The organism is Amycolatopsis sp. NPDC001319 (assembly GCF_042896185.1).
Classification (GTDB): domain Bacteria; phylum Actinomycetota; class Actinomycetes; order Mycobacteriales; family Pseudonocardiaceae; genus Amycolatopsis.
This window is the reverse complement of the sequence record NZ_JBIAWY010000008.1, coordinates 296,037-352,642: the sequence shown is the minus strand read 5'-3', so window position 1 is coordinate 352,642 and position 56,606 is coordinate 296,037. Positions and strand designations below refer to the sequence as shown.

Genomic DNA, 56,606 nt, shown 5'->3' with positions numbered 1-56,606 from the left:
ACCGATCTCGTCTACCCGGCCTCGCTGACGTTCGCCCCCGGCGAGACCCGGACGTTCACCGAGACCGGGACGGTTCCCGCCGTCGCGAACCAGTACGGCGGATTCGGCGTGGCGTGCGACTTCGGGCCCGAGACCGGTGGCCCGGACGGCTATCCGTCCTTCGACCTGTGGGCGCGAGTGCCCGGGGCAACGGCGACGTCGAGTGGCTGGATCTACCACGACGACAACAAGAACTTCACCCAAGATCCCGGCGAGGCCATCGCCGACACCGACGTGAGCCTGGTGGACGTGATTTCCGGCAGCACCACCGCGACGGGAACCACCGACGCAGACGGGTACGTGACCTTCACGTCGGTGCCCGCGGGGCGGTACGAACTGAAGGCCGACGGCTGGGTTCCCGCCGACGCGGGCAGCTTCCAGGTCCAGGCTGGAACGTGCCAGAGCTGCGGCTGGGAATGGTCGCAGGTCTACACGCGTAGCTAGCCCGCAACCGGGCCCGGGTCAGCCTTCGTGGTGGCCCGGGCCCGGTTCCGGCGTCACGTTGGCCGTGGTGATCTCGTCGCCGCAGTGGGTGCACGAGAGGCGCGGGGCGACGGGGTGGCCGCAGGAGTGGCGCAGCACGAGCGGGGGGCCGTCGGGGAGCGGGAGGTTCTCGTCGCCCCAGCGCATGAGGATGACGAGCGCCGGGAAGATCTCCTTGCCGGTCGGGGTGAGGCGGTATTCGTGGCGGTCCGGGTCGGTGGCGTAGACCACGCGGTCGAGCACGCCCTGGTCCACGAGCTGCTTGAGCCGCGCCGACAGCGTCGGGCGGGGGATGCCGAGATTGCGGGCGAACTGGGCGTAGCGGCGGACGCCGAAGAACGCTTCGCGCAGGATGAGCAGCGTCCAGCGTTCGCCGAGGACGTCGAGGGCCCGGCCGACGGACTCGCCCGGGAAGCGGTGCGACCCGGCGGTCACGGGGCCAGCTCGCGCAGCAGCGTGCGGCCGGCCGGGTCTTCCGCGGTAGCCGGGACGAGGCCGACGTGGTCCGCGCCCGCCGCGTGGTAGGCCGCGATGCGTTCGCGCACCTGGGCGGCGGACCCGATCGCGCCGACGTCGGCGACCAGCGAAGGCGGCACAACCAGCGCGGAACGCTTCGCACCGGCACGCGCCGCGGCGACGAGCTCGCCGTACCCCAGCTCGGCGAACATCTCGCCGTACCCGGGCGGGCTCAGGTAGACGCTGGCCTGCGCCGCGAGCTGCCGCAGCGTCGCCTCCCCCGGCTCCAGCGCAACGGGCACCCACACCGCCAGCCGCGGCGGCGTCCGGCCCGCGGCGTGCGCCTGGCCGTCGATCTCCTTGCGCACCCGCGAAACATGCGAAGGCGGCACGAGATTCAGCACGACCTCGTCCGCGATCTCCGCGGCCACCCGCGTCATCGCCGGCCCGAACGCGGCCACCGTGATCGGCACCGGCGCCGGCTCCCGCAGGCGGAACCCGTTGCTGCGCACGTGTTTCCCGTGGACGGACAGCCACTGTCCGTCGAGGACGGTCCGGACCGCGGCCACGGTCTCCCGCATCCGCAGGGCCGTGTGGTCCCACGGCCGATCGTGCCAGCCGGCGACGATCGCCGGGCTCGACCCACCCAGCGCCAGCCCCACGGGCCGGCGCGCCAACGTCGCCACCGACCCCACGCCCAACCCCAGCGCCACCGGCGTCCGCACCCCGAGCGGCAACGGCCCCACCTTCACGCCGATCCGCTCCGTCCGCAGACTCACGGCCGTCGCGAGCGCGAACGCGTCGAACGTCGCCATCTCCCCGACCCACAACTCCCCGAACCCGTTGCGCTCCGCCTCCACCGCGATCTCCACGGCCTCCCCCGCGGGCCGATCCAGCCAGAACGGCGTGACCACTCCCAGCGCGGTCACGGTCGCACCACTTCACTCGCCCAGCCGAGCAACACTGACCCGGTCGCCGGGCAACCCGGCGAAAACCGCTTCGCCACACCTGTCACGGTCACGGTCATCGCCGCACCACCCCCTCCACCGAACCGAGCCACACCGACCCGGAAACCATCCGAACCACCCTGATACCGGCCACCACCGCCAGGCAACCCGGCGAAAACGGCTTCGCCACGCCTGTCACGGTCATGACCATCGCCGCACCCCTCCACCGAACCGAGCCACACCGACCCGGGCACCGCGCGACCCACCCCGATACCGGCCACCGCCGCCGGGCAACCCGGCGAGAACAACCCCAGCGCGGTCACAGCTGCGCCGTTTCGGTGGGCAGGCCCAGTAGCAGGCGGCCGGTCAGCTCGAACGTCGCGGGGTTGACCTGGAAGTGCGCCGTGGCGGTGTGGGCGTCGCGGAAGCGGCGTTGCAGCGGGGACGTTTCGTAGATCGCCGAGCCGCCGCCGAGGTCGTAGAGGGAGCGGGTGACGTCGGCCGAGGTGCGGACCGCGTGGGTGCACGCGAGGCGCAAGGCGAGGCGAAGGTCTTCCGGCACAACCGAAGTCCCGGAAGCCGCCTGCCAGGCGTCGTCGATGGCGCGGTAGTAGAACTCGCGGGCGGCGCGCAGCGAGGCCTCGGCCTCGGCGACGGCGCTCTGCGTCGCCGTGCGTTCGGCGAGCGAGCGGCGCGAACCGCTGGGGTGCTTGGCGCCGGCGAGCTCCACGAACTCCGTGATCGCACCCCGGGCGTTGCCCAGGGCGGCGGCGGAGATGGACGCGGCGAAGAACCCGAACAGCGGGAACCGGTGCAGCTGCCCGGCGCCGGCGGGCGGACCGTCCACAACGGACAGCAGCCGGTGGTCCGGCACGAACACCGCGTCGGCGCTCGTGTCGTGGCTGCCGGTGCCGCGCAGGCCCGACGTGTGCCAGGTGTCGTGGATTTCCAGCTCGGCCGTGGGGATCGCGGCGACCACGAGCTTCCCGTCGAGCACAACGCCCAGGAAGATCCAGTCGGCGTGCGTCACGCCGCTGCAGAACGACCAGCGCCCCGACACCGTGACCCCGCCGTCGACGGCGACGGCCTTGCCCCGCGGCGCCCACACGCCGGCAGCCACGGCATCAGGGTCACCGAAGACCTCCTGGCCACCCTTCTCCGGCAGGTACGCGCCGAGCAGGCTGCTCGTCGCCGCGATCGACACGCACCAGCCCGCCGACGCGTCGGCCTCGGCCACGCGCTCGGCAGCGCGCAGGATCGCCGCCGCCGAAGGTTCCGCGCCGCCCAGAGAAGCCGGCAGCCCGGCGCGGAACAGGCCCGAGGCGCGAGCCGCGGAGACCACCTCGGGCGCCAGTGCGCGACGCCGTTCGGTTTCGCCGGCTTGCTCCGCGGCCGCCGCGGCCACCGGTTGCGCCTTGTCGAGCAGGTCGTCGCGAGTGCCCACTGTCGTCCTCCGACCGGTTCAGGAAACTTACCGGTTCAGAATTTTTACCGACTCGCGCACGCCTGTCAACTCAGGGCACCACGACCACGGGCCAGATCCCCGCGCGCACCAGCCGGTTGCCCACCGAGCCGACGAGCCGGTGGCCGCCCTGCTCCGACGCCCCGACCACCACCATGTCCGCACTCACCTCGAGCGCGGCCTCCTTCAGCTCCGGATACGCCTCGCCGCGCCGCACCACGAACGTCACCGGCACGCCCAGCTCGTCCGCGCGGCCGTGCAGCTCGGACCGCAGCTGCGCGATCTCCTCGGTGAACGTCTGCTGCTCGACGTCCACCACGGCCGCCGCGGCCAGCCCGGCCCACATCGACGGCGCCGCGACGTACACGACCACCAGCCGCGCCCGCTGGCGCCGGGCCAGACCCGCCGCGTACGAAGCCGCGCGCAACCCCGTCGGCGATGTGTCCGTGCCGACCAGGATCACGCGCGGTCCGTCGGTTCCCCGTTCGTACGGCCCGGATTCCCACCGCGGGCCGTACTCCTCGACCAGATCTTCCACGAGCCCCATTATGTCCGGAGCGATCAGCCTTCCCCGGCCACGTTCTCCACCGAGCGGCCCGTGGTGCGCGGGCCGAGGATCGCGATGTCCAGCGCCACCAGCACGAGCGCCGCGCCGATCACCACGAACAACGTGGTCGCGCCCGAACTGTCGAGCAGCGGCACCAGCACGAACGGCATCACGCCACTCGCCAGCCGCGAGATCGAGTACGTGCCGCTCGACGCCGTGGAGCGCAGGCCCGTCGGGAAGATCTCGGCCTGGTAGATGTGGTACGCGTTGGAGAACACGTTGCTGATCGCGGTGTAGATGAACCCGAAGACGATGGCGAGCGCGATGGAGTTCGCGAGCCCGAACGCGAGGCCGAACACCGCCATCGCGAGCACCGAGCCGATGACCAAGTGCTTGCGCTCCAGGCGTTCCACGAGCGGCAGCGACAACGCCGAGCCCACCGGGTAGCCGAGGAACGTCAGCGCGGTGAACAGCAACGACTGCGAAACCGGGTAGCCCTTCGCGGCGAGCACGAGCGGGACCATCGTGCCGAAGCCGTAGTAACCGATGGTCTGGAGCACATGGAAGAGCGTCATCATGATCGTGCGGCGGCGGTACGTCGGCCCGAACAGGTCCCGCACCGGCGCGGCCTTGCGCACGGGCTTCCCGACCGGCGCGGGCACGGGCTCGTCGGACGGCGGCTGGCCCGCCTCGGCCTCGAGGCCCCGGACCACGGTCTCCGCCTCCTGCGTGCGTCCCACCGAGTGCAGCCAGCGCGGCGACTCCGGCAGCCCGCGGCGCAGCAGGAACACGACGCCGGCGCCGAGCGCGCCGATCACGAACAGCCAGCGCCAGCCGGCGACGCCCAGGAACGACCCCTCGGTGAGCCCCTTCGCGAGGAACCCGACGACCGGCACCCCGCAGAACGCGAGCGTGTACGCCCACGCGATCAGCTTGCCGCGCTTGCGGGCCGGCAGCAGGTCGGTGAGGTAGGTGTCGGCCAGCGGCGGTTCGGCGCCGAGTCCCACGCCGGCGAAGAACCGGGTGATCAGCAGCATGATCGCGTTGCCGCTGAACGCGCCGAGCAGCGAGAAGAACGAGTACAGCGCCAGGTTCAGCAGGAACGCCCCGCGCCGGCCGAAGCGGTCGGCCAGGCGGCCGAGCAGCAGCGCGCCGAAGAACATGCCGAGGAACGTCGAGGCCAGCAGCGGCGGGAGCGCCGCCTTGCTGAGCTTGAACTCGCTGACCAGCACCGCGCTGATCGTCCCGGTCAGGAACACCTCGTAGAACTCGAAGAACAGACCGAGCCCGACGGCGACGGTCGCGCGCCGGTGGGTGCGGGTGACCGGCAGCCGGTCGAGCCGCGCCGCGACCGCGGCCGTCCCCGGCTCCGCCGTGTCGAGGGGGTTCGCCATCCGTCGTCTCCTTTGACAGTCATGGCCGCGCGGATCGAGCGCCAAGCAGGATCCACTATGTGATTCGTGCCCCCATGATGTGGCGGGATGTGCGCGGGCGTCAAGGGTGGCGGAGCGTCGTGGATCAGCCTGAGGGGTCCACCGATCGGGACGCATCCGCCCCCGTCGAGCCGCTCACCAGCACGAAGGGTGGTCAGTCGCGCGATCGGATCGGTCGACAAGAAATCTTCACCGCGCGACGAACCCGGCGAACCCGCCACAGCGGACGCCGGGACCACTCGTCCAGGCACCGGCCAGCGCGAACTGAAGGACGGATCAGGGAACCAGGTCCGTGACAGTGCCCCGCACGGACGCGACGCGGCCGGAAAGGGTCAGCCGGTGACGTCGTGCGCCATGCCCGCGCGGTAGCCCAGCCGTTCCGACGCCGCGGCCGCCGCCGCGAGCACCAGCGGCGCCAACCGCGGCACGTCCGCCGACGTCATGCGCTGGGTCGGCGCGCCGATGCCGATCACGGCGCTCAGCTCGCCCGTCAGCCCGAACACGGGGGCGCTGAGCGAGGCCGCGCCGAGGTCGCGTTCCTCGAAGCTGCTGGCGTAACCGTCGGCGCGGACCTGGGCGAGCTGCTGGTTGAGCTGGTCGATGTCGACGATCGTGTGCTCGGTGAAGCGCGCCAGGCCGTGGCCGACGGCGTCGCGCAGCGCGAGGCGGTCCCAGGCCAGGAAGACCTTCCCGGCCGAGCCGGCGTGCAGCGGCATGACCATGCCGACCACGAACAGCCGGATCACGGGGTGGCGCGACTCGGCCAGCGAAACCACCGTGCGGAAGGCGCCGTCGCGCACGTACAGGCAGGCCGTCTCGCCCGAGTCGTCGCGCAGTTTGTGCAGCACGGGACGCACGAGCCGCACCAGGTCCAGTCCGAAGGTGCCCGGTGCGGCCCAGCGCACGAGGCCGAGCCCGACGCGATAGGTGTCGTCGTAGCGGTCGAGGAAGCCTTCGCGCACCAGGTTGTGCACCAGCCGCTGGCACGTGCTCGCCGGCAGGCCGGTGGCGCGGGTGATCTGCTGCAGGGTCAGCTCGGGCTCCTCGATCGTGAACGACTCGAGGATCTGCTTGAACTTCCGCAGCACCAGCACCGGCGCGGTGCCGCCCCGCTCTTCCACCATCGCCGCCCCGCTTCTGTGACCCACCCGACTGTTTCGCCGAGTGTAGTCAGTCTCGATCGTCTTGACGGCAACACGCACGCCCGTATTCTGGGTCTGCAACTCACTATGTGGTTGGAGCGTGATCATGAGCAATCGAGGCCCCCTCACCGGGGTGCGGGTGGTCGAGCTGGGGAACTTCATCGCGGCGCCCACCGCCGGCCGGCTGCTGGCCGACTTCGGCGCCGACGTCGTGAAGGTCGAGCGCCCGGGCAGCGGCGACGAGCTGCGCCGCTGGCGCCTGCACGCCGGCGACACCTCCCTGCTCTTCCGGGCGCTGGGCCGCAACAAGCGGTCCGTCACCCTCGACCTGCGCTCCTCCGAGGGCCAGGACGTCGCGCGCAAGCTCATCGCCAAAGCCGACGTCGTCCTCGAGAACTTCCGCCCCGGCACGCTCGAACGCTGGGGCCTGGGCCCCGAAGAGCTCAAGCAGCTCAACCCCGGCCTCGTCCTCGTGCGCGTGTCCGGCTACGGCCAGACCGGCCCCTACCGCGACCGGCCCGGTTTCGGCGGCGTCGCCGAGGCCGTCGGCGGCTTGCGTGCGCTCACCGGGTACCCCGATCGCCCGCCGACGCGCGTCGGCGTGAGCCTGGCCGACTCCGTCGCCGGTCTCTACGCCGTGATCGGCGCGCTGATGGGCCTGCTGCGCCGGGAACGCGAGGGCGGCGGGGGCGAGACCGTGGACGTCGCGCTGTACGAGGCCGTCTACTCGCTGATGGAATCGCTGGTCCCGGACTTCGACGCGTTCGGCGTGGTCCGCGAGCCCGCCGGCTCCGCGCTGCCCGGCATCGCGCCGTCGAACACCTACCGCTGCGGCGACGGCAAGTACATCGTCGTGAGTGGCAACGGCGACGCCATCTTCCGCCGCCTCGCCCACGCCATCGGCCGCCCGGACCTCGCCGACGACCCGGCGCTGGCCGACAACGCCGGCCGAGTCGCCAACGCCGCCCGCCTCGACCAGGTCATCGGTGACTGGGCGCAGGGCCGGTCGCAGGAAGCCGCCGAGACGACGCTGCGCGCCGCCGACGTGCCCTGCGGCCCCATCCTCACCGCCGAGGACATCACCAAGGACCCCCACTTCGAGGCCCGCGGCATGCACCAGCGCCGGACCGTGCGCATCGACGACGAAGACGTCGAGGTCACCTTCCCCGGCGTCGTCCCCGCGCTCGGCGAGCACCCGGGCAGCGTGCGGACGCTCGGGCCGGAGCTCGGCGAGCACACCGAAGACGTGCTGGCCGAACTCGGCTTCGACGACGAGACCCGCGCGCGCCTGCGCGCCGACGGCGTCATCTGACCCCTGCACAGAGAACAAAGGAGACCCACCATGGACGAGGTCCTCATCACCGAGGTCGTGCTGCGCGACGGCCTGCAGGACGAAGCCCGCACCGTGCCCACCCCCGACAAGCTCCGCCTCGCCCGCGGCCTCGTCGACGCCGGGTTCCGCGCGCTCGAGGTCGGCTCCTTCGTCTCGAAGCGCCGCGTGCCGCAGATGGCCGACACCGACGAGCTCCTGCGCACGCTCGACCCGGCGACCAGCCCCGCCACCCTCCACACGCTCGTCTTCACCGAACGTGGCGCGCAGCAGGCCGTGGAGGCCGGCGCCCGGTCCGTGCGGCTGGTGGTCTCCGCCAGCGACGGGCACAGCACGGCCAACGCCGGCGTGCCGACCGAAGGCGCGCTCGCCCGGCTCGAGAGCTGCGCCGAGATCCTCACCGCCGCGGACGTCGCCCTCGAGGCGACCATCGCGACGGCCTTCGTCTGCCCGTTCGACGGCGACACCGACCCCGCACGCACCGCCGCCACCGCGGAACGCCTGGCCAAGCTCGGTGCCGGCGTGCTGCACCTCGCCGACACCATCGGCGCGGCCAACCCGAGCCTGCTGCGCCGCGGGATCGAAGCCGTGCGCGACGCGGTGCCCGACCTGCCGCTCGGCCTGCACCTGCACGACACCTACGGCTTCGCCGCCGCCAACGCGTGGGAGGGCCTGCGGCTCGGCATCCGCCGCTTCGACTCGTCGCTCGGCGGGATCGGCGGCTGCCCGTTCGCGCCCGGGGCCTCGGGCAACATCGCCACCGACGACCTCGTGCACCTGCTTCACCGCGAAGGCATCGCCACCGGCATCGACGTCGCGAAACTGGCCAGCCTGCGCGACGAGGTCCGGCTCGCCGTCGGCCACGAACTCGGCTCGGCGCTCTCGTCGGTTCCTGCCGTTCCCGCCGCACTCGTCTGAAAATTCCCGTCCCGTCGAATTGCTGGTGATTCGGAGTACCGGAGCCGAGCCGATTGCTGGTAGCGTGCCCGGCACCTGAACGCGCGTCCGGTACGTACCGGGGAGCGCAACGCGCGCGGCGGTGAGGCGGATCGCAATGCGAGACGATGTGGTCGAGGCGACCTCGACCGTCGGGCACCCGCCCGACGCGGTGTGGCAGATCATCGGCTCCCCCGAGCTCTACCCGAGATTCCTGCCGGCGATCAGCTGGTGCGAGGTGACCGAGGCGCCGTTGCGCGGCCGCGGCCCCCGCTGCCTGATCAGGCTGGCTCCCGACCGGGAAACGTTGGTCGAAGGCACCATCCACGCGGTGGTGTACCGGCCCGGCGAACACGTGGTGTGGTGCGGGCTGCCCGACGAGCGCAACTGGGTCTCGTTCGAGCTGCGCGCGCTCGCGGGCGGGACTGGCGTGCAGACGGAGATCGTGCTGCGCCTGATGCTCCCGTCGCTGCCGCCCGAGCACCACGACCTGCTCTCGCGCTCGGCCGTCAAGGGCATGCTGAAGGAGCTGACGCAGCGGATCGAGCTGCAGCTGTCCGGCGAAGCCGCCGAGCCGCCCGAGTACGACCGCGCCACGGCCCTGCGCACGGCCAACACGCTGGTGCGCGCGGGCGTGCTCGTCGCGGGCCGGCCGGACAAGGTCGCGAAGCAGCTCAACTCGCTTTCGCAGTGGGGCGCCACGATCGCCGGCGGCTACCTCGCGGCGACCGCGCGCGGCGCCGACGACATCGCGGTGCACGACGAGCGCAACAGCCGCTCGTTCCGCGACATCGACGAGCGCAGCAACCAGCTGGCCAACTCCCTGGCGAAGCTCGACGTCCGGCCGGGCCAGCGCGTGGCGCTGATGTGCCGCAACCACGCGGCGATGGTCGAGGCGTTCGTCGGCTGCAGCAAGCTCGGCGTCGACGTGGTGCTGCTCAACACCGGCCTCTCCCCCTCTGCGGTCGAGGACGTGCTCACCGAGCACCAGCCGGCCGCGGTGCTGGCCGACGACGAGTTCGCGCAGACCATCGCGGGCGTGCAGGGTGACTTCCCCCGCGTGAGCACGTGGGACGACGCCGAGCAGGGCTACCGCACCGTCGACGAGCTCATCCACGACGCCTCCGCCGCGCGGCCGAAGCCGGTCAAACGGCCGGGCCAGATCGTGGTGCTGACCTCCGGCACCACCGGCACGCCGAAGGGCGCGCGCCGGCCGACGCCGAAGGGCCTGAGTACAGCGGCGAGCATCCTCGCGCGGATTCCCTTGCGGGCGCGGGACAAGATCGCCGTCGCGGCGCCGCTGTTCCACAGCTGGGGCCTGGCCGCGTTGCAGGTCGGGATGTCGGTGCGGGCGGAGCTGTCGCTGATCCGCCGGTTCGACGCGGAGCAGACGCTGCGGATGATCGCCGAGCACCGCTGCGACGCGCTGTTCGCCGTGCCGATCATGTTGCAGCGCATCCACGAGCTGCCCGAGCGCGTGCGCAGCCGCTACGACCTGTCGTCGCTGCGGATCGTGGCCAGCAGCGGTTCGGCGATGTCGGGCTCGTTCGTGACGTCGTTCATGGACACCTTCGGCGACGTCCTCTACAACTTCTACGGCTCCACCGAGGTTTCCTGGGCCAGCATCGCCGACCCGGTCGACCTGCGCGCCGCGCCGACCACCGCCGGCCGCTGCCCGCCGGGCACCCGCATCGCCATCCTCGACGACGAGCGCCGCCCCGTGCCGCCCGGCGACGAGGGCCAGATCTTCGTCGGCAACGACATGCTCTTCGACGGCTACACCAACGGCTCCAGCGTGCCGCGCTCGAAGGACCTGATGGCCACCGGCGACGTCGGCTACCAGGACGCCGCGGGCCGGCTCTTCGTGACCGGCCGCGCCGACGAGATGATCGTGTCCGGCGGCGAGAACGTGTTCCCGCGCCCGGTGGAAGAGGCGCTGGTCGCACTGCCGGGCGTCTACGAGGCGGCCGTGGTGGGTGTGCCGGACGAGGAGTTCGGCCAGCGCCTGGCCGCCTACGTCGTGCTCCGCCGCGGCGCGCGCATGCACGCCGAGGACGTGCGCCACTACATCCACCAGAAGCTGGCGCGCTTCGCCGTGCCGCGTGACGTGTACTTCGTGCCGGAGCTCCCGCGCAACGCCACGGGCAAGATCCTCAAGCGGATGCTCAACGACGACCTGTGGCCGTTGCCGCAGGCGTGAATCGTCGGTGGGCTTGAGTCTCAGTCGTCGTCGCGCCCGCTGAACCGGCGGCGGGCGATGATCGGCGGGATGACGAGCAGCAGCAAGGCGTAGTAACCGAGGGCCGGGCGGACCGCGCCGATGACGAACGCGACCGCCAGCGCCACGACGGACAGCACGTTGTTGGCCAGCCAGCGATCCGTCACGCCCCCTTGGCGCAGGGCCACCTCCGGGTCCCGCCGGACGATCAGCACGAGCACCGTCTGGCACGCACTGCTGACGAGGATCGTGCCGATGTAGAAGAGCGTGGTGAAGCGGTCCGTGCCGTACTCACCGGTGAGCTCCGTCGGGAACGGCAGCACCGCGATGGTGAAGAGCCAGCAGAAGTTGGTGAGCGCGAGCGCCCCGCTGTAGGCGCGGACCTCCTCGAAGATGCGGTGGTGGCCCCACCACATCCGCGCGATCACCACAAAACTCAGCACGAAGCTGAAGAGCTGGTTCCAGTGCTCCAGAACGGCGTCGACGGCGTCCTTGTGCTCCGCCGCCAGCTCGGGCACCAGATCGGTGAGCGGCAGCACCAGCAACGTCAACGCGATGGCGACCACGGCGTCGCTGAAGAACACGAGCCGCTCGGGCGACTTCGTCCGCGGCACGCTCTGATCCGGGCTTTGATCCACTCCGAGATCCAACCACAGCGGGAAGTCCCGGGTGGCCACTTGCGCCGACGCGGGCCGCCCGGCCGGAAATCCGGCCGAGCGGGGCCGTTCATCCCACGGAGAACTCCGGGGCCACGGTGCCGATCGCTTCCTGGGAGCCGCTCACGATGCGTCGCGGGCGGAACCGTGGGCGAGGCGAGAGAGGTGGTCCCACTTCTCCCAGCCGTCGAGGCGGCGGGCGTACTCCGCGCGGACCAGGTCCAGGCCGCCGGCGCCGAACAGCACGCGCAGGGGCGGTTCTTCGGCGTCGGCGAGTGCGAGGACGGCCTGGCCGGTGGCTTCGATGTCGCCGGCGACGAAGTTCGTGGCCCGGTCGTCGTGCGCCTCGCGAATGTGGGCGTACGCGACGTCGGGCTGGGTCTGCGGGGAGTTGGCGGCCAGGCCGGTCTGGAAGACGATCGGCACGATGAGCGTCACCTTGATGTTGTAGGGCGCGACCTCCGCCGCAAGCGATTGGCTCACGCCCTCCAGCGCCCACTTCGACGCGTGGTAGAGCCCGAGCGCCGGGTAGGCGACCACACCGCCGAGCGAGGAAACCTGGAAAATCCGGCCGCCGCCGCGGGCACGCATCCCCGGCAGGACGGCCCGGGTGGTCCACATCGCCCCGAGATAGTTCGTCTCCATCTGCTCACGGACCTGATCGTCCGTGGCTTCCTCCACCGCGCCGATGAGCATGTGGCCGGCGTTGTTCACCAGCACATCGATGCCACCGAACCGCGCCTCGGCCGCAGCCACGGCTTCCCGGACGGCTGTCGCGTCCTGGACGTCGAAGCCCAGTGGCAGCACCTGGTCGCCGTACTTGTCAACCAGCGGCTTCAACGACGCCGCGTCCCGGGCCGTCGCCGCGAGCCGGTCGCCGCGCTCCAGAACGGCCCGGGCCCACGCAGCGCCCAGCCCGCGCGACGCCCCGGTCAGGAACCAGGCCTTCGGGCTGTGTTCGGTCATGACGTACTCCTTCGTGGCACCGGGGCCGGCACTTCCGGCCCCACCCACGACTTTCCGACGCACGGACCCGGGCAGGCAGAGCGAACCTCACCCTGGGACTGCCGGTCCCTGGCTGGCTCGGGCCACCGGCAGGGCACTGGACCGATGGACTCCGGACAGCTCTCCCACTTCCTGCGGGTGCGCCGCGAAGCGCTCACCCCCGAAGAGCTCGGGATCAAGTCCACCACCCGGCGCCGCACCCCCGGCCTGCGCCGCGAAGAGGTCGCCACCCGCGCCGGCATCTCCACCGACTACTACACCCGCCTCGAACAAGCCCGCGCCCCACAACCAACCCCCTCCGTCCTACGCGGCCTGACCCGCGCCTACGCCTGACACTCGACGAACGCGACCACCTCTTCCGCCTCGCCGGACACACCCCACCCGACCGCCTCCTCGCCGACGACCACGTCTCCCCCGTCCTCCTCAGCCTCCTCGACCGCCTCCACGACATGCCCGCCCAAATCATGACCGACCTCGGCGAAGTCCTCGCACAAAACACCCTCGCCACCGCCGTCTTCGGCGACCACACCCGGCTCGACGGACCCGACCGCAGCGCCGTCTACCGGTGGTTCACCTCGCCGGAGCTCCGGGCGGCCTACCCGCCCGAGGACCAGGCCCAGGAATCCCGGATGCTGGCTGCCGACTTGCGCGCGGCCCTGGTCCGCCGCAACGACCCCCGGGCCCACGCACTGGTCGACCGGCTGCTCGCGGAGAGCCCGGAGTTCGCCGAGCTGTGGGCCGCCCACGACGTCGCCGTGCTGCGCGGCCGCCGCAAACGCTTCCGGCACGCGGAAATGGGGCTGCTCGAACTCGACTGCCAGGCGCTGCTGGAGGAGAACCGGTCCCAGATCCTGGCGCTGTTCGTGCCGGCGGCCGGCACGGACACTGCGGACCGGCTGGCGTTGCTCGGGGTGCTCAGCGCGAGCCAGGAGCACTGACGTCCGACGGTCCACACGGGACACTCAGGACACTCAGCACACGCTGAACGCTCACTGCCGCAGCGCCGTGGCCGCCGCCGCGACGACCGCGGCGGCCACCGTCGCCAGGGCGGGCGAATCGAGTTTCCACTGCTGCCAGTACAGCGGCACGTCGGCGGGGTGGTCCGGGGCGAGGTCCACCAGCTCGTCGGCGCGGTGCTGCAGCTCCGGGACCATCCCCCAGCCCAGTCCGGCGGCCACGGCGTCCACGAAGGACTCCGAGGAGGGCACGAAGTGGCGCACCCCGGTCGCGCCGCGGCGGGTGAGGCCGCGCAGGAAGCGGTCCTGCAGCTCGTCCTTGCGGCCGAACAGCACGGCGGGCGCCGCCGGGAGGGCCTCGGGCAGCGGGCGGTCCATGAGCCACCGCGCGACGAACGCCGGGGACGCGACGGCGCGGTAGCGCATCCGGCCCAGGCGCGTCGAAGTGCAGCCCTGCACGGGGTTCGGCGCCGACGTGACGGCGGCCATCACCAGGCCCTCGCGCAGCAGCGTCGCGGTGTGGTCCTGGTCTTCGCTGTGGAGGTCGAACGCCACGGCCGGGGCGGAGCCGACGCCAGGCACGGCGGCCAGCGCGGGCAGGAACCAGGTGGCCAGCGAGTCGGCGTTCACGGCGATGGGCAGGGTCACCGGCCCGGCCGCGCCGACCAGGCCGAGCTCCGCGCGGGTGTCCTCCTCCAGGCGGGTGAGCTGGCGGGCGAAGCGCACGACGACCTGGCCCGAGCCGGTGAGCCGCACGGGTTTCGTCCGCAGGATCAGCACGCGCCCCAGGCGTTGTTCGAGCGCCTTCACGCGCTGGCTGACCGCCGACGGCGTCACGTGCAGCACGGCGGCCGCGCGGTCGAAGGACTGCTCGTCGACCACGGCGAGGAGCGTCCGGACCTGGTCGAGCGGGAGATCCGACATCACGAGAGCTAATGTTACGTAAGAATCTTTAGCTGGCCTAACGCCGAAACCCCGCCTTACGGTCGAAGGCGTGGTTCCCGCACTCGCCGCCGGCTTCGGCACCGGCCTCTCGCTCATCGTCGCCATCGGGGCGCAGAACACGTTCGTGCTGCAACAAGGGTTGCGCGGTGGGGCGGTCAAACGGCTGATCGTGGTGTGCGCGCTGTCGGACGTCGTGCTGATCGCCGCCGGCGTGAGCGGGATCGGCGCGGTGCTGCGGCGCTGGCCGGCGGCGATCACGGCGATCGGGGTCGTCGGCGGGGCGTTCCTGGTGACGTACGGGTTCCTCGCGGCCAGGCGCGCCCTGAAGCCCGGCGCGCTGACGACCGGCGCGCTCGAGCCCGTGTCCCCGCGGCGCACGGTGCTCACTGGGCTCGCGCTGACCTGGCTCAACCCCCACGTCTACCTCGACACGGTGCTTCTGCTCGGCTCGGTCGCGGCGGGCCAGGGCGGCGGCCGCTGGGCCTTCGGCGTCGGCGCCGCGCTGGCCAGCGCCGTCTGGTTCAGCGCGCTGGGCCTGGGCGCGCGCCGGCTCGCGGGGGTGTTCGCGCGGCCCGCGGCATGGCGAGTGCTCGACGGGCTGATCGCCGTGACGATGACTGCGCTCGGCGTTTCGATGGTCGTCGCGCAGCTGGCGTGAAACGCAAAGCCGACCAACCCGACAATCAGCGTTGCTAATAACTCTGACTCAGAGCTAATCTCGGAGGCATGATCCCACCTCCCGACCTCGCCGAGCGGCTGATGTCCGCCGTGCAGGGCATCCGGCGCGTCGTGCGGCGGCGGGTGCGCGCGGAAGTGCCCGGCCCTCCCCTGCCCGGCGCGCAGGTCGAGCTGCTGCGGGTGGTCGACCGCCTGCCCGGCATCGGTGTCGCCGCGGCGGCGCGCGAGCTGAGCCTCGCCGGCAACTCGGTGAGCACGCTCGTGAACCTCCTCGTCGAAGCCGGGTTGCTGCGCCGTGAGGTAGACCCGGCCGACCGGCGCGCCGCACAGTTGGAGGTGACCGAGGCCGCGCGCGAGCGCATGGCGATCTGGCGCAAGGCACGCACCGGGCTGGTCTCGGCCGCGCTCACGCAGCTGTCCGAAGAGGACACCGCGTCGATCACCGCGGCCCTGCCCGCGCTGGAGAAGCTGATGGACGTCCTGAAGGAGGAGGCATGACCGCCGCCGAAACCGACCGCGAGGCCGGGCCCGCCGTCCGGTGCACGGACCTGCACCACTCGTTCGGCACCACGAAGGCCGTGGACGGCGTCGACCTGGAGATCGTGCCGGGCGAAATCTTCGGCCTGCTCGGGCCGAACGGCGCCGGCAAGACCACCACCATCCGCATGATCACCACCCTGCTGCCCCTCGAAGCGGGCGCCATCTCCGTGTTCGGCGTCGACGTCACGCGCCGCCGCATGGCCGTGCGCCGGCTGATCGGCTACGTGCCCCAGCAGCTCTCGGCCGACGGCGCGCTCACCGGGCGCGAGAACGTGTCGCTGTTCGCGCGGCTGTTCGACGTCCCGCGCGCCCGCCGCGCCGACGAGGTCCACCGCGCGCTCGACCTGGTGGGCCTGCTGAACGAGGCCGAACGGCCCGTCGGCGGCTACTCCGGCGGCATGATCCGGCGCCTCGAGCTCGCGCAGGCGCTGGTGAGCTCCCCGCGGCTGCTGGTGCTCGACGAGCCGACCGTGGGCCTGGACCCGGTGGCGCGCTCGGCGGTGTGGGACCGCATCACCGAGATCCGCGAGCGCACCGGCATGACCGTGCTCGTCACCACGCACTACATGGATGAAGCAGAGCAATACTGCGACCGCGTCGCCCTCATGCACAGCGGCCGGATCCGCGCGCTCGGCACACCCGCCGAGCTGGAGGCCGACCTCGGCCCCGATTCCACTTTGGACGACGTGTTCCGGTCGATGACCGGCGACGCGCTGCAGAGCGAAACAGGAGGGATGCGCAATGTCCGCGCCACTCGCCGCACCGCCCGCCGTCTCGGCTGACCCGGGACCACTCGAACAGCTCCGCATCCTGCTCTCGCGCATCGGCGCGATGTGCCTGGTGGAGCTGCAGAAACTGCGCCGCGACCAGTCGGAGCTGATCACCCGCGCGATCCAGCCCGCCCTGTGGCTGCTGATCTTCGGCGAGACGTTCACGCGGATCCACGCGATCCCGACCGGCTCGATCCCCTACCTCGACTACCTCGCGCCCGGCATCCTCGCGCAGTCGGCGTTGTTCATCTCCATCTTCTATGGCATCCAGATCATCTGGGAACGCGACGCGGGTGTGCTCGCGAAGCTGCTCGTCACGCCGACGCCGCGGGCCGCGCTCGTGGCGGGCAAGGCGTTCGCGGCCGGGCTGCGCGCGCTGGTGCAGGCGCTGATGGTGCTGGTGCTCTCGGCGATCCTCGGCGTCGGTCTCACGGCGAACCCGCTGCGGCTGCTGGGCATGGTCGTGATCGTGATCCTCGGTTCGGCGTTCTTCTGCTGCTTCTCCATCGTGATCGCCGGCATCGTGTTGTCCCGCGACCGGCTGATGGGGATCGGGCAGGCCATCACCATGCCGTTGTTCTTCGGGTCCAACGCCCTCTACCCGGTGGACCTCATGCCCGGCTGGCTGAAGGTGCTCAGCCACATCAACCCGTTGAGCTACCAGGTCGACGCCCTTCGCGGACTTCTCATCGGCACTCCGGCCAACCTCGGGCTGGACTTCGGCGTCCTAGTGGGTGCGACCGCACTGGCGATCGGCGTCGCATCGGCTCTGCTCGGAAGGTTGGCTCGATGACAAGTTCCGCTTTACCCACCGTATTCACACGAGCCCGGTCGTAGGTTGGGGACCGTGGGAAAAGGCAAGGGGGTAGCCCCGTTCCTCGGATTGTGCGTGCTGGCAGGCGTTCTCGTCGCCGGCACGATGGCTCCGGTCGCGATCGGCGCGGGCGTTTTGTCCAATCAGGTCAGTGATTCCGTCGACGCGATCTCCGCGGACCTGGAGCACGCGGACCCGCCACTGGTGACGACAGTGACGGACCGGAATGGCAGCACGATCGCGACTTTGTACGCGCAGTACCGCATTCCGGTCACCGCGGCGCAGATCTCGCCCGCGATGAAGGCCGCGATCGTCGACATCGAGGACCGCCGCTTCTACACCGAAGGCGGCGTGGACCCGCAGGGCATGCTGCGCGCGGCCGTGAACGACAGCTCGGGCGGAGACCTGCAGGGCGCGTCGACGATCACGCAGCAGTACGTGAAGAACTACCTCATCAACGTCGTCGACCGCAACGACAAGACGGCGCAGGAGAAGGACCGCGAAGACTCGCTGGCCCGCAAGCTGCGCGAGGCCAAGATGGCCGTGCAGATCAGCCAGACCGTGCCGAAGGACGACGTGCTGGCCGACTACCTGAACGTGGTCGAGTACACCGGCACCGTCTACGGCATCGGCGCGGCGGCGGAAGCGTATTTCGGGACCACAGCGGACAAACTGACCGTGCCGCAGGCGGCGTTGCTGGCGGGCATGGTGAACAACCCCAGCGTCTACAACCCGTACACGCATCCGGACAACGCGCTCAAGCGGCGCAACACCGTCATCGACTCCATGGTCACGGCCAAGTCCATCCCCGCTTCCTTCGCCGCCACCGCGAAAGCGACGCCGCTCGGCGTGGTGGGCACCCGCCCGGCCGCGCCGTCGAGCACGTGCCTGGGCGCAGCGCCCGACGCCGGGTTCTTCTGCGCGTACGCGGTGAACTACCTCAAGCAGGCCGGGTTCACGGTCGACCAGCTCGACACCGGCGGCTACGTCGTGAAGACCACGATGGACCCGCACGTGAGCCAGGTCGTGAAGGACGCGGTGGACGCCAACGTGCCGACGACGCAGGACGGCGTGGCCAACACGTTCGCCGTGGTGCAGCCGGGCGCGAGCGGGCACCAGGTGCTCGCGATGGTCGCCAACCGCAACTACGGCACCGATCCCGCCCAGGGTGAGACGTCCACGAACATCGTGGCCGACGCGAGCAACAAGTTCGGCGCCGGTTCGTCGTTCAAGATCTTCACCTCGGCCGCCGCGATGGTGGCGGGCAAGGCGGGGCTGAACACGCCGCTGCCCAACCCGTTCAGCAACTGCTTCACGCCACCGAACGCGAACAAGTACACGCCGTGCTACTCGGTGAGCAACGACGGCACCAGCTACCCCGACCCGATCTCGCTTGCCAGCGGCCTGGCGACGTCGCCGAACGTCGCGTTCGTCGGGCTGGAGTCGCAGGTCGGCATGCCCGCCGTGCTGGACATGGCCCGCAAGCTGGGGCTGCGCAACACCCTGGCGACCAACGACGCGGGCAACCCGCCCATCACCGACCCGTCGGACTCTCGATCGAAGAATCCGCAGTACGACGAGCCACAGTCGCAGTACTTCCAGAACCTGCTCTCGTTCACCCTCGGCAACAGCCCGGTGAGCCCGCTGGAGATGGCGAACGTCTCGGCGACGCTGATGAGCGGCGGCATGTGGTGCCCGCCCGACCCGATCCTGTCGGTGACCGACCGCAACGGCCAGGCGGTGCCCGTGAAGCAGCAGGGGTGCGAGCAGGTGATCCCGACGGGCGTCGCCAACACGCTGGAGGCCGGGCTCTCTCAGGACACCACCGTGGGCACCTCGGCCGCCGCCGCGCACTCGGCCGGCTGGACGCGCCCGGACATCGGCAAGACGGGGACCACGCAGCTGTCGGAGTCCGTCGCGTTCGTCGGCGGGGTGGACAACTTCGCCGTGTCGTCCATGGTGTTCGCCGACGGACCGCACCCGGAGGAGATCTGCCCGGGCACACCCGTGCACCTCGGCCGCTGCGGCCACGGCGCGTTCGGTGGCACGGTGGCGGCCCCGCCGTACTTCCACGCGATGAGCACGCTGCTGGCGGGCATCCCCGACACCCCGATCCCGCCGCCGGACCCGCAGTACCTCGACGCACGTAACTGACCCGGCCCTGAACACCCCAATGTGGCGTTCGGTGCGCTCAACGCACCGAACGCCGCATCGGGTGCGGTGGACGGGAGTCAGCCGAAGAGCGGCGGCGGCAGTTCCTCCGCCAGCACGATCGACTTCAGCTGCGTGTACATGTCCAGCGTTTCCTTGCAGTACTCCCGGCCGAGGCCGCTGCCCTTGTAGCCGCCGAAGGGCGAGCCGTCGACGAGGTTGAAATACTGGTTGACCCACACCGAGCCGGCGTGGAGGCGGTCGGCCGTGCGCATCGCGTTCTTCAGGTTGGTCGTGTAGACGCCGGCGGCGAGGCCGTACTCGACGTCGTTGGCCTGGTCGATGAGCGCGTCGTAGTCCTTCCAGCGGATGACCGACAGCACCGGGCCGAAGATCTCCTCCTGCGCGATGCGGCTGGAGTTCTCCGTCTCGAACACGGTCGGCTCGATGAACCAGCCGTGCTCGCTGCCGGACACCGTCGCGCGGCCGCCGCCGGTGACGAGCGACGAGTCGGAGCGGCCGGAGTCGATGTAGTCCAGCACGCGCCGGCCCTGTTTCTCCGACACGAGACAGCCCAGCCGCGTGGCCGGGTCGAGCGGGGAGCCGAGGCGGACGCCCTGGAAGCTCGCGGAGAGCTTGCCCAGGAAGTCGTCGTACAGGTCGTCGTGCACGAACAGGCGGGTGCCGGCGAGGCAGGACTGGCCGTTGCAGTAGGTGGCGGCGAACGTCGCGTTGTCGATCACGCGGTCGAGGTCCTCGATGTCGGGGAACACGATGTTCGGGCTCTTGCCGCCCAGCTCCAGCGACACCGGCACGAGCCGCTCGGCGCCGGCGTGGGCGACGAGCCGGCCGACCTCCGCGGAGCCGGTGAAAGCGAGCTTGTCCACGTCCGGGTGCGCCGTGAGCGCCGCGCCGGCCTCGTCGCCGAAGCCCGGCACGACGTTCACCACGCCGGGCGGGAAGAGCTCGGCGAGCTTCGTGCACAGTTCCAAAGTGGACAGTGAAGCGTTCTCGTCCGGCTTGAGCACCACCGTGTTGCCCGCCGCGAGCGCCGGGGCGAGCTTGAACGCCGTCATGATCGCGGGCACGTTCCACGGGATGATCTGCCCGACGACGCCGATCGGCTCGCGCTTCGCGATGGCCCAGCCGCCGGCGACGGGGTGGTTCCAGCCGTCGTGCGTGACGGCGGCCGAGGCGAAGAACCGGTACTGCCCCACAGCGATCCGGTGGTCCAGCGGCGTTTCGAAGATCGTGCGGCCGATGTCCATCGTGTCGATGGCGGCCAGGCGCTCGGCGTTGGCCTCGATCCAGTCGGCGAGGCGGTGCAGCAGCAGCGACCGCTCCTCGGGCCGTGTGGCGGCCCACTTCGGGAACGCGGCGCGGGCGGCGGCCACGGCGACGTCGACGTCGGCCGCGCCGCCGCGGGTGATCGTCGCGAGCTGCGCGCCGGTCGCGGCGTCCACCGCCGGGAACGTCTCGGTGGAGATCGAGCGGAACTCACCGTTGATCAACGGTTCGTAGTGGGAAGCGAGCGCCGGTTCGAGCTGGTCGACGGTCACGGGGGTCCTCCTCCGGCAGTGACGTGGCTTACATCTCCTGCGGAGTATTCGGGAACGCGACGGGCAGTCAACGCGCCGTGCGTTCCCCGGCCCCCGCCGTGCGCGAACCGGCTTTTCCCGGACAGCGCGGCGCGGTTATCCCTTGCCGCGCAAGGTGTCCGACGGCCCACAGCCGTAGAGGCGCCGGTGCTCGGCACTGAACCGCCCCGCGTTGCCGAAGCCCCATCGCGCCGCGACGGACGCCACCGTCGTCTCCTCCGGCGACCGCTCGCGCAGCTCGGCGTGCGCCCGGCGCAACCGCGTCTCCCGCAGGTACGCCACGGGCGACGGTCGGCCCGCGCGGCTGAACGCGGCCTGCAACCCGCGCACGCTCAGCCGCGCGGCGGCCGCGATCTCGAGCAACCCGATGTCCTCGCCGGCATTCAGCTCGATGAACGCCTCGGCCCGCCGCACGGCCGCCGGCGCCGCCGGGCCGGCCGGCTCGGCCTCCGGTTCGCCGAACGTGCTCGGGTACGCCTCCAGCAGCGCGGTCGCCGCGAGCCGGAACAGCTGCGCGGCGAGCAGCGGGCTGTTCGCCATCCCGTCGTCCGACCGCGTTTCCTCGAGCAGCAGCCGGGTCACGGTGTCCCAGCGGCGCGCGGCGGCGGCCGACGCGGGCGCGCCGAGCGCGAACCGGACCGGCCGCGGTTCGTCCCACCCGCGCAGCTCGGCCGCGATCCGTTCGAGCCCGTCGCGGTCCAGCACGGTGTTGAGCACCTCGGCGCTGTCGTACCACCGCAGCTGGTACGAGCCGTACGCGTCCATCACGAGCGCGCCCGGCCCGGCGCCGACCAGCCCCTCCGCGGTCGAGCGGACGGCGAAGCGGCCTTTGAGCGGACGCGTGACGAGCACGAAGTCGTCGAAGGGCACCGGGTCCACGCGCACCTCGGGCCCGCCGTACACGAGGTCGAACAGCCGCACCTTGGCGAACCCGCGCGAGCTCTGCCGGCAGACGAACCCGCGTGCGCCGCCGACGAGGTCGAGCCGGTGCGGGCAGTAGACGTCGCTGAGCCGCGACCGAGCCTCGTCCGGATCGCGCGTGTCGACCTCGGGTTTCACGACCGCACCCATGGCCCGGCCCCCTTCGGCCGCTCTAGCGTCTTCCTGACGATCGTAAATTGTATTACAGTGGCGTTCTCTTGACGGCCGCCACGGGAAATGAGGTCAGCCGTGCAGCTCACGCCCAGTGCCCACTCGGATACGTTCTGCCGGGACAACTTGCCTCCCTTCGACCAGTGGCCGCACCTGCTCTTCGAGCTTCCCGAACTGCACTACCCCGATCGGCTCAACGCCGCAACCCGCCTGCTCGACGGAGCGGTCGCGCAGTGGGGCCCCGACCGGCCCGCGGTGCTCTCGCCGACGGGCAGCTGGACCTACGGCGAACTCCTCGCGCGCGCCAACCAGATCGCGGGCACGCTGGTGAGCCTCGGCGTGGTGCCGGGCAACCGTGTGCTGCTGCGCGGACCGAACACACCGTGGCTCGCCGCGTGCTGGCTCGGCGTGCTCAAGGCCGGCGCGGTCGCCGTGACCACGATGCCGATGCTGCGCACGCACGAGCTGACCAAGATCGTCGACGCGTCCTCCCCTGTCCTGGCTCTCGCCGACCACCGCTACACCGAGGACCTGCTGCCGTTCGCCCTGCCGCTGCTCGCCTTCGGCGGCGACTCCCCCGACGACCTGGCGGCCCGCTGCGCGACGCGGCCCCCGACGTTCGCCGACGTCGAGACGGCCGCCGACGACGTCGCGATCCTGGCCTTCACCTCCGGCACCACCGGGCGGCCCAAGGCCACCATGCACTTCCACCGCGACCTCATCGCCATCGCGGACACGTTCTCGCGCCACCTCGTGAAGCCCGAGCCGACCGACCTGTTCACGGGCACGCCGCCGCTCGCGTTCACGTTCGGCCTCGGCGGGCTGCTCGTTTTCCCGCTGCACGCGGGCGCGGCCACGCTGCTGGTCGAACGCGCGACCCCGGCGGAGCTGGCCGACCTCGCGACGGCCCACGGCGTCACGGTGCTGTTCACCGCGCCCACGGCCTACCGCGCGATCCTCGCCTCCGACCGAAGAGCCTCGCTGTCGGCGCTGCGCCGCGCGGTCTCGGCGGGCGAGGCGCTGCCGGAGAGCGTGGCCGTCGACTTCCACGAGGCCACCGGCCGCTGGCTCATCGACGGCATCGGCAGCACGGAAATGCTGCACGTGTTCATCTCCGCCGCCGACGAGGAAACCCGCCCGGGCTCCACCGGCCGGGTCGTGCCGGGGTTCCGCGCGCGCATCGTGGACGACGAGGGCCGCCCGGTGCCCGACGGCACGCCCGGCCGGCTCGCCGTTCAGGGCCCCACGGGCTGCCGCTACCTCGCCGACGACCGCCAGACCGTGTTCGTGGAGGACGGCTGGAACCTCACCGGCGACACGTATGTACGCGACGCCGACGGCTACTTCCAGTACCGCGCCCGCAGCGACGACATGATCGTGTCGTCGGGGTACAACATCGCGGGCCCCGAGGTCGAGGAAGTCCTCATGGCCCACCCCGACGTGCTGGAGTGCGCCGTGGTCGCCGCGCCGGACGAGGCGCGCGGGTCGATCGTGGCGGCGTACGTGGTGTTGCGCGAAGGCGCGGACAGCGGCGCCGCGATGGTCAAGCAGCTGCAGGACTTCGCGAAATCCGTTGCGGCGCCGTACAAGTACCCGCGCCGGGTGGAGTTCGTGAGCGAACTGCCGCGCAACCCCAGCGGCAAGGTGCAACGGTTCCTCCTGCGCCGGCGGGCGGCCGGGCGGCCCGCCGAACCGCAGCCGGTCAACCCCTGAGCCGTCAGGCCGACCGGGCCGGGGCGAGGTTCCACGCGAGGGTGACCACGGTGCCGTCGACACCGGGCGTGATGTCGGCGTGGTCGGCGCTCGCGCGCAGCAGCAGAAGCCCGCGGCCGCGCAGCGACACGGGATTCGGGTCGTCGACCGGCGCGCGCCAGTGCCCGTGGTCGGTGATCACGACCTCGACCCGGTCCGCCCGCACCACGGCTTCGAGGTCGAGCAGCCCCCGCCCGTCGCCGCCGTACGCGTGGTCGGCGACGTTGGCCAGCGCTTCGTAACTGGCGAGCACGATGTCCTGCGCCCGTTCCTCGGGCACGCCCGCCGCACGCACCCACGCCGTGAGCCGGTGGCGCAGCGCGCGCAGCGCACCCGGCTCGGCCACGACGTCGCGGCAGCTGAGCGGGGTCTGACCCGGCCGCGTGTCCACGCGCGGGCTGTCTTCGGGCAGGGCCACGCTCACGCCTCCGTTCCCGAAGCGAGCGCCTCGTCGACGGTGGTGAACAGGCCGATCCACGTGTCGAGCCCGGTGCTGGTGAGCGGCCGCGTCGTGACGTGCGACGTCGAGACCACGCGCAGCCCCCGCTCCCCCAGCCGCTGGTGCGCCGCGGCCAGCACCTGCAGGCCGGCCGAGCTGAGGAAGGTGACCTGGCGCAGGTCGACCACGAGCGCCTCGGGACGCTCGTCGACCACCCCGGTCACGATCTCGTCGAGCTCGGGCGCGGTGACGAGGTCGATCTCGCCCGCGACGGTCACCACGGCGGCCCGCTCGTGCCACCGCACCGTGACCAGCAGGTCGCCGGATTCGGGCACATCCCGGGGAGAAGACGTCACGAGATCCCATCGTGCAGGATCGCCGCCGAGCGCGCCACTGCCGGTGCTCAGCGCGGCAGCTTCACGACGGTGACGAAGAAATCGTCGATCTGGCGCACGACCTCCACGAACCGGTCGAAGTCCACGGGCTTGGTCACGTACGCGTTGGCGTGCAGGTCGTAGCTGCGCAGGATGTCCTCCTCCGCCTCCGATGTCGTCAGCACCACGACCGGGATGCTGCGCAGCTCCGGCGTCGCCTTGACCTCGGCGAGCACCTCGCGCCCGTCTTTCCGGGGCAGGTTGAGGTCCAGCAGGATCAGGCCCGGGCGCGGCGCGTCGGCGTACTGGTCCTCGCGGCGCAGGAACTGCAGCGCCTCGACCCCGTCGGCCACCACGTAGAGCGCGTTGCGGATCTTGTGGTGCTCGAACGCCTCCTGCGTCATCAGCACGTCGCCGGGGTCGTCCTCGACGAGCAGGATGTCGATGGGGGCCATGGTTTCGGTCATGCGTCCTCGTTCCCGGTCCGGGTCTCGATCAGGGGCTCGGTGTGCCCGGTGTCCGCCGCGGGCTGGGGCGCGGCTTCGAGCACGGGCAGGGTGAAGCGGAAGCGGCTGCCTTCGGTCACGTCGGTGTCGAGCCAGATGCGCCCGCCGTGGAACTCCACGATCTTGCGGCACATCGCGAGCCCGATCCCGGTCCCACCGTAGGCCGACTTGCTGTGCAGCCGCTGGAAGATCACGAAGATCCGCTCGGCGTACTGCGCCTCGATGCCGATCCCGTTGTCCGACACGGAGAACAGCCACTCCTCGCCCTCGCGTTCCGCGCTCACGCGGACGACGGGCGGGGCTTCGCCGTGGAACTTCAGCGCGTTGTTGACCAGGTTCTGCAGCACGGCGGTGAGCAACGGCCCCTCGCCCCGCACCTCGGGCAGCTCGCCGCGCTCGATCCGCGCGCCGGTCTCCTCGATCACGGGCTCGAGGTTGCCGAGCGCGTCGTCGAGCAGCTTCCCGGTGTCCACCACGGTCATCTCCCCCGCGCGGCGGCCCACGCGGGAGAAGGACAGCAGGTCGTTGATGAGGTTCTGCATGCGCTTCGCGCCGTCGACGGCGAAGGCGATGTACTGCTCGCCGCGTTCGTCGAGCTGGCCCTTGTAGCGGCGTTCGAGCAGCTGGCAGAAGCTCGCCACCTTGCGCAGCGGCTCCTGCAGGTCGTGCGAGGCGACGTAGGCGAACTGCTCGAGGTCCGAATTGGACCGTTCGAGCTCCTGCGTGCGGGTGTCGAGCAGCTCGTGCGCGTGCTCCAGCTCGCTGACCTCGCCGACGATCCGCAGGCGCATCGCGTCGACGTCGGCGCCGAGCTCCACGAGCTCCCGCGGGCCGCTGCCGCGCACGGGCCGGTGGATGTCGTCGGCGTCGGACACCGCGCGGACCTCGGCGGCCAGCCGCATGATCGGCACCGTGATCACCCGGCGCAGCCAGATCCACAGCAGCACGAACAGGATCACCACGAGCCCGGCGATCACGAGCAGCAGCACGGTGAGCTGCGTGGCGGCACCGTTGAGGTCGGCCCGGCCGACGTCGCGCGCGGCGGACACGTGCGCGGAGAGCGTGTCGAGGGTGGCCCGGACCCGGTCGAACAACGCCTTGCCGGTGTCGGCCGCGCCGACACCGGGCGGCGGCGCGCCGGGAGCCGTCGGTGTGGTGACCGCCGCCTGCCACGCGCGAGCGGCACGCAGCACGGATTCGAGGTCGTCGCCGACCTGGGTACCGGGCAGGGCGCCGAGGCGGCGCAGCTCGCTCACGGCGGCGTCCTGCTGCGAGCGGCCGGCCAGGTAGGGGTCGAGGAACGAGCGCTGGCCGGTGAGCAGGAACCCGCGGACGCCGGTCTCCTGGTTGAGCAGTGCCTGCGAAAGCGCGTTGGCCTGCAGCAGCTGCGGGCCGCTCTGGTCGAGCAGGCGGCTGCGCGCGTCGTTGAGGTTGCCCACCGCGAGGACTCCGCCCGCGACGGCCGCCAGCAGGAGCACCGCCTCGACGACCCCGACCACCGAGACCCACCGGCGGATCGGCCAGTGCGGTTGCGCCCGCCCGGAGCCGCTCATCGCTGCTCCTCGGCCAGGTGCGTGAGCATGGTGAGGGCGACGTCGTCGTCGAGCGGTCCGGCGTTGAGCTCCTCGACGCGGGTGATGAGCCGGTCGAGCACCACGCCGTGATCGGTGTCCGGGCCGGCCTCGCGCAGGAGCGCGACGAGCAGGCGCGCCATCTCCTCGTGGCCGAGGCGCTCCGCGCCACCGCCGACGCGGCCTTCGAAGATGCCGTCGGTGTAGAGCACGAGCGACCAGCCGGGCTCGAGGGCGACGTCCAGCGGGTCCCAGCGCGCGTCCGGGACGACGCCGAGCGGCACGCCCAGCTTGTCGCCGGGCAGCAGGCGGCCGGTGCCGTCGCGGCTGATCAGCAGCGGGGGCGGGTGGCCGGCGAGGCTCATCCGCGCCGACCGGCGGTCGGGGGCGACGACGACCGTGCACAGCGTCGCGAACAGCGGGCGGATCCGCTCGTGCACGAGGACGCGCTCGACCGTCGCGAGCACGTCGGCCATCGGCATGCCGGCGAGCACCAGGGCGCGCCACGCGATGCGCAGCGCGACGCCGAGGGCGGCCTCGTCCGGGCCGTGGCCGCAGACGTCGCCGATCACCAGGTGCACCGTGCCGTCGGTGAGCTCCACGGCGTCGTAGAAGTCGCCGCCCAGCAGGGAGCCGTTGCGGCCCGGGCGGTACTTCGACGCCAGCTCCAGGTGCGGGTCGGCGAGCAGCGGGGTGGGCAGCAGGCCGCGTTCCAGGCGCGAGTTCTCGCTGGCCAGCAGCTGTTGCTGCAGCAGCTGCTGCTCCACCTGCTCGGTGCGCTTGCGTTCCCACGCGTAGCGCAGCGCCTTGCCCAGCAGCGGGCCGTCGACCTGGTTCTTGCCGAGGTAGTCCTGGGCGCCCGCCGCGACGGCGGCGACCCCGGTGGTCTCGTCGTTCTGCCCGGTCAGCACCACCACGGCGGTGCCGGGCGCGTGCTGGCGCAGCCGCGTGAGCCCGGTGAGGCCCATGGCGTCGGGGAGCTGGAGGTCGAGCAGGATGCAGTCGGCCACGACCGGGCCCTTGAGCGCCTCGGCGAGCGTGCGCGCCCGGGCGAGGGTGGCCGGCACCGACGCGTCGGCCAGCATCTCCTCGACGATCAGGGCGTCGCCGTCGTCGTCTTCGATCAGGAGCACACGCAACCGCGAACCCGGCGCGGCCGGATCGGCTCTGGGGACGACCGGCGAGGCGTCCCGCTCCACTGTGTCAGACAGAACACTCAGCCTTTCGGGAAACGCGCCGACTCCGACCCCGCCCCGCCCACGGGGTCACGGCGACACGAACGAGAGCCCTGGCGCGGACGAATCCACACCGGGGCTCGAAGGCTGCCTTTTCAACCTCCGCCCACCCTAGCCCGGCGGCATCGTGCGGCCTATGCCGGACATGCCGGAGTGTCCCGCTACACGGTGAACCGGTCGGGGTCCGCGGCCTTCCAGTCGACGGCCCACTCCTCGGGCGGCTCGGCGAGCAGCTGCCCCGGCTCCAGCCACTCGTACAGCTCGGCGTAGGAGCGCACCACGTGCGGGTCGAGGCGGCGGCGCAGCTGGTGCGGCGCGAGGTCGGCCGGGTCGGACACGCCCATCGCGGCCATGATCTGCAGCGCCCCGGCGACGGTCGAGTGCTGGTAGCGCTGCACCCGCTGCGACTTGTCCCCGACGTCGAGCGCGCGCCCGCGCCGCGGGTCCTGCGTCGCGACGCCGACCGGGCACTTGTTGGTGTGGCAGCGCTGCGACTGGATGCACCCGACGGCGAACATCATCGCCCGCGCGGCGTTGGTGTAGTCGGCGCCTTGGATCAGCCGCTTCACGAGGTCGGCGCCCGTGGCGACCTTTCCGCTGGCGCCCAAGCGGATGCGGTCGCGCAGGCCGGTGCCGACGAGTGCGTTGTGGACGGTGATGAGGCCTTCGGTCAGCGGCGTGCCGAGGTGGTCGGCGAACTCCAGCGGCGCGGCGCCGGTGCCGCCCTCGGAACCGTCGACGACGATGAAGTCGGGCGTGACGTTCTCGTCCGCCATCGCCTTGCACAGCGCCAGCACCTGCCGCCGCGAGCCCACGCACAGCTTGAAACCGGTGGGCTTGCCGCCCGAGAGCTCACGCATGCGCGCGACGAAGTGCACCAGCTCGCGCGGCGTGGAGAAAACGCGGTGGTACGGCGGGGAAATCACGGTCTGCCCGATCGGCACCTCACGCACCCGGGCGATCTCGGCGTTGACCTTCGACCCCGGCAGCACGCCGCCGATCCCGGGCTTCGCACCCTGGGAAAGCTTGAGCGACACGCACTTCACGTTGTCGTGCTGCGCTTTGTCGGCGAACACGGCCGGGTCGAAGTCGCCGTCGGAGGTGCGGCAGCCGAAGTAGCCGGTGCCGACCTCCCAGATCAGGTCTCCCCCGCCGCGCAGGTGGTACTCCGACAGGCCGCCCTCGCCCGTGTCGTGCGCGAACCCGCCGAGCGCGGCGCCCTTGCTGAGCGCGAGGATCGCGTTGGCGGAAAGGCTGCCGAAACTCATCGCCGACACGTTCAGCAACGCCATGTCGTACGGCTTCGTGCAGTCCGGCCCGCCGATCCGCACGCGCGGCGGCGTCTCGACCTGCTTGACCGGCGCCATGGAGGGCACGAGGAACTCGTAGCCGTCGGCGTACACGTCGCGCTCGGTGCCGAACGGTTCCTCCGCGACGGTGCCCTTCGCGCGCTGGTAGACGATGTTGCGCACGTCGCGGTCGTACGGGCGCCCGTCGAAGTTGCGCTCGATGAAGTACTGCTGCAGCTCCGGACGGATCGCCTCCAGCAGGAACCGCGCGTGGCCGAGCACGGGGTAGTTGCGCAGCACCGAATGCTTGCGCTGCACCAAGTCGTACACCCCGACCACCGCCGGCACCAGCAGCGGCCCGGCGAGGAACCACCACCACGCGTTGCCGGCCGCCGACACCACCGCGCCCGCCGCGACCACCACGAGGAGCGCCACCGCCCCGAACCTCACCGCACTCAATCCACGCACGGGGAAAAGGTAACCGCAGCACCGCCTTTGCGCAGGTCCGGGCTGCCTTTCCGGGCGCTGCGCCAGGTTGTTTCGTCCCGTTCGCGCCCGTTCGGACTACCGGAACCGGACACGGCCGACGCGGGGCACCCCGCGCCGGCCGTGGTTCCGGGTCAGTACGCGAGGTTCGGCCGCAGCCACCGCTCGACCTCGTCGAGGTCCAGGCCGCGCCGGCGCGCGTAGTCCTCGACCTGGTCGCGGCCGAGGCGTCCGACGGTGAAGTAGCGGGACTCGGGGTGCGCGAAGATCAGGCCGCTGACGGCGGCGGCCGGGGTCATCGCGTAGGACTCGGTGAGGCCGATGCCGAGCTCGCGGGCGCCGAGCAGGTCGAAGAGGTCCTTCTTCTCGCTGTGGTCGGGGCTCGCGGGGTAGCCCAGCGCCGGGCGGATGCCGCGGAAGCGTTCGGCGTGCAGGTCTTCCAGCTTCGGCTGCGCGTCGGGCTCGAACCAGCGGCGGCGGGCCTCCAGGTGGATGTACTCGGCGAACGCCTCGGCCAGGCGGTCGGCCAGGGCCTTGACCATGATGGCGCGGTAATCGTCGTGCTCGGCTTCGTAGTGGTGGGCCAGCTCCTCGGCGCCGTGGATGGCCACGGCGAAGCCGCCGAGGTGGTCGCCGGAAGGCGCGAGGTAGTCGGCCAGGCAGCGGTTGGCGCGGCCTTCGGGCTTCTTCGTCTGCTGGCGCAGCATGGGGAAGCCGCGGCCGGCGTACTCGCCGTCCAGCAGGATGTCGTCGCCCTCGGCGTGGGCGGGCCAGTAGCCGTACGCGCCGCGGGCGGTGAAAGAGCCGTTGGCGATGATCTCGTCGAGCAGCGCGGTCGCGTCGTCGAAGAGCTCGCGCGCGACGGGCTGCTCCAGGATCGCCGGGTACTTGCCCTTGAGCTCCCAGGCCAGGAACAGGAACTGCCAGTCGACCATCTCGCGCAGCTCGGCGATCGTCGGCTCGACCACGCGCACGCCGGTGAACTCCGGCACGGGCACGTCGTCGAACGACACCTCCTCGCGGTTCGCGCGGGCCTGCTCGACGGTGAGCAACGGCGTCGCGTGGCGGTTCTCGTGCTGCTCGCGCAGGCGCTGCTGCTCGGCGCGGTTGGCGGCGTCGAGCACGTCGGAACGGTCGGTGTCGAGCAGGTCGGACACCACGCCCACCACGCGCGACGCGTCGAGCACGTGCACGGTGGTGTGGTCGTAGACCGGCGCGATCTTCACCGCCGTGTGCTGCTTCGAGGTGGTGGCGCCGCCGATGAGCAGCGGCAGCTTCAAGCCGCGGCGCTGCATTTCCGTGGCCACGCTGACCATCTCGTCGAGCGAGGGCGTGATCAGCCCGGAAAGCCCGATCACGTCGGCGCTCTCGGCCACCGCCGTGTCCAGGATCTGCGCGGCCGGGACCATCACGCCGAGGTCGATCACCTCGTAGTTGTTGCAGCCCAGCACCACGCCGACGATGTTCTTGCCGATGTCGTGCACGTCGCCCTTCACCGTGGCGAGCACGACCTTGCCCTGGCCGCGGGAGGTGTCGATGCGGCCTTCGAGGCGCATCTTCTCCTTCTCCGCCTCCATGTACGGCTCGAGGTAGGCCACGGACCGCTTCATCACGCGGGCGCTCTTCACGACCTGCGGCAGGAACATCTTGCCGGAGCCGAACAGGTCGCCGACGATCTTCATGCCGTCCATCAGCGGGCCCTCGATCACCTCGAGCGGCCGGTCGAACTGCTGACGCGCCTCTTCGGTGTCGGCCTCGATGAAGTCGACGATGCCGTGCACGAGCGCGTGCGAGAGCCGTTCGGTGACCGGGCCTTCGCGCCACGACAGGTCCACGACACGCTTGGTGCCGCTGCCCTTCACCGTGTCGGCGAACTCGACGAGCCGGTCGGTCGCGTCCTCGCGCCGGTCGAAGAGCACGTCCTCGACGAGCTCCAGCAGGTCCTTCGGGATGTCCTCGTAGACGGCGAGCTGGCCCGCGTTGACGATGCCCATGTCGAGCCCCGCGCGCACGGCGTGGAACAGGAACGCCGAGTGCATCGCCTCACGCACCACGTCGTTGCCGCGGAAGGAGAACGACAGGTTCGAGATGCCGCCGGACGTGTGCGCGCCGGGGCAGCGTTCCTTGATCTGCGGCAGGGCCTCGATGAAGGCCTTGGCGTAGCCGTTGTGCTCACTGATGCCGGTGGCGACGGCCAGCACGTTGGGGTCGAAGATGATGTCCTCGCCCGCGAACCCGGCCTGCTGCGTGAGCAGGTCGTAGGCGCGGGCGCAGATGTCCACCTTGCGCTGCGCGGTGTCGGCCTGGCCCTTCTCGTCGAAGGCCATCACCACGACCCCGGCGCCGTAGTCGCGGATGCGGCGGGCCTGTTCCAGGAACGGGCCCTCGCCCTCCTTGAGGCTGATGGAGTTGACCACGCCCTTGCCCTGCACGCACCGCAGGCCGGCTTCGAGCACGCTCCAGCGCGAGCTGTCGATCATCACCGGGATGCGCGCGACCTCGGGCTCGGTGGCGATGAGGTTGAGGAACGTGGTCATCGCCTGCTCGGACTCGAGCAGGTCGGCGTCCATGTTCACGTCGAGCAGGTTGGCGCCGCCGCGCACCTGCTCCAGCGCGACGTCGACCGCGGCCTGGTGGTTGTCGCCCTCGATGAGGCGGCGGAACTTCGCGGATCCGGTGACGTTGGTGCGCTCGCCGATCATCACGAAACCGGTGTCCTCGCCGATCGTGAACGGCTCCAGCCCGCTGAAGCGCGAGCGGTGCGCCGGCTCGGGCACCTCGCGCGGTGCCAGGCCCTGCACGGCTTCGGCGATCTTCGCGATGTGCGCGGGCGTGGTGCCGCAGCAGCCGCCGACGATGTTGACCATGCCCTCGCCCGCGAACTCGCCGAGCATGCCGCCGGTCTCGTCGGGCGTCTGGTCGTAGCCGCCGAACGCGTTGGGCAGGCCGGCGTTGGGGTGGCACGCGGTGTAGGTGCCCGCGATCTTCGCCAGCTCTTCGACGTGCGGGCGCATCTCGGCGGCACCGAGCGAACAGTTCACGCCGACGACCAGCGGTTCCGCGTGGGCGATGGAGCTCCAGAACGCCTCGACGGTCTGGCCCGAGAGCGTGCGGCCCGACAGGTCCACGATCGTCACGGAGATCCACAGCGGCAGGTGCGGCGCGACCTCGCGCGCGGCCGTGATGGCGGCCTTGGCGTTGAGGGTGTCGAAGATCGTCTCGATGAGCAGCAGGTCGACGCCGCCGTCGGCGAGCGCCTGGATCTGCTCGGCGTAGGAGGCCTTGACCTCCTCGAACGTCACCGCGCGGAACGCCGGGTCCTCGACGCGCGGCGAGAGGGACAGCGTGACGTTGAGCGGGCCGATCGAGCCGGCCACGAAGCGGCCGCCGAACTCGTCGGCCGCCTGGCGCGCCAGGGCGGCCGCGCGCAGGTTCATCTCGCGGACGTGGTCCTGGAGGCCGTAGTCGGCCTGGCCGATGCTGGTGGCCGTGAAGGTGTTGGTGGTCGTGATGTCCGCGCCCGCGGCCAGGTACTGGCGGTGGACGTCGAGGATCACGTCGGGCCGGGTGAGGTTCAGCAGGTCCGGGTCGCCGGTGACGTCCTTGGGGTGTCCCTCGAGCCACTCGTCGCGGTAGTCCTCGGGCGTCAGACCGGCGCCCTGCAGCATCGTGCCCCATGCGCCGTCCAGCACGGCAATGCGCTGGTCGAGCAAGTCTCGCAGCTGCTGGGTCATGCCACCTCCGTCGTAGTCACGGAGGCGCCCTTCGGTTCACGGTGGAGCCGGCCGAGCGTGGCGGACTCACGTGGTCCGTTGCAGCGCCTCTCGACCTCGGTAGTCGAGACTACCGGATCCCCTTGTTACAGGCAGCCACCGTTCACACTCCGGGACGGTCATTCCCCCGGCGGCGCACCCCGCCACTTCCACTCCGCCCGCCGTGACCTGCCCGGCAAGGCGATGCGGCCCGCGCACCACCGGAGACCGTCCCACGGATCGGACGCCGGCGCCTCGCCGGGGAACAGCCGCGCGACGACGTTCGCGCAGACCTCACGCGGCGGGTCGAGCCGGGTGCCCAGGCCGGTCGCCAGGTCCTCGCCGTGCAGCAGCAGCTCGGCGCAGCCCATGGCGGCGAAGCCGGCGGGATCGGCGTTCCCGGTCGGGTGGTAGGCGCGGGCGTCCTCCTTGCTCGCGCTCACGGCCGCTTGGAGCAGGCGGCCGCCGGTGAGGGCGAACTCCAGGAGTTCTTGTGGCGTGGCCCCTTTGTCGGCCTTGGCGAGGAACCGCACGTAGTGGTCCTGCGGCAGGCTGACCACCTGGGCCGCGTAGGACATCAGGACGTCCCCGACGTGCTCCGCGGTCTGGCGGCAGTCCCAGTCGAGCTCACCGGCGCTGGCGGTCCAGTCCCGGGTGACGGTGGGCCGGAGGGTGCTCTCGACGCTTTCCAGCGCCCGGCCGAGCTCGGCGGCGGTGACGGTCATGGGGCCATGGTGCCTCAGCCGGCGTTGAGCGCCTTGCGCAACCGGCCGAGCGCCCGGTGCTGCTGCACCCGGACCGCGCCGGCGGTGAGGCCCAGCGCCTCGGCGGTCTCTTCGGCGGACAGCCCGATGATGACGCGAAGGACGAGGATCTCACGCTGCCGGTCGGGCAGGACCCGCATGGGGTCGAGCGCCTCCTGCCGGGTTTCGCGCCCGACGTGGTCGACTTCTCCCCGCGCGAGGGCACACACCAAACCGAGCAACGAGCGCTCGGCACCGATCTGCGACGGCAACGCCCGCAGCACCGCCGCGCAGACTTCGTTCGCGGCACTGTCGGCGGTCGCGAAGGTGCCGTCCTGCCGCCCGATCCGCGCCCGGCAATACCGCACCGCGACGTGTCGTGCGGCCGACAGAACTTGTCGAACCGCCTCCCGGTCCCCCTTCGCCGCCGCCGCGACGATGTCCGCGCTCCCCGCGCGGAGGATGTTCGCCGACGTGGGGCCGGCCGGCTGCCGCAGTGCATCGCCGAACTCGCCGCCGGTGGCCCCGAGCCGGTCCGGCACGGGCGTCTGCTCCGTCATCCTGCTGTCGCTCCCCCTCCCCTGCGCAAGCCGTTCGACAGTAGGAGCGCGGCAGGGGGCCGAACGTGCAACGACACCGAAAACACCCGCGCGTCGCAGAGCAGATGCGTCAGGGAGTCACGGGGTGTTCGCGTGCCAGAACGGGCAGTGGTGGTCGGTGGCGAAGGCGGGATCGGGGTGGAGGCCGTCGGCGGCGAGGGTGACGACCGAGCCGGCCGGCCACGTCGGCAGGGGGCTGCCGTGGACGAAGGCCGCCCAGGCGTCGACCATCTGGTCGGACAGGGACTTCTGCGCGGGGGTGAGGGCGGCGGGGTGGCCGTCGAGGTCGAAGAGGTACGGGAGTTCGAACGTGTGGGCCGCGCCGAGGGGGAAGGGGGCCGGGACGCCGGTGGCGGCCGGGGACGTGGCGTCGGTGAAGTCGTAGCGCCAGACCGACGGCAGGGAGTGCGACAGCTGGTCGGCGACGCAGGCGAAGGACGAGTCCGTGACGGCCGCCGCGTAGGCGCGGGAGGCGTTGCCGCCGAAGGAGGACGGTGGGTATTCGGCCGCGACGGCCGTCGCGTCGGGGAAGTAGCGGGCCAGGGCGGCGGGGTAGCCGGCCGGCGTGATGGGCGGGGCGCCGGCCGCGAGCTGCTGGGCGAGGAAGTAGGTGAACTCGTCGTGGGTGGTGCCCATGAGCACCGGGACGGGAGCGGCGGAGCCGTGCTGGACGGCCGTGACCGGGTCGGCCGGCAGGACCGTGCCACCGGTGGCCGGGCCGGGGATCCCGATGCCGGCCAGCGAGTAGTAGACGGGGGCGGTGGCCAGCTTCGCCACCGGAAGCGCACGCAGGCAGGCGGCGGCCGTCGCGCGGTCGGCGCAACCGCGGGCCGTCGAATAGTCCACACTGGACTTTTCCGCCGCGGCAAGGCCGGCCTGGGCCTGGCACGGAGCACTTTGGACGATCGCCGCGCGGAAGAGACCGCGGGAACCCGGGGCCACGAGGTGGTCGCACACCGACATGCCACCCGCGGACTCGCCGGCGATGGTCACGGCGTCGGGGTCGCCGCCGAAGGCCGCGATGTTGTCGTGGACCCAGTGCAGGGCCTGTTGCTGGTCGAGGAAACCGTAGTTGCCCGGCTGCGCGCCCAGGGCCGGGTCGGCGAGGAAACCCAGCGCTCCCAGGCGGTAGTTGATCGTCACGACGACCACCCCGCCGCGCACGGCCAGCCGGGTGGCGTCGTAGCGGTCGCCGCCGCCGTCGAGGAAGGCGCCGCCGTGGATCCAGACGAGCACCGGGCGTTTCACCGTGGAAACCGGCGGCGTCCAGACGTTGAGGTACAGGCAGTCTTCACTCGTGCCGGCCGTGGTGCCCTGAGGACAACGCGGGCCGGGGGCCGTGGCGTCGCGCTCGGCGGTCCACGACGCGGGCGGGGCCGGCGGCTGCCAGCGGCGCTCGCCGACCGGCGGCGCCGCGTACGGAATCCCTTGGAACACGCGGTGATCCGGTGTCACCGTGCCGCGGACCGGGCCCGACGCCGTGCGCACGACCTCGCCCAGCCGCCCGATCGCCGCGTCCGAAGCCGCGCACGCCGTCGCGGCCACCGCGAGCACGAGCAGCACCACCGCCAGCCCGCGCCGCCGCGCCCCTGCCTCCGCCACCGCGCGGACGATACCGGCCACCAAGATTTTTTCACGGCCCGGGATCCCCGCGGCAGAGCCGCGAACCGTGTCGGTGCTGGTCCGGGAGTCGGCCACCTGGCCAAAGTAGCTCACCACTAAACAACTTCGACGGATCGCTGACGTACCTCACGGCTAAGCCACCCATTAGGCTGACGGCATGGCCGACCACGTGGATTCCGTGCTCGCGCAGTGGGCTGCGCAGCGCCCGGACCTCGACGTGTCCCCGATGGCCGTGATCGGCCGGCTGAAGCGGGTGTCGCGCCTGATCGACACCGAGCTGGCCCGCACGTTCGCCAAGCACGGCCTCGACGCGGCGTCGTTCGACGTGCTCGCCACGCTGCGCCGCAGCGACCCGCCCCACCGCCTCACTCCGACCGAGCTGATGCGCACGGCCATGGTCACCTCCGGCGCCGTGACGCAACGGCTCGACCGCCTCGAGGACCGCGGCCTGATCGCCCGCAGCCGCAGCGAAACCGACGGCCGCGGCATCGTCGTCGCCCTCACCGTCGAAGGCCGGGCGCTGATCGACCGCGCGCTGCCCGACCACCTCGACACGGAGCACCGGGTGCTCGACGCCCTCGACCCGCACGCGCAGGCCGCCCTCGCCGACGCCCTGCGCGTGCTCCTGGAATCCTTCGGTGACCGCACCGGCTGACCCTGGAGGCACCGCGTGAGCATCGACGACCTGGCCCCGTTCCTCGGCGAGTGGACAGTCGGCGTCCTGTTCCCGCACGCACCCGCCGACCAGCCCCCGCCCGTCGCCCGGTGCGTCTTCGAGCCGATCCTGGACGGCCGCTACCTCACGCAGCGCACCGAAGTCCCGGTGCCCGAGGCCCCGGACAGCTTCTCCGTCATCGCCGCCCACGACGACGGCACGTTCACCCAGCACTACCACGACGCCCGCGGCGTGAGCCGCCTCTACGCGATGACCTTCCGCGACGGCGTCTGGACACTGCTGCGCGAAACCGCCGACTTCTCACCCCTGAACTTCCGCCAGCGCTTCACCGGCACCTTCAGCGCAGACCGCACCCGCATCGACGGCGCGTGGGAAATGGCGATGCCGGGCGAAGACTGGAAGCACGACTTCGAAATGCGCTACCGGCGCGCCTGAGGTTCAGCCCATGCTCTTCGCGCCGTCCAGGGACTCGCGGATGATGTCGGCGTGGCCGGAGTGCTGGGCGGTCTCGGCGATGATGTGCATGAACACCCGCCGCGCCGACCAGCTCGCGTTCGCCTCGAACCAGGGGGCCTTCGGCAGCGGCTGGGTCGCGCCCAGGTCGGGCAGCGTGGCGACGAGCTCGTCGGTCTTGGCGGCTACATCGGCGTAGGCGGCCAGCACGCCGGCCAGCGTCTCGCCCGGCAGCAGGGTGAAGTCGTTGGCGCGCTCGGCGAAGTCGGCTTCGGTCATCTCCGAGAAGTCCGGCATGGCCGACGGGCCCTGCACGATGAACTCCGCCCAGCCGCGTTCCACCGAGGCCACGTGCTTGATGAGGCCGCCGAGGGTGAGCTCGCTGGCCGTGGTCCGCCGGCGGGCCTGGTCGTCGGTGAGGTCGCGCGTGGTGAACCGCAGGAAGTGGCGGTGCTTGCCCAGCATCGCCAGCAGGTCGGCGCGCTCGCCCGTGGTCACGGCGGTCGTCAGGGTCTCGTTCACGGCTTCGTCCTCTCATCGGTGTCTGTGGCCAAACCTAAGGTAAAACCCATTCCGGCCACTTTGTGACCTCAATAGGAGAGAATCTGGATTCATGGCCAACACGAGCTCGCGAACCCTGCGGTTGCTGTCGTTGCTGCAGACGCACCGGTACTGGCCCGGCCACGAGCTGGCCGGTCGCCTGGAGGTGTCGATCCGCACGCTGCGCCGTGACGTCGACCGGCTGCGTGAGCTGGGGTATCCCGTCGAGGCGCAGCGCGGCGTCGACGGCGGCTACCAGCTCGCGCCGGGCGCGACGCTGCCGCCGCTGGTCGTCGACGACGAGGAGGCCGTGGCGCTCGCGGTGGGCCTGCAGGCGGCCGCGCAGGGTTCGGTCGAGGGCATCGCGGAGTCGTCGCTGCGCGTGCTGGCGAAGGTGGTGCAGGTGATGCCGGCCCGCCTGCGCCGGCGCGTCGACGCGTTGCGCGCGATGACCGTGCCGCTCGGCTGGAACGGCACGCCCGGCCCCAGCGTCGACCCCGGTGTGCTCACGGCCATCGCCCTGGCGTGCCGCGACAACGAACGGCTGCGGTTCGCCTACACCGCTGCGGGTGGCCGGCAGACCGACCGGCACGTCGAGCCGCTTCGCCTCGTCCCGGTGGGCCGCCGCTGGTACCTCGTCGCCTACGACCTCACCCGCCACGACTGGCGCAGCTTCCGGGTCGACCGCCTCAGCGACCCCCGCGGCACCGGCGCCCCGTTCCGCCCGCGCGAGCTGCCCGCGGCCGACGCCGCCGAGTTCGTCCGCGCCGGCCTCGACAACGTCGCGCGGCCGTACCGGGTGGAGGTCGTCGTGGCCGCGCCGGCCACCACCGTGCGCGAACGCATCGGCCAGTGGACCACGGTCGAGGAGCTGGACGGTGGGCAATGCCGGGTCCTGATGACCGCCGACTCCCTGGACTGGCCCATGCTCGCCCTCGGCGTCACCGGCGCCGACTTCCGCGTGGTGACACCACCGGAACTGCAGGAACGCGTACACGAATGGGGCGCGCGCTTCAGCCGGGCGTAGGTATCGTGAGTCCTTCGGGAGGCTGCCATGGCCACAGTCAGCGTCCGCTACTTCGTGGACGACGTCGACGCCGCGATCGGGTTCTACCGCGACCACCTCGGGTTCACCGAGGTGATGCACCCCGCTCCGGCCTTCGCGATGCTCGACCGCGGTGAGCTGCGGCTGCTGCTCAGCGCGCCGGGAGGCGGGCCCGGCGGCGGCCAGGCCCTGCCGGACGGGCGGGTGCCCGAGCCGGGCGGCTGGAACCGGTTCGCGCTGCAGGTCGAGGACCTCGACGCCGAGGTCGCACGGCTGCGCGCGGCCGGGGTGGCGTTCCGCGGCCCGGTCGTCGACGGGGTCGGCGGACGGCAGGTGCTGATCGAGGATCCGTCCGCCAACCCGGTCGAGCTCTTCCAGCCCACCCGCGCCGAAGCGCGCCTCCACGCGGGCTGAGCCGGGTCAGCGCACCTTCGCCGGCTCCGTCGGCGTCGGCGCCCAGCCCCACGCGTGCGGCGCCTCCCCCGGCTCCACCACCTCGCCGCCGCGCACGGTCAGCACGGGCACGAACGCGCGGTCCAGCCGCAGCGAAGCGCCCACCGAGTCGGAGACCGACCAGTCGCCGGAGACGAGGTCGAGCACCGACAGGTCGGCCGGGCGCCCGACCTCGAGACGGCCCGCGCGGTCGGCGATGCCGGCGGCCGCGGCCGGGCCCGCCGTGGCCAGGGCGAGCACCTCGGGCACGCTGAAGCCCAGCGCGAGGTAGCGGCTGAGCACCTCGGTGAGGCTGAAGACGATCTCGCCGTGGCCGGTGAGCGTCATGTCCGTGCTCACCGCGTGCAGCGGAATCCCCTGGTCGAGCACCCGGCGGGCGACGTCGAACGACAGGTTCTTGCAGCCGTGCGCCGAGTCGAACAGCACCCCACGCGAAGCGGCGGCCAGCGCTTCGGGCAGCACGACGCCCTCGGCGTCCAGCACCCCGCCGGGGTTGGCGGTGTAGACGTGCGTGACGATGTCGCCGGCGTCGAGCAGGTCGAGCGTCTCCGGGCCGACGCGCGGGCCGGCAAGGCCGCCGATGTCGCCCACGTGCACCATCAGCGGCACCCCCGCCTCCCGCGCCACCGCGCGGGCGGTCCGGAGCATGTCCAGGCCCGGCCCCTGCAACGCGGGCGACACCATGCGCACCTTGATCCCCCGCACCAGGCCGGGGTTCTCGGCCAGCACGCGGCGCACGCCGTCGGGGTCGAGGTCCGCGGCGGTGGTCACGTCGGGTTTCACCGCGAGCCCGCGTCGTCCGATGTGGACGAACGGCACCACTCGCGTGCGGCACGACGGCAGCAGCGCCTTGAACTCCGCGAAGTTCTCCGCGCCGGAGCTGCCCGCGTCGATGACCGTCGTGACACCCGAGAGCACGCCGGCGACGTCCGGGTCCACGCTGAGCGCCGAGCCGGGCGCGAACACGTGCGTGTGCAGGTCGACGAGCCCCGCCGTGACGAGGCTCCCGGTCACGTCCACCACGCGCGCGGCGCCGGAGCGATCGAGGTCGGGCCCGATCGCCGTGATGACCGAGCCGGTCACGGCCACGTCGAGCCGTCCGGAAAGCCCGGCCCCGGCGTCGACCACTTCACCACCGGCCAGCAGCAGATCCGTCACTGTCCCGCCTCGCTCACGACCAGCAGCCCGTCGAGCGCCACCGCGCGGTCGGCGGTCACCGACACCGGGTTCAGCTCCAGCACGAAACCCGGCCACGGCAGGGTTTCGACGAACCGGGAGAACCGCACGAGGAACGCCACCGCCCGCGCGCCCGCGTCCTGCAGGGAAAGCCCTTTCGACTTCCCCGTGGTCCGCAGCCGCCGCAGCAACGCCAGCGCCGCGGCTTCGTCCAACGGCGCCAGGGCGAAGCTGACGTCGTCGATCAGCTCAGTCGCCACTCCCCCGGCGCCGCACGACACGACCGGCCCGAACACCGGGTCTCGGAATCCCGACACGAGCAGCTCCGTGCCGCCGACGGCGGACTGCTGCACGAGCACACCCAGCAGATCCGCGCCCAACGCCTCCGTGCGCGCCGCAAGCTCGCGGTACGTCTGTTCCGCCGTGGCCCGATCGCCGACACTCAGGCGCACCAGGCCGACCGCCGCACGATGCGTGATCTGCGGAGAGAGCGCTTTCAGTACCACGGGGAAGCCGAGTTTCTCCGCCAGCGCCCCGGCTTCCTCGGCCGAGTGGGCGGTTTCACCGCGCAGCACGTCGAAGCCCGCCTCCGCCAGCAGCCGGTGCACCTCGTGCTCCGCCACCACGTCGCCACTCGACACGGCGGGCAGCGTCGCGTCGACGACCGGCGTCACCAGCCCCGGCGCGGCGGCCAGGATCGTCCGCGAAACCTCGTCGTCCGTCCGAATCGGACCCGTGAGCAGGCCCAGCGTCTCGACCGCCACGCGCTGGTCGTCGAACACGTGCAGCCCCGCGTCCGTGTACAGCTTCACGGCCTCGGCCGTCGCGCCGCGCGAGTAGACGGCGACCGCCAGCTCGCCCTTGCGGTGCAGGTCGATCACCGGCCCGGCGATGTCCTCGGGGTACACGATCTCGCCCACACTGAACTGCGTCAGCAGCACATCGGCTTCCCCGGAAGCGGCCACCGCGGCCAACGTGGACGACAGCTGCGAGCGCCACTTCTCCTGCACGTACGCCTCGGGCGTGAGGTCGACCGGGTTCTTCGTCGACGCGATCTCCGGCATCGTCGGCGCCAAGGCGGCCCGCGTTTCCGCCGACAGCGCGGGAACTTCCAGCCCGGCCAACGCGCACTGGTCGGACGCCAGCACCCCGGCACCCCCGCCATGGCCCATGATCACGACCCGGCGGCCCCGCAGCGGCGGCAGCCCCGCGCGGCCGTGGAGGTACCCGGCGGTCTCGAGCAGCTGCTCCACGGAATGCACCTGCACGGCACCTTCCGCCTCCAGCAACGCGTCCCACACCCGCGTCTCGCCGGCCAACGCTCCGGTGTGCGCGGCGATGGCCGCCGCGCTCGCGGCCGAGTGGCCCACCTTCAGCACCAGCACCGGCTTGCCGAGCTCGCGCGCCCGGCGCAGCATCTTCGCGAACCGCCGGCCGTCGCGCACGCCTTCCAGGTACGCCAGCACGATCTCGGTGCCCGGGTCCTCGACCACGGTCTCGAGCAGGTCGACGACCCCGAGGTCGACTTCGTTGCCCGTGCTGATCATGTACCGGAAACCGATGCCGGACTCCTGCGACCACGCGTGCGCGTTGGCCGCGAGCCCGCCGCTCTGGCTGACCATGGCGATGCCGCTGGTCAGCAGCTTGTCGGCGCCACGCAGCCAGGTCGCGAACGTGCCCGTGAACCCGATCGCCGTGTTGACCACGCCGAGGCAGTTGGGCCCGATCAGCCGCACACCGGTCTCCCGGACCGTGGCGGCCAGCTCGGCCTGCAGCCGCTCGCCCTCGGGACCGTTCTCGCTGAACCCGCCGGCCCACGCGATCGCACCGGGGATCCCGGCCTCGTGCAGCTCGCGCACGACCCCGGACACGTTGGCGGCGCCGAGGCCGATGATCGCCACGTCGACGCCGGACGGCAGCTCGCCGATCGAGCGGACGGCCGGGTAGCCGGCGACGGTCTCCGCGGCGGGGTGCACCGGGTACACGTCGCCGGCGAAGCCGAACTTCCGCATGAGGGCCGCCGCCGTGCCACCGCGGTTGCCCTGCCGGTCGCTCGCCCCGACCACCGCGACCGAACGCGGGGCCAGGATGCGTTGCAGCGGCGTCACTTGTTCTGCCAGACGGGGGCGCGGCGCTCGACGAACGCGCGGCTGCCTTCCTTCGAGTCGTCGGTGGCGGCGACGTCGCGGTCGAGCTGGCGGGTGTACTCGTCGAGCGCCGGGTTGAGCGACGAGATCCGGTACACGCGGGTGGCGGCCTGCACGGCGTGCGGCGAACCCGCCACCACCATGGCCGCGAGCTCCTCGGCTTTCGCCATGATCTCGCTCTGCGGGGCGACCTTGTTGACGATGCCCTGGCTGTAGCAGTCCTGCGCGGTCAGCCGGCCGTTGCACAGCGTCAGGAACGCCGCGGTGGCGCGGGGCAGCGCGAGGAACTTCGCCTGCGGCGAGCCGAGGCGCCCGACGTTGGTGTGCTGGTCGCCGAGCCACGCGTCGTCGGCCATCACGCGCAGCTGGCACTGCATCACGAGCGTCAGACCGACGCCGACGGCGAACCCGTTGATCGCGGCGATGAGCGGCTTGTCGAGGTTCGCGTCGTACGGCATCCCGCCGCCGCCCCAGTAGTACGCGGGGTTCGCCGGGTCCTCGTGCGGCGTCTGCTGGCCCTTCGCCTGGTACTCGGCGAGGAACTTGATGTCGCGCCCGGCGCAGAACGCCTTGCCCTCGCCGGTCAGGATGCCGACCCGCACCTCGGGGTCGCGCTGCATGTCGAGCCACACGCGGCGCAGCTCGCGATAGGTGTAGGTGTGCAGCGCGTTGCGCACCTCGGGCCGGTTGATCGTGATGTACGCGACGTGGCCCTTCTTCTCGTACTTCACGAACTCCAGGTCGTTCGGCATGGTCGACGGGTCGTAGGTGCCGGGCATCGGCGTGGCTCTCCTCTTCTTCGGGACTACAGCTGGCTCAGGAAGGCACGGGCTCGGTCCGTGCGGGGGTTGTCGAAGAACTCGGTGGGCGGCCCGGCCTCGACGACCTTGCCGTCGGCCAGGAACACCACCTGATCGCCCACTTCACGGGCGAAGCGCATTTCGTGCGTGACCACGACCATCGTCATGCCGTCGGCGGCGAGCTCGCGCATCACGCGCAGCACCTCGCCGACGAGCTCGGGATCGAGCGCCGACGTCGGCTCGTCGAACAGCATCACGTCCGGCCGCTGCATCAGCGCCCGCGCGATCGCCACGCGCTGCTGCTGCCCGCCGGACAGCTGCACCGGGTGGGCGTGGGCGCGGTGCTTGAGGCCGACGCGGTCGAGGATCGCCAGCGCGCGTTCCTCGGCTTCCTCGCGTTCGAGCTCGCCGTGCAGCAGCGGCGCGAGCGTGAGGTTGCCGAGCGCGGTGAGGTGCGGGAACAGCTCGAAGTGCTGGAACACCACGCCGAAGCGGCGGCGCTGTTCGAGCAGCTTCTTGCGCGGCATGTCGTGCAGCTTCCCGCCGCGCACCACGCGCCCGATGATCTCGCCGTCGAGCAGCACGTGGCCTTCGTCGGGGGTGAGCAACCCGTTGACACACCGCAAAAGCGTGCTCTTGCCAGAGCCGGACGGGCCGATCAGGCACGCGACCTGGCCCTCGCCGAGCGTCACGTCGACGCCGTCGAGGATCTTCGCCTCGCCGTAGCTCTTGCCGACGCCGACGATCTCCAGCAGGTCCGCGCGGGTCTGCTTCGCGTTCTCCTGCGCTTTGTTCTCATGCGCTGCGAGCACCGGCGTCTCCTTCCGTGGCGATGACCGCGTCGGGCGTGCGGACGCGCCGTCGGTAGGCGCCGGCCCGGCGTTCGAGGTAGCGCTGGCCGACGCTGGCGAGGCTCGTCAGCACGAGGTACCAGATCGAGGCGACGAACAGCATTTCCATCGTCGCGAGGTTCTGCGACGCGATCTGCTCGGCGACGCCCAGCACCTCCGTGCCGGCGATCGCGTAGACCAGCGACGTCGACTTCAGCAGCATCACGAACGTGCTCCCGGCGGGCGGGATCATCACCGGGATCGCCTGCGGCAGCACGACTTTGCGTTCGATCTGCCACGTGCTCAGCCCCATCGCCGCGGCCGCCTCGCGCTGCGACTCGGACACCGACTGGGTGCCGGCCCGCACGATCTCGGCCAGGTAGGCGCCCTGTTCGAGCGAGAGCGCGACGCCGCCGGCGACCATCGGCACGAGCACCGAGTTCGTCGAGACGGACCAGAGGCTCAGGTCGGTGAACGGCAGCCCGATCCCGAGCCGCGGCAGGAAGAGCGCGAAGTTGCCGAAGATCAGGATGAACACGATCAGCGGCACGCTGCGGAAGAACCACACGTACAGCCAGCTCGCCGTGCGCGCCACCGGGTTGCGGCTGACCCGCATGTACCCGACGACGACGCCGATGATCGAGGCCACCACGAACGACACCAGGGCGAGCGCGATCGCGCCGAGCACGCCTTCGAGGATCCGCCAGTCGAACAGGTAGCGGCCGATCACCGAGAGGTGGATGTTGTCGTTGTGCAGCAGCGTGTTCAGGATGATCAGCAGCACGACCGCCAGCGCCAGCCAGGAGACGATCCGGCCGACGGGCGAGCGCACGGCGTGCTGCTGCGGGATCGGGTCGGCGCGGGTGAACCGCGGCCCGGGGTGGATTTCGGTGGTCATTTGGTGGCCTGGTTCAGGGTCGCGGTGGACACCAGCTGGTTCTGCGGCAGACCGAAGCCGGTGAGGATCTTGGCGTAGCTGCCGTCCTTGATCATCGCGTTGACGGCGGCCTGGAACGCGGCGGCGAGCTTCGGCTGGTTCTGGGCGATGGTGAAGCCCTCGTCGCCCTCGTCGATCTGCTCGGCGATGGCGTCGTTGGCCTTGGTGGCCACGAGCTTGCCCTGCGACTGCTGCGCCGTGTAGACGACGGTCGGCGTGGGGATCATGCCGCCGTCGACCCGCCCGGACTGCACGGCGAGCACGATGTCCGCGGTCGCCGAGAGGCCGATCATCTGCGGGGCCGGTTTGCCGCCCTGCGTGCAGTGCTTGACGATGTCGTTGAAGATCGCGACGGTCGCGGCCGCGGCCTTGCCGAGCCCGATCTTCTTGCCGCACACGGCGTCGAGCGTCTCGAACTGCGAGGCCTTGTCGGCCGTGGCCAGGATGCCCTGGAGGTTCTTGAACGCGCCGACGACGTTGGCCTTGGCGATGATGTCGGCGTTGGCCGCGCTGGCCGAGCCGCTCACCACGATCTTGCCCGCCTGCATGGCCGGCAGCTGGTCGGGGTAGAGCACCTGCTGCCAGGCGACCTTCAGGCCCATCATCCCGGCGGCGTGCTCCACGAGCTTCACCACCGCGCCGGTGGGCGTTTTGGTGCCGGTTTCGTACATGGCCATGGGGGCGGCCTGGAAGTTCGCGCCGCCGTTGATCGTGCCGGCCGCCGCGATGTCGCCGGGGACGAGCGCCTTGATCGCGGGGTCGACCGCCGCGGGGGCGACGGCCGCCGCGGCCGGCTGGCTCGCGGCGGCGGATCCGGCCGGAGCACCGACCGGGGTGTCTGTGTTCGAGCAGCCGCTCAGTGCGGTCGCCACGGCGACGCCTGCGGCCAGCGAGAGCACCAGCTTCTTCATGGGGACTCCTCAGTCCAACGGCACTGTTGAGCTGCCTGTCGAGCAGCGCTCACAGTGCCCCACCGGTTCGGTATGCGTCAAGTACTTGACTGACCAATTTTGTCTGACAAGTATTTCTGCAGAGCCGGACTTGTCGTACCTCGTCCGGGTGGATCAGTGCGCACTCGCCTACACTGGGGACGCTGTCGTTTCCCGGCCCGACCTTGGCCGGGGCGTGGGGCTGCGGCGCCGGTGCAGGGGGGCGGCGGACACACGAGGGATCAACCACAGGAGGTGCCAGCGGTGTCGTCGGTACTCGGATCACCGTCATTGACCGAGTCGCTCAGCGACGCACTTCGCCAGCAGATCATCCGCGGCGAGGTCGCTCCCGGTCTCCGGCTCACGGAGGCGTGGGTGGCGAACCGGTTCGACGTCGCGCGCCCCACCGCCAAGGCCGGCCTCGACCGGCTCGTCGCCGAAGGCCTGCTCCGCCGTGGCCCGCGGCGCAGCTCGATCGTGCCGCAGCTGTCCACTGAGGACATCCGCGACATCTACTTCAGCCGCGAGCCCGTGGAAACCCTCGCGGTGCGCACGCTCGCCGAAACCAGGACCGTGCCCGCCGAAGCCCAGCAGGCGCTCAACATGATGCGCGTCGCCGCCGAACAGGCGCTGCATTCCGACCACACCGAGGCCGACGTCGCGTTCCACCGCGCCCTCGTCGCGGCCGCCGGCAGCCCCCGCCTGCAGCGCATGCACGGCACCGTGATGGGCGAGGCGCAGCTCTGCATCGCCCAGGTCCGCCGCACCGCCTCCACCGACCTCGTCGAGCTCACGGCCCGCCACGCGGCCATCGTCGAGGCCATCCGCGAAGGCGACGGGACCATCGCGGAAGCAGCCATGCGCGCCGACCTGCACGGCTGCCGCGACATGCTCCTCGCCGACGCGGCCAAACGCGCGGGAGTCGCAGTCTGACTGTCGCCGGGCGGGATTCAGTGCTCGGTGTGGTCTGGACCGCCGGTTCTCGTGGAGTGGCCGCCGGGACGGGAACGCCACCACTGCGCCCGAATCTGCGGCCGGCGACCGCGCTTGAAGAACGCCTACTGGCCACGAGTTCGCCCACCACGGCCGGAAAGCCGGTCCGCATCGGCGGCCCGACGAAACACGGTCTACCGAGCCGACGGCCACTGAAACGACCCGCCTGCCACCGCGGTCCGGCCGCACGCGCCTTCGCGTGCGCGTCGCCCGCTCACGGCAGCCTGGCATGCCTCGCACGCGGCCGCCCGAAGCCAGGCGACCGCGATCACCAGCCCAGGTGGGGAACTCCCTCAACCCATGCCAGGGATTCCTCCGTCGGCACCGTCGGTTTGTATTCGCACGCCACGTTGCCGCGGTAGCCCGACTGCCAGAGGTGTTCCAGGACGCCCGCGAAGTCGACGTCGCCGGTGCCCGGTTGGCCGCGGCCGGGGGCGTCGGCGAGCTGGACGTGGGCGATGAGCGAGCCGTGGGTGTCGATGACGCGCTTGAGGTCGTCGCCGCTGGTGGTGAGGTGGAAGGTGTCGAAGAGGAGGCCGATGGTGTCCGCGCCGATGTCGGCGCGGGCCTGTTCGACGACGCGGGCGCCGTCTGCGGCGGTGGTGAGGGGGTAGGCGCCGTTGAGGCCGCGGCCGAGGGGTTCGACCAGGACGGTGCCGCCGGCCTGGCCGAGGCGCCGGGTCGCGGTGGCGAGCTGTTCGCGGGCGACGGCGTCCTCCTCGGCGGGGTCGCCGCCGGGGGTGCGCTGGCCGTAGAGAGCGTTGAACGCCGGGCAGCCGGTGCGCTCGGCGATGGCCACGACGAGGTCGAGGTTCGCCGCGAACTCCTCGCGCCGCGCGGGGTTGGAGACGATGCCGCGTTCGCCGCCGGGCATGTCGCCGGCGAAGAGGTTGAGGCCGGCCAGAGAGACGCCTGCCTCGGAAATCGCGGCCACGAAATCGTCCACTTCGGACGAAGAAGGCACCGCCGACGGCCACGGCCACCACGTCTCGACCGCGGTGAACCCGGCACTCGCCGCGCGCGCGAAGCGTTGCAGGTAAGGGACTTCCGCGAACAGCAGCGAGACGTTCGCGACGAGCCGCAGCTTCCCGGTCATCGCGCGCTCCACTTCTCGACGCCGGACAGCGCGGCCACCTGGGTCAGCAGCGCCGAGTGGTCCAGTCCACCGGAACCGGTGGCGCGCAACGACGCCATCAGCTCCCCCACCAGCGCGCCGGCCGGGGAAAACACGCCGTTGGACTTCGCGGCCGCGCGGTAGATCTCGAGGTCCTTGTGGTGCAGGTCCACGCGGAAGCCGGGCTCGAACCTCCCGGCCAGCATCGCCTCGCCCTTGCGCGCCAGCACGGTGCTGCCCGCGAGGCCGCCGCCGAGAACGTCGACAGCCGGCGCGAGGTCCACGCCGTGCGTCTCCAGGAACACGAGCGCCTCGGACACGAGCTGCAGCGTGCCCGCGACGAGCAGCTGGTTGGCCGCCTTCACCGTCTGGCCGCTGCCGGGGCCGCCGACGAGCACGATCGTCGTGCCCATCGCCTCGAGCACCGGCCGCGCGCGCTCCAGCGTCTCGGGCGAGCCGCCGACCATGATCGACAGCTTGCCCTCCTTCGCACCGGCCTCGCCGCCGCTCACGGGCGCGTCGAGCATCGGCATCGACACTTCCGCGGCGCGTTCGTGCAGCTCACGGGCGACGTCGGGGCGGATCGTGCTCATGTCGACCAGCAGCGTGCCGGCGGCGGCCGCCGTGAAGACGTCGGCGTACACGGCCTGCACGTCAGGACTGTCGGGCAGCACCGTGACCACCACGTCGGCGCCGGCAACGGCTTCGGCCAGCGACGGCGCGAGCGAGCCACCACCCTCGGCCAGCGGACGGCCTCTGTCCGCGGTACGGGTGAAGCCCACGACGTCGAAGCCCGCCTTGACCAGGTTCAGCGACATCGGGAGGCCCATGACTCCCAGGCCGACGACCGCGATCCGCACTCTGTCTCCCTCCGATGGGCGCCCTGGAACGGACGCCGGTTGGACGGGTGACACCTTTCCTCGTGTCCGGCGCGTCGGTCAAGTACTTTTGTCAGGTGAATTTTGTCTAGCAAGATTACCCTGCGAGGCGACAGAGCGGTACCGCACGAGGAGACGCGGTGATCGTCAGGCAGCCGACCGGGCGGGCACCCGAGCCGGCGCACGCTCCGGCAACGTGGCCGACGCGGGAGCCGCGGTACGGGTCGGCAACGCGGTCGGCGCCACCGGCCGGCGACGCAGCGAGCCGAGCCACTGCACCAGCAGCACCGCCCCGCCCGGAGCCGTGGACACCAGGCCCAGCAGCCCGTACACGACGGCGACGGTCACCCCCTGCTGCGCGCCCAGTCCCACGGCGGCGAACGCCAGCGCCGCGACGCCTTCGCGCGGCCCGAACCCGCCGACGTTGATCGGCAGCCCCATCGCCAGCAGCGCGAGCACGAGCAGCGGCAGCAGCGTAGTCAGCGAAGCGGTGGCACCGGCCGCATGCGCCGCGACCACGAACAGTGTGAGGTGCCCGGCCAGCGCGACCAGCGACAGCGCCGTGACCCGCGGCCAGGTGCGCAGCCCCAGCAGCCCGGCGCGAACGTCCGCCATCGATTCCGCGAACCCCCGCCGCCACTTCGACGCACTGTGCAGCCAGCGATCGCCCGTGCTGCACGCGACCGTCAGCACCACGATCGCGACCAGAAGAACACCAGCGCCTGCGAAAGTCAGCACATCGTGTGCGAACCCGGGCAACACCGCAGGTCGGAAAATCAACACGGCGAGTCCGGCCGCCACCACCACGACCTGTCCGGCTGTGCGTTCCAGAACAACAGCTCGCACACCCCGCGCGACGTCACCGGCCTTCCGCCCGTGTTCCACCGCGCGGTGCACGTCGCCGAGGATCCCGGCCGGCAGCACCCCGTTGAGGAACTGGGCGCGGTAGTAATCCCCCACGGCCTGGCGCAGCGGCAACCGCAGGCCCAGCCGTGATGCGACCACGCGCCAGCGCCAAGCGCTCACGACGGTGGTCAGCAGCCCGATCGCCAGCGCGGCCAGCACCGGCCACAGGCCGATCCCGCGCAGGCCGTCGAGGAACGCGTCGGTGCCGAGGCGCCACGCCAGCACCCCGATGATCGCGAACCCGGCGAGGATTCGGAACCACGACCAGAACGTACGCATCAGGCCACCTTGATCGGGATGGAACGCCAGCGGGAAAGGACTTCGGTGAGGCGGCGGGCCGCGCGGTCCCACTCTTCGAGTGCGCTGCCGCGGCCGAGCGCCGCCGTGCGCAGGTCGCGCCGCAGCTCGGCGTCGGTGACCCAGCCGCGCAGCGCGGAAGCGAGGGCGCCCGGGTCGCCGGGCGGGACGAGCAGGCCGGGCACGGCGCCGTCCGACGAGCGGCCGAGCGCGTCGGGAACCCCGCCGACGTCGCTGGCCACCACGGGGATGCCGCGCGCCAGGGCTTCGGTGATGACCATGCCGTAGGTCTCCGCGTGCGAGGGCAGCAGCACCAGGTCGGCGCGGTCGTACGCCGCGTCGAGCTCGGCGCCGGCCTTCGGCCCGCTGAACGTGACGCGGTCGCCGAGGCCCAGGCGGTCGACGGACCAGCGCAGCTCGTCGACGTACTCCGGCGCGCGCGTCAGCGAGCCGACGAAGTCCACGGTGAGGTCGAGGTCGGGCAGCTGGGCCAGCGCTTCGACGAGCACGTCCTGGCCCTTGCGCGGGGTCACCGCCGCCACGCACAGCAGCCGCGACACGCCGTCGGTCCCCGACGCCAGCGGCGCCAGGTCCACGCCCGGCTCCACGACGGCGACCGTCGACGGCCCGAGGCCATGGCGGCGGATCAGTGTGCGCGCGGCCGTCGGGCTGGTCGCCACGACCTGGCGCACCACCCGCAGCGTCTCGCGCTCGCACGCGTCGAGCTCCGCGGCGTGCACGGGGTCGAGGCCGGTCTCGTCGGACAGCGGCAGGTGCACGAGCACACCCAGGCGCAGCCGCCGCGCGTGCGGCACCACGACCTCGGGGACCCCGCACGCGACCAACCCGTCGATCAGCACGGTCGTGTGGTCCGGCAGCGCCGCGAGCGCCCGCGCCAGCCGCGCGCGCCCCGTCGGCCCCGGCTCGGGCCACGACCCGGGCACGGCGACCTGCAGCACGGGCATCCCCGCGCCCGGCAGGCTTTCGCACATCCGCCGGTCGTAGGTGTTGCCCCCGCTGGGCTCCGTGACGTCGTCCACGTTGCCCGGGAGCACGAACGCGACCACGTCCCCCGCCCGCTGACTCCGCACGTTGCCTCCTCACGCCGCTCTACCCAGCAACACGGAAGCCACGGTCCGGCGGTTCAATCCCGCCGGAAATTCCCACCACGGCGCAGCGCCGGGATCCCCATTGCACGAACCGCCACCCGACCACCCGGCCGTGGATCCGCCCAGCCCCCTCCCGCCACCCCGATCCGAAGCCGAAACACGGGCGGCGGCGGGTTGTCAAGATACTCTTTCCAGCCTTGACGACCCGCCACCGCCCGTAGGCACACTCGACCTTCGGGGTGGCGTCCCGCCGCCCCTCCCGGCCCCACGTTCCCCGGCTCCACCGCGTTCCCCGGCTTCGGATCCGCGGCCTACAGCCACTTCGGCGCGTCCCCCTTTTCGAGCCGCTTCCACCGGCTCACGAACTCCCGCCGCATGCCCGCGCGCACTCCCCCGGCGGTCCCGTAGAGCACGCCGAACGTGAACCCCACGCCTTCGTCGTGGCCGTCGACCCCGAGCCGGTACACGACCGGGCCCGCCACCACCCAGTCCTGGTGCTCGCCCAGCAGCTCCTGCACGTTCTTCACGTTCTTGCGCCACCCGCGCACCTTGCCGCCGAACACGGGCCGCACCACGTCGGCCGCGTAGCGGGCGCGCTTGGCCTTCTTGCGCACGTCGTGCAGCGCGTGTTCCAGCTCCCGCCCGGACAGCCCGTGTGCCGCCTGCTCCGCCTTCCTCAGGTTCCCCGCGGCCTTGCGCACCGGCTTGCGCAGCACGCTCCGGGCGGGACCGGTGTCGGTCGGCACACCCGACACGACGGCGTCGAGCTCCTGCACCAGAACCAGGTACCGCTTGCTGCGCAACGCCTCCAGCACCTTCTTGCGCGCGTCCACGGCCTCGCGGGCGAACCGCCGCGTCAGGAACTGGTCCACCGGCCCGACCACGAGCTCGGCCGGCGCGCCGTCCACCCACCCGCGCACGAGCGCCTCGACGACCTCGCCGTCGCGCGCCGGGCTGAGCTCGCCGCCCAGCCACTTCAGCTCGCGCGTCACGTTCGGGATCCGGTCGTCGTCCACAATGGACGAGAAGGTCCGCAGGGCGCTGCGCAGCTTCCTCGACGCCACGCGCAGCTGGTGCACGGAGTCCTCGACGTCGCGCCGCACTCCGACGTCGGCACGCTGCAGCGCCGCGAGCTGCTCCCGCAGGTAGGCGCCGACGATTTCGCCCGCGTCGGGACGCTTGCCGGTCACCTGCCCGTCGGGCACGCGGTCGCCGATCAGGCGCCGCAGCTTCGACGGCCACCGCGACGTCCGGGCGCCGGCGTCGACCAGCGTGCTCTCCAGCTCGTCGAGCAGTTCCGGTGCGGCGTCGCCCGCGAGCTCGACCTCGATCTCACGCCAGCGGTCCAGCCGCGCCGTCTTCCCGCCGACCTCACCGGTCACGTGGTCGTCGGTGACCGTCGCGACGACCTGGCCCGCCGAGTCGGTGAGCCGGTGGGAGAACCGGTCGGTCTTCAGGTGCGCGATGGGCAGCAGCTTGCGGCCCAGCGTGTGGGCGCGCAGCAGCCGGTTGAGCTCACCCGGCACCTTGCCGGCGTCGGCGTCGGCGTCGGCGTCGGCGTCGAGCGGAACCTGCAGCTCCTCGCGCTCGTCGGGCCCGACCGGCAGCTTCAAGTGCCACCCGGCGTCGTGCCCGCCCACGCGCCGGCGAAGGGTGATCCCGGCGCGCACGAGGGAGAACTCGGTTGTGTCGTAGTACGTCGCGTCGAGCTTCTCCTCGGCCGGGGCGTCCTGGCCCTGCACCGTCCCGCCGCCGACGAACTCGGGGACCACCGTGTCCTGCGCGACCTCGTACTTGCGCTCGCGTTCGATTTCGACCACGGGTCTGTTCATTCGTTCACTCCTCAGGTTCGTTCACGAAAGTCTGAGGCATGAGGTGCGCTCACGGCGCGCGATGCTCCAGCGGCGGGCTCACGTCCGGGTAACTCGCCTCCTGGCTCGGCACCGCCGTGGTGACCGCCGTGCCCCGCTGCTCGGCTTCCCGGCGCGAGATCCTGCGGTTCACCACGGCCTCGCCCACCTGCTCGCCGCGGATGCGGCCCAGGACGGCGAGCGTGATGGCGTGCACGATCGCCAGCACCAGCAGCAGCACGCCGACGCGGCCCACCACACCGGGCAGATCGCTGTCGCCGAGCGGGATCGTGGACAGCAACGCCAGGAGTCCCAGCGTCACGAGGTGGAACAGCACTGTCACCAAGCGGGTCATCGACGCACCCGCGGTCGGGTCGCCGTAGGAACTCTCCAGGTACCCGCGGCCGCTGCGGTAGATGATCTGCCCGTCGATCAACACGAGCACCACACCGATGGCGAGGAACGAGACGTACGCTTCTGTGCTCATCCCGGCACACTCCTTCCGGCCTCTCCCGGAGAACTACCCCTGGACCAGCGGGAGAAAACCCGTTCGGTGGCGGTTCAGCCGCGGAAGGTGTCGGGGTGCGGGCCCGTGCGGTGGTCGGCGTCGAGCTTGCCGATCGCCTCCAGGTCCTCGTCGGCGAGTTCGAAATCGAACACGTCGATGTTCTCCCGGATGCGCGAGGGCGTGGCCGACTTCGGGAACACGATGTTGCCCAGCTGCAGGTGCCAGCGCAGCACCACCTGGGCCGTCGTCTTGCCGTGCTTGTCCGCCAGCCCGGTCAGCACGGGGTCGGAGAGCACGGCCGCCTGCGCGAGCGGGCTCCACGCCTCGGTCGCGATGCCGTGCGCGCGGTGGTAGGCGCGCAGTTCCGTCTGCTGCAACGCGGGGTGCAGCTCGATCTGGTTCACCGCCGGCACGGTGCCGGTCTGGCGGGCGAGCTCTTCGAGGTGTTCCACCTGGAAATTCGACACGCCGATCGAGCGCGTCTTTCCGGCGCGCAGCAGCTCTTCGAAGCCTTCCCAGGTGCGCACGTACTTGTCCTGGTGCGGCAACGGCCAGTGGATCAGGTAGAGGTCCACGTACTCCAGCCCGAGCCGGCGCAGGCTGCCTTCGAGCGCGTTGATCGCGTTGTCGTGCCCCTGGGCGTCGTTGGCGAGCTTCGTGGTGACGAAGACTTCCTCCCGGGGCACACCCGACTTCTCGATGCCCTCGCCGACCCCGGCTTCGTTGCGGTACATCTGCGCGGTGTCGATGTGGCGGTAGCCCGCCTCGAGCGCGGTCCGGACGGCGTCGGCGGTGTCTTCCTCCGGAATCTGGAAAACGCCGAACCCGAACTGCGGGATGCGCACCCCGTTGTTCAGCTCGAGGTCCGGGACGTTCGTCGTGTGAGCAGTCATGATCTCGGCCTACCCGAGGCTCCGGACCCCGAAACTCGATCAGGACGCTAGTGCGGCCGCCAGCGCTTGAGCCAGCGTCCTGTGCACGGCCAACGTGCCGGACGCGCCGGTCACGTCGAGGCAGCGGCGCACGCCGCGCGCACCGTCACACACCACGGTGAACGAAACGGCCCGATCGTGCGCGGTGAACAACGCGCGGATGCCGGCGCAGCCGAGGAACTCGACGCGGGAGAGATCCGCCACCACGGGCTTGCCCAGCTCGACGGCTTCGGTGAGTGCTTCGGCGAAGACGTGGCCGGTGGCGGCGTCGAGGTCACCCACCGGGGTGAGTACGCGGGTGCCTTCGTGGTCGGTGGTCGTGATGGTGAGCTCCGCCGGTATCGAGACCGCGGAAAACGGGGTGTTCATGGAGCGCTCCTCTCGCAGGAACCTGCCGGGGCGCTGACCGGAGCACGTGTCTGAACAACAGCCAACACCTCCGACCGTACGCCGGTGCGCGGTGAGGTCAACCCTCGTCGAACACGCGTCTCAGCACCGCGAGGCCGGCCTCGATCTTCTCCGGGGCCACGGCACCGTAGCCCAGCGCCAGCCCGGACGGCGCCGGTTCCCCGCACAGTCCCACCAGGGACTGCACCCCCACGCCGGCCTGGTTCGCCCGTGCCGCAACGGGTTCCGCGTCCACATCGGACAGTGCACAGAGGTGGAGCCCGGCGGCCGAGGGCACCGGCGTGAGCAGCCCCGCGAACCGTTCGTGCAGCAGCGTCGTGATGTGCTCGTGGCGCGCGGAGTATTCACGCGTCGCCTTGCGGATGTGGCGAGCGAACAGGCCCTCGTCGAGGAACCGGGCGAGCGCGGCCTGCGTGTGGTGGTCGCCGTGCCAGTCGGCCAGCTTCCGGGCGTGGAGCAATGCCTCGCGCAACGAGCGCGGAGCGATCAGGAAACCCTGGCGCAGCACGGGAAGCAGGGTCTTGGAGAACGAGCCGACGTACGCGACGCAGCCGGCGCGGTCGAGGCTCTGCAACGGTTCGAGCGGCCGGTCGGAGAAGCGGAACTCGCTGTCGTAGTCGTCCTCGATCACGATCGCGCCGGTGCGCTCGGCCCAGTCGAGCAGCGCGGCGCGGCGCGCGAGCGACATCGGCGTGCCGAGCGGGAACTGGTGCGACGGCGTGACGTACACCAGGCGCGTGCGCGCGGGGAGGGCCGCGACCTGCAACCCCTCGCTGTCCACGGGCACGCCGACGATTTCGGCGCCGTGCGAACGGAACAGCAGCCGCGCCATGCGGTAACCGGGTTCTTCCATCGCGACGCGGTCGCCGGGTTCGAGCAGCACGCGGCACAGCAGGTCGAGGGCCTGTTGCGCGCCCTGGGTCACGAGGACGTCGTCGGCGTCGGCGCGCACGGACCGGGAAACGCCGACGTGGCGCGCGATCGCCGCCCGCAGCCCGGCGTGGCCGGCGGGGTCGCCGTAGTGCGCGGAACCGATGCCGCGCAGCTCCGCCGACAGC

The 56,606-nt window shown here is 71.7% G+C and carries 55 protein-coding genes (2 of these 55 cut by a window edge); 17 read left to right on the top strand and 38 right to left on the bottom strand.

Features of this window, described 5'->3' with window-relative positions:
* Positions 1–483 carry the final stretch of an SdrD B-like domain-containing protein gene (locus tag ACFY1H_RS30425; RefSeq protein ID WP_386951942.1) on the top strand. The gene continues 903 nt to the left of window position 1, outside the view, so the window shows 483 of its 1,386 coding nt (coding positions 904–1,386); its start codon lies off the left edge, out of view; the stop codon is at positions 481–483.
* A gap of 18 nt (positions 484–501) precedes the next feature.
* Here ACFY1H_RS30425 and ACFY1H_RS30420 read toward each other — a convergent pair whose 3' ends face one another.
* The 6 genes from ACFY1H_RS30420 to ACFY1H_RS30395 all read right to left on the bottom strand — a co-directional run bounded on the left by ACFY1H_RS30420 (position 502) and on the right by ACFY1H_RS30395 (position 6,491).
* On the bottom strand, positions 502–957 hold the full coding sequence (locus tag ACFY1H_RS30420) for a helix-turn-helix domain-containing protein (protein WP_366585355.1): 456 nt from the start codon (positions 955–957) through the stop codon (positions 502–504).
* Complete coding sequence (locus tag ACFY1H_RS30415; RefSeq protein WP_386951939.1) at positions 954–1,907, bottom strand: LLM class F420-dependent oxidoreductase; 954 nt, start codon at positions 1,905–1,907, stop codon at positions 954–956. Before ACFY1H_RS30415 ends, ACFY1H_RS30420 begins: the two co-directional genes overlap by 4 nt.
* A gap of 337 nt (positions 1,908–2,244) precedes the next feature.
* A complete protein-coding gene (locus tag ACFY1H_RS30410) occupies positions 2,245–3,369 on the bottom strand; it encodes an acyl-CoA dehydrogenase family protein (RefSeq protein WP_366585351.1) in 1,125 nt (374 codons plus the stop codon).
* Positions 3,370–3,439: 70 nt separating this feature from the next.
* Entirely contained in the window at positions 3,440–3,934 is a 495-nt protein-coding gene (locus ACFY1H_RS30405) for a universal stress protein (protein WP_366585349.1), read from the bottom strand.
* Positions 3,935–3,948: 14 nt separating this feature from the next.
* Positions 3,949–5,328 carry an MFS transporter gene (locus ACFY1H_RS30400; RefSeq protein WP_386951936.1) on the bottom strand — a complete coding sequence of 460 codons (1,380 nt, stop codon included), beginning with the start codon at positions 5,326–5,328 and terminating at the stop codon, positions 3,949–3,951.
* Between the two features lie 371 nt (positions 5,329–5,699).
* Positions 5,700–6,491, bottom strand: coding sequence for an IclR family transcriptional regulator (locus ACFY1H_RS30395; RefSeq protein WP_366585345.1), 792 nt, complete (start codon positions 6,489–6,491; stop codon positions 5,700–5,702).
* Between the two features lie 124 nt (positions 6,492–6,615).
* Between ACFY1H_RS30395 and ACFY1H_RS30390 the strand changes: the two genes are divergently transcribed.
* The 3 genes from ACFY1H_RS30390 to ACFY1H_RS30380 all read left to right on the top strand — a co-directional run bounded on the left by ACFY1H_RS30390 (position 6,616) and on the right by ACFY1H_RS30380 (position 10,975).
* A complete protein-coding gene (locus ACFY1H_RS30390; RefSeq protein WP_386951933.1) occupies positions 6,616–7,821 on the top strand; it encodes a CaiB/BaiF CoA transferase family protein in 1,206 nt (401 codons plus the stop codon).
* Between the two features lie 30 nt (positions 7,822–7,851).
* Positions 7,852–8,757, top strand: a complete 906-nt coding sequence (locus tag ACFY1H_RS30385) for a hydroxymethylglutaryl-CoA lyase (RefSeq protein ID WP_386951930.1) — start codon at positions 7,852–7,854, stop codon at positions 8,755–8,757.
* A 136-nt stretch (positions 8,758–8,893) separates the two neighbouring features.
* Positions 8,894–10,975 (top strand): AMP-binding protein, encoded by a 2,082-nt coding sequence (locus ACFY1H_RS30380; RefSeq protein WP_386951927.1) that lies wholly within the window; start codon positions 8,894–8,896, stop codon positions 10,973–10,975.
* Between the two features lie 20 nt (positions 10,976–10,995).
* Here the strand turns inward: ACFY1H_RS30380 and ACFY1H_RS30375 are convergent, their stop codons facing one another.
* Entirely contained in the window at positions 10,996–11,607 is a 612-nt protein-coding gene (locus tag ACFY1H_RS30375; protein WP_366585339.1) for a TMEM175 family protein, read from the bottom strand.
* Between the two features lie 165 nt (positions 11,608–11,772).
* Positions 11,773–12,615: an SDR family NAD(P)-dependent oxidoreductase gene (locus tag ACFY1H_RS30370; protein ID WP_386951923.1), complete on the bottom strand. Its 843-nt coding sequence runs from the start codon at positions 12,613–12,615 to the stop codon at positions 11,773–11,775.
* A gap of 144 nt (positions 12,616–12,759) precedes the next feature.
* On the opposite strand from ACFY1H_RS30370, the gene ACFY1H_RS30365 reads away from it, so the two are divergent.
* Positions 12,760–12,987, top strand: coding sequence for a helix-turn-helix domain-containing protein (locus ACFY1H_RS30365; protein ID WP_386951920.1), 228 nt, complete (start codon positions 12,760–12,762; stop codon positions 12,985–12,987).
* Here the strand turns inward: ACFY1H_RS30365 and ACFY1H_RS30360 are convergent.
* Positions 12,978–13,100, bottom strand: coding sequence for a hypothetical protein (locus tag ACFY1H_RS30360; RefSeq protein ID WP_386951917.1), 123 nt, complete (start codon positions 13,098–13,100; stop codon positions 12,978–12,980). The genes ACFY1H_RS30365 and ACFY1H_RS30360 overlap by 10 nt on opposite strands.
* A gap of 3 nt (positions 13,101–13,103) precedes the next feature.
* Between ACFY1H_RS30360 and ACFY1H_RS30355 the strand changes: the two genes are divergently transcribed.
* A complete protein-coding gene (locus ACFY1H_RS30355) occupies positions 13,104–13,592 on the top strand; it encodes a hypothetical protein (protein ID WP_386951915.1) in 489 nt (162 codons plus the stop codon).
* A 51-nt stretch (positions 13,593–13,643) separates the two neighbouring features.
* Here the strand turns inward: ACFY1H_RS30355 and ACFY1H_RS30350 are convergent, their stop codons facing one another.
* The gene (locus ACFY1H_RS30350; RefSeq protein ID WP_366585333.1) at positions 13,644–14,537 is read right to left on the bottom strand and encodes a LysR family transcriptional regulator ArgP; all 894 of its coding nucleotides are present in this window, start codon (positions 14,535–14,537) and stop codon (positions 13,644–13,646) included.
* A 67-nt stretch (positions 14,538–14,604) separates the two neighbouring features.
* On the opposite strand from ACFY1H_RS30350, the gene ACFY1H_RS30345 reads away from it, so the two are divergent.
* The 5 genes from ACFY1H_RS30345 to ACFY1H_RS30325 all read left to right on the top strand — a co-directional run bounded on the left by ACFY1H_RS30345 (position 14,605) and on the right by ACFY1H_RS30325 (position 19,511).
* On the top strand, positions 14,605–15,213 hold the full coding sequence (locus ACFY1H_RS30345; RefSeq protein WP_366585331.1) for a LysE family transporter: 609 nt from the start codon (positions 14,605–14,607) through the stop codon (positions 15,211–15,213).
* A 68-nt stretch (positions 15,214–15,281) separates the two neighbouring features.
* Positions 15,282–15,731: a MarR family winged helix-turn-helix transcriptional regulator gene (locus ACFY1H_RS30340; protein WP_366585329.1), complete on the top strand. Its 450-nt coding sequence runs from the start codon at positions 15,282–15,284 to the stop codon at positions 15,729–15,731.
* Positions 15,728–16,555 (top strand): ATP-binding cassette domain-containing protein, encoded by an 828-nt coding sequence (locus ACFY1H_RS30335; RefSeq protein ID WP_366585327.1) that lies wholly within the window; start codon positions 15,728–15,730, stop codon positions 16,553–16,555. The genes ACFY1H_RS30340 and ACFY1H_RS30335 overlap by 4 nt, the downstream gene beginning before the upstream one ends.
* The gene (locus tag ACFY1H_RS30330; RefSeq protein ID WP_386951911.1) at positions 16,515–17,336 is read left to right on the top strand and encodes an ABC transporter permease; all 822 of its coding nucleotides are present in this window, start codon (positions 16,515–16,517) and stop codon (positions 17,334–17,336) included. The genes ACFY1H_RS30335 and ACFY1H_RS30330 overlap by 41 nt, the downstream gene beginning before the upstream one ends.
* A 126-nt stretch (positions 17,337–17,462) precedes the next feature.
* Entirely contained in the window at positions 17,463–19,511 is a 2,049-nt protein-coding gene (locus ACFY1H_RS30325; RefSeq protein ID WP_386952183.1) for a transglycosylase domain-containing protein, read from the top strand.
* Positions 19,512–19,588: 77 nt separating this feature from the next.
* Here the strand turns inward: ACFY1H_RS30325 and ACFY1H_RS30320 are convergent, their stop codons facing one another.
* The gene (locus ACFY1H_RS30320) at positions 19,589–21,067 is read right to left on the bottom strand and encodes an aldehyde dehydrogenase family protein (protein ID WP_386951908.1); all 1,479 of its coding nucleotides are present in this window, start codon (positions 21,065–21,067) and stop codon (positions 19,589–19,591) included.
* 135 nt (positions 21,068–21,202) lie between these two features.
* Entirely contained in the window at positions 21,203–22,177 is a 975-nt protein-coding gene (locus ACFY1H_RS30315) for an AraC family transcriptional regulator (RefSeq protein ID WP_386951905.1), read from the bottom strand.
* Between the two features lie 99 nt (positions 22,178–22,276).
* Here ACFY1H_RS30315 and ACFY1H_RS30310 point away from each other — a divergent pair, with 99 nt between their 5' ends.
* Positions 22,277–23,911, top strand: coding sequence for an AMP-binding protein (locus ACFY1H_RS30310; RefSeq protein ID WP_386951902.1), 1,635 nt, complete (start codon positions 22,277–22,279; stop codon positions 23,909–23,911).
* Between the two features lie 4 nt (positions 23,912–23,915).
* Here ACFY1H_RS30310 and ACFY1H_RS30305 read toward each other — a convergent pair whose 3' ends face one another.
* From ACFY1H_RS30305 to ACFY1H_RS30260, 10 genes are all read right to left on the bottom strand, one after another.
* The gene (locus ACFY1H_RS30305) at positions 23,916–24,368 is read right to left on the bottom strand and encodes an ATP-binding protein (RefSeq protein WP_386951899.1); all 453 of its coding nucleotides are present in this window, start codon (positions 24,366–24,368) and stop codon (positions 23,916–23,918) included.
* Between the two features lie 2 nt (positions 24,369–24,370).
* A complete protein-coding gene (locus tag ACFY1H_RS30300; RefSeq protein WP_386951896.1) occupies positions 24,371–24,745 on the bottom strand; it encodes an STAS domain-containing protein in 375 nt (124 codons plus the stop codon).
* Between the two features lie 47 nt (positions 24,746–24,792).
* On the bottom strand, positions 24,793–25,230 hold the full coding sequence (locus tag ACFY1H_RS30295; RefSeq protein WP_285968600.1) for a response regulator: 438 nt from the start codon (positions 25,228–25,230) through the stop codon (positions 24,793–24,795).
* Complete coding sequence (locus ACFY1H_RS30290) at positions 25,227–26,822, bottom strand: ATP-binding protein (protein ID WP_366586317.1); 1,596 nt, start codon at positions 26,820–26,822, stop codon at positions 25,227–25,229. The genes ACFY1H_RS30295 and ACFY1H_RS30290 overlap by 4 nt, the downstream gene beginning before the upstream one ends.
* Entirely contained in the window at positions 26,819–27,979 is a 1,161-nt protein-coding gene (locus ACFY1H_RS30285; RefSeq protein ID WP_386951892.1) for a PP2C family protein-serine/threonine phosphatase, read from the bottom strand. Before ACFY1H_RS30285 ends, ACFY1H_RS30290 begins: the two co-directional genes overlap by 4 nt.
* 257 nt (positions 27,980–28,236) lie before the next feature.
* Positions 28,237–29,799 carry an FMN-binding glutamate synthase family protein gene (locus ACFY1H_RS30280; protein ID WP_386951889.1) on the bottom strand — a complete coding sequence of 521 codons (1,563 nt, stop codon included), beginning with the start codon at positions 29,797–29,799 and terminating at the stop codon, positions 28,237–28,239.
* 185 nt (positions 29,800–29,984) lie between these two features.
* The gene (gene metH, locus ACFY1H_RS30275; RefSeq protein WP_366586325.1) at positions 29,985–33,584 is read right to left on the bottom strand and encodes a methionine synthase; all 3,600 of its coding nucleotides are present in this window, start codon (positions 33,582–33,584) and stop codon (positions 29,985–29,987) included.
* 158 nt (positions 33,585–33,742) lie between these two features.
* Positions 33,743–34,327, bottom strand: a complete 585-nt coding sequence (locus tag ACFY1H_RS30270) for a hypothetical protein (protein ID WP_386951886.1) — start codon at positions 34,325–34,327, stop codon at positions 33,743–33,745.
* A 14-nt stretch (positions 34,328–34,341) separates the two neighbouring features.
* A complete protein-coding gene (locus ACFY1H_RS30265) occupies positions 34,342–34,905 on the bottom strand; it encodes a sigma factor-like helix-turn-helix DNA-binding protein (protein WP_366586329.1) in 564 nt (187 codons plus the stop codon).
* A 117-nt stretch (positions 34,906–35,022) separates the two neighbouring features.
* On the bottom strand, positions 35,023–36,546 hold the full coding sequence (locus ACFY1H_RS30260; protein WP_366586331.1) for a carboxylesterase family protein: 1,524 nt from the start codon (positions 36,544–36,546) through the stop codon (positions 35,023–35,025).
* A gap of 178 nt (positions 36,547–36,724) precedes the next feature.
* Here ACFY1H_RS30260 and ACFY1H_RS30255 point away from each other — a divergent pair, with 178 nt between their 5' ends.
* Together ACFY1H_RS30255 and ACFY1H_RS30250 are read left to right on the top strand one after the other, a co-directional pair.
* Complete coding sequence (locus tag ACFY1H_RS30255) at positions 36,725–37,222, top strand: MarR family transcriptional regulator (protein WP_366586334.1); 498 nt, start codon at positions 36,725–36,727, stop codon at positions 37,220–37,222.
* Positions 37,223–37,237: 15 nt separating this feature from the next.
* On the top strand, positions 37,238–37,678 hold the full coding sequence (locus ACFY1H_RS30250; RefSeq protein WP_366586337.1) for a hypothetical protein: 441 nt from the start codon (positions 37,238–37,240) through the stop codon (positions 37,676–37,678).
* A 3-nt stretch (positions 37,679–37,681) separates the two neighbouring features.
* Here ACFY1H_RS30250 and ACFY1H_RS30245 read toward each other — a convergent pair whose 3' ends face one another.
* Entirely contained in the window at positions 37,682–38,161 is a 480-nt protein-coding gene (locus ACFY1H_RS30245; protein WP_366586508.1) for a DinB family protein, read from the bottom strand.
* A 148-nt stretch (positions 38,162–38,309) separates the two neighbouring features.
* On the opposite strand from ACFY1H_RS30245, the gene ACFY1H_RS30240 reads away from it, so the two are divergent.
* Entirely contained in the window at positions 38,310–39,263 is a 954-nt protein-coding gene (locus tag ACFY1H_RS30240; RefSeq protein ID WP_366586340.1) for a YafY family protein, read from the top strand.
* Positions 39,264–39,290: 27 nt separating this feature from the next.
* On the top strand, positions 39,291–39,695 hold the full coding sequence (locus ACFY1H_RS30235; protein ID WP_386951879.1) for a VOC family protein: 405 nt from the start codon (positions 39,291–39,293) through the stop codon (positions 39,693–39,695).
* A 6-nt stretch (positions 39,696–39,701) separates the two neighbouring features.
* Here the strand turns inward: ACFY1H_RS30235 and ACFY1H_RS30230 are convergent, their stop codons facing one another.
* The 6 genes from ACFY1H_RS30230 to ACFY1H_RS30205 are packed head-to-tail and all read right to left on the bottom strand — an operon-like array spanning position 39,702 to position 46,535.
* Positions 39,702–40,892 (bottom strand): amidohydrolase family protein, encoded by a 1,191-nt coding sequence (locus ACFY1H_RS30230; protein WP_366586345.1) that lies wholly within the window; start codon positions 40,890–40,892, stop codon positions 39,702–39,704.
* Positions 40,889–43,018: an acetate--CoA ligase family protein gene (locus ACFY1H_RS30225; RefSeq protein WP_366586348.1), complete on the bottom strand. Its 2,130-nt coding sequence runs from the start codon at positions 43,016–43,018 to the stop codon at positions 40,889–40,891. The genes ACFY1H_RS30230 and ACFY1H_RS30225 overlap by 4 nt, the downstream gene beginning before the upstream one ends.
* Complete coding sequence (locus tag ACFY1H_RS30220; protein ID WP_386951876.1) at positions 43,015–43,836, bottom strand: enoyl-CoA hydratase/isomerase family protein; 822 nt, start codon at positions 43,834–43,836, stop codon at positions 43,015–43,017. Before ACFY1H_RS30220 ends, ACFY1H_RS30225 begins: the two co-directional genes overlap by 4 nt.
* Before the next feature lie 26 nt (positions 43,837–43,862).
* Complete coding sequence (locus ACFY1H_RS30215; protein WP_386951873.1) at positions 43,863–44,669, bottom strand: amino acid ABC transporter ATP-binding protein; 807 nt, start codon at positions 44,667–44,669, stop codon at positions 43,863–43,865.
* On the bottom strand, positions 44,653–45,585 hold the full coding sequence (locus ACFY1H_RS30210; RefSeq protein WP_366586356.1) for an amino acid ABC transporter permease: 933 nt from the start codon (positions 45,583–45,585) through the stop codon (positions 44,653–44,655). The genes ACFY1H_RS30215 and ACFY1H_RS30210 overlap by 17 nt, the downstream gene beginning before the upstream one ends.
* Positions 45,582–46,535, bottom strand: a complete 954-nt coding sequence (locus tag ACFY1H_RS30205) for a transporter substrate-binding domain-containing protein (RefSeq protein ID WP_386951870.1) — start codon at positions 46,533–46,535, stop codon at positions 45,582–45,584. Before ACFY1H_RS30205 ends, ACFY1H_RS30210 begins: the two co-directional genes overlap by 4 nt.
* A gap of 309 nt (positions 46,536–46,844) precedes the next feature.
* Here ACFY1H_RS30205 and ACFY1H_RS30200 point away from each other — a divergent pair, with 309 nt between their 5' ends.
* Positions 46,845–47,486, top strand: coding sequence for a GntR family transcriptional regulator (locus tag ACFY1H_RS30200; RefSeq protein ID WP_366586362.1), 642 nt, complete (start codon positions 46,845–46,847; stop codon positions 47,484–47,486).
* 328 nt (positions 47,487–47,814) lie between these two features.
* Here ACFY1H_RS30200 and ACFY1H_RS30195 read toward each other — a convergent pair whose 3' ends face one another.
* The 9 genes from ACFY1H_RS30195 to ACFY1H_RS30155 form a co-directional block, all read right to left on the bottom strand.
* Entirely contained in the window at positions 47,815–48,642 is an 828-nt protein-coding gene (locus ACFY1H_RS30195) for a hydroxypyruvate isomerase family protein (RefSeq protein ID WP_386951867.1), read from the bottom strand.
* The gene (locus tag ACFY1H_RS30190) at positions 48,639–49,520 is read right to left on the bottom strand and encodes an NAD(P)-dependent oxidoreductase (RefSeq protein ID WP_386951864.1); all 882 of its coding nucleotides are present in this window, start codon (positions 49,518–49,520) and stop codon (positions 48,639–48,641) included. Before ACFY1H_RS30190 ends, ACFY1H_RS30195 begins: the two co-directional genes overlap by 4 nt.
* A 165-nt stretch (positions 49,521–49,685) precedes the next feature.
* The gene (locus tag ACFY1H_RS30185) at positions 49,686–50,723 is read right to left on the bottom strand and encodes a lysylphosphatidylglycerol synthase transmembrane domain-containing protein (RefSeq protein ID WP_366586370.1); all 1,038 of its coding nucleotides are present in this window, start codon (positions 50,721–50,723) and stop codon (positions 49,686–49,688) included.
* The gene (locus ACFY1H_RS30180; protein WP_366586372.1) at positions 50,723–51,832 is read right to left on the bottom strand and encodes a glycosyltransferase family 4 protein; all 1,110 of its coding nucleotides are present in this window, start codon (positions 51,830–51,832) and stop codon (positions 50,723–50,725) included. Before ACFY1H_RS30180 ends, ACFY1H_RS30185 begins: the two co-directional genes overlap by 1 nt.
* Positions 51,833–52,161: 329 nt before the next feature.
* Complete coding sequence (locus ACFY1H_RS30175; protein WP_386951860.1) at positions 52,162–53,682, bottom strand: CHAD domain-containing protein; 1,521 nt, start codon at positions 53,680–53,682, stop codon at positions 52,162–52,164.
* 49 nt (positions 53,683–53,731) lie between these two features.
* Positions 53,732–54,187 (bottom strand): hypothetical protein, encoded by a 456-nt coding sequence (locus ACFY1H_RS30170; protein ID WP_366586378.1) that lies wholly within the window; start codon positions 54,185–54,187, stop codon positions 53,732–53,734.
* Between the two features lie 74 nt (positions 54,188–54,261).
* Complete coding sequence (locus ACFY1H_RS30165; RefSeq protein WP_386951857.1) at positions 54,262–55,101, bottom strand: aldo/keto reductase; 840 nt, start codon at positions 55,099–55,101, stop codon at positions 54,262–54,264.
* A 39-nt stretch (positions 55,102–55,140) separates the two neighbouring features.
* The gene (locus ACFY1H_RS30160) at positions 55,141–55,509 is read right to left on the bottom strand and encodes an STAS domain-containing protein (RefSeq protein ID WP_366586382.1); all 369 of its coding nucleotides are present in this window, start codon (positions 55,507–55,509) and stop codon (positions 55,141–55,143) included.
* 97 nt (positions 55,510–55,606) lie between these two features.
* On the bottom strand, positions 55,607–56,606 hold the 3' portion of the coding sequence (locus tag ACFY1H_RS30155; RefSeq protein ID WP_386951854.1) for a PLP-dependent aminotransferase family protein. Its footprint extends 401 nt past the window's final position; the window shows 1,000 of its 1,401 coding nt (coding positions 402–1,401); the start codon falls outside the window, past its right edge; its stop codon occupies positions 55,607–55,609.

Bases quoted from the DNA above. Each gene is read 5' to 3' on its own strand.
- ACFY1H_RS30405 (WP_366585349.1), bottom strand. From the start codon at position 3,934: ATGGGGCTCGTGGAAGATCTGGTCGAGGAGTACGGCCCGCGGTGGGAA.
- ACFY1H_RS30400 (WP_386951936.1), bottom strand. From the start codon at position 5,328: ATGGCGAACCCCCTCGACACGGCGGAGCCGGGGACGGCCGCGGTCGCG.
- ACFY1H_RS30395 (WP_366585345.1), bottom strand. From the start codon at position 6,491: ATGGTGGAAGAGCGGGGCGGCACCGCGCCGGTGCTGGTGCTGCGGAAG.
- ACFY1H_RS30390 (WP_386951933.1), top strand. From the start codon at position 6,616: ATGAGCAATCGAGGCCCCCTCACCGGGGTGCGGGTGGTCGAGCTGGGG.
- ACFY1H_RS30385 (WP_386951930.1), top strand. From the start codon at position 7,852: ATGGACGAGGTCCTCATCACCGAGGTCGTGCTGCGCGACGGCCTGCAG.
- ACFY1H_RS30380 (WP_386951927.1), top strand. From the start codon at position 8,894: ATGCGAGACGATGTGGTCGAGGCGACCTCGACCGTCGGGCACCCGCCC.
- ACFY1H_RS30370 (WP_386951923.1), bottom strand. From the start codon at position 12,615: ATGACCGAACACAGCCCGAAGGCCTGGTTCCTGACCGGGGCGTCGCGC.
- ACFY1H_RS30365 (WP_386951920.1), top strand. From the start codon at position 12,760: ATGGACTCCGGACAGCTCTCCCACTTCCTGCGGGTGCGCCGCGAAGCG.
- ACFY1H_RS30355 (WP_386951915.1), top strand. From the start codon at position 13,104: ATGCCCGCCCAAATCATGACCGACCTCGGCGAAGTCCTCGCACAAAAC.
- ACFY1H_RS30340 (WP_366585329.1), top strand. From the start codon at position 15,282: ATGATCCCACCTCCCGACCTCGCCGAGCGGCTGATGTCCGCCGTGCAG.
- ACFY1H_RS30335 (WP_366585327.1), top strand. From the start codon at position 15,728: ATGACCGCCGCCGAAACCGACCGCGAGGCCGGGCCCGCCGTCCGGTGC.
- ACFY1H_RS30330 (WP_386951911.1), top strand. From the start codon at position 16,515: ATGTCCGCGCCACTCGCCGCACCGCCCGCCGTCTCGGCTGACCCGGGA.
- ACFY1H_RS30325 (WP_386952183.1), top strand. From the start codon at position 17,463: ATGGCTCCGGTCGCGATCGGCGCGGGCGTTTTGTCCAATCAGGTCAGT.
- ACFY1H_RS30315 (WP_386951905.1), bottom strand. From the start codon at position 22,177: ATGGGTGCGGTCGTGAAACCCGAGGTCGACACGCGCGATCCGGACGAG.
- ACFY1H_RS30295 (WP_285968600.1), bottom strand. From the start codon at position 25,230: ATGACCGAAACCATGGCCCCCATCGACATCCTGCTCGTCGAGGACGAC.
- ACFY1H_RS30290 (WP_366586317.1), bottom strand. From the start codon at position 26,822: ATGAGCGGCTCCGGGCGGGCGCAACCGCACTGGCCGATCCGCCGGTGG.
- metH (WP_366586325.1), bottom strand. From the start codon at position 33,584: ATGACCCAGCAGCTGCGAGACTTGCTCGACCAGCGCATTGCCGTGCTG.
- ACFY1H_RS30270 (WP_386951886.1), bottom strand. From the start codon at position 34,327: ATGACCGTCACCGCCGCCGAGCTCGGCCGGGCGCTGGAAAGCGTCGAG.
- ACFY1H_RS30265 (WP_366586329.1), bottom strand. From the start codon at position 34,905: ATGACGGAGCAGACGCCCGTGCCGGACCGGCTCGGGGCCACCGGCGGC.
- ACFY1H_RS30255 (WP_366586334.1), top strand. From the start codon at position 36,725: ATGGCCGACCACGTGGATTCCGTGCTCGCGCAGTGGGCTGCGCAGCGC.
- ACFY1H_RS30245 (WP_366586508.1), bottom strand. From the start codon at position 38,161: ATGCTGGGCAAGCACCGCCACTTCCTGCGGTTCACCACGCGCGACCTC.
- ACFY1H_RS30240 (WP_366586340.1), top strand. From the start codon at position 38,310: ATGGCCAACACGAGCTCGCGAACCCTGCGGTTGCTGTCGTTGCTGCAG.
- ACFY1H_RS30235 (WP_386951879.1), top strand. From the start codon at position 39,291: ATGGCCACAGTCAGCGTCCGCTACTTCGTGGACGACGTCGACGCCGCG.
- ACFY1H_RS30220 (WP_386951876.1), bottom strand. From the start codon at position 43,836: ATGCCCGGCACCTACGACCCGTCGACCATGCCGAACGACCTGGAGTTC.
- ACFY1H_RS30210 (WP_366586356.1), bottom strand. From the start codon at position 45,585: ATGACCACCGAAATCCACCCCGGGCCGCGGTTCACCCGCGCCGACCCG.
- ACFY1H_RS30205 (WP_386951870.1), bottom strand. From the start codon at position 46,535: ATGAAGAAGCTGGTGCTCTCGCTGGCCGCAGGCGTCGCCGTGGCGACC.
- ACFY1H_RS30195 (WP_386951867.1), bottom strand. From the start codon at position 48,642: ATGACCGGGAAGCTGCGGCTCGTCGCGAACGTCTCGCTGCTGTTCGCG.
- ACFY1H_RS30185 (WP_366586370.1), bottom strand. From the start codon at position 50,723: ATGCGTACGTTCTGGTCGTGGTTCCGAATCCTCGCCGGGTTCGCGATC.
- ACFY1H_RS30175 (WP_386951860.1), bottom strand. From the start codon at position 53,682: ATGAACAGACCCGTGGTCGAAATCGAACGCGAGCGCAAGTACGAGGTC.
- ACFY1H_RS30170 (WP_366586378.1), bottom strand. From the start codon at position 54,187: ATGAGCACAGAAGCGTACGTCTCGTTCCTCGCCATCGGTGTGGTGCTC.
- ACFY1H_RS30165 (WP_386951857.1), bottom strand. From the start codon at position 55,101: ATGACTGCTCACACGACGAACGTCCCGGACCTCGAGCTGAACAACGGG.
- ACFY1H_RS30160 (WP_366586382.1), bottom strand. From the start codon at position 55,509: ATGAACACCCCGTTTTCCGCGGTCTCGATACCGGCGGAGCTCACCATC.